Source organism: Brevundimonas sp. AJA228-03 (genome assembly GCF_017795885.1).
Taxonomy (GTDB): domain Bacteria; phylum Pseudomonadota; class Alphaproteobacteria; order Caulobacterales; family Caulobacteraceae; genus Brevundimonas.
The window spans coordinates 1178260-1234172 of record NZ_CP059297.1 but is presented as its reverse complement, the minus strand read 5'-3'; the positions used below and the strand labels follow the sequence as shown (position 1 = coordinate 1234172).

Annotated in this window: 56 protein-coding genes, 1 tRNA gene, 1 other RNA gene and 1 pseudogene (2 of these 59 only partly in view); 34 read left to right on the top strand and 25 right to left on the bottom strand. The window is 66.9% G+C overall.

The genetic code is table 11. The features are described 5' to 3' along the window. The 3 genes from HZ989_RS06085 to HZ989_RS06075 all read left to right on the top strand — a co-directional run. On the top strand, positions 1–17 hold the 3' portion of the coding sequence (locus HZ989_RS06085; RefSeq protein WP_209322724.1) for a pitrilysin family protein. The gene continues 2848 nt to the left of window position 1, outside the view; 17 of the gene's 2865 nt are visible here — the last part of the coding sequence; its start codon lies off the left edge, out of view; the stop codon is at positions 15–17. Between the two features lie 404 nt (positions 18–421). Next, entirely contained in the window at positions 422–916 is a 495-nt protein-coding gene (locus tag HZ989_RS15310; RefSeq protein ID WP_209322723.1) for a YkgJ family cysteine cluster protein, read from the top strand. Between the two features lie 440 nt (positions 917–1356). Next, positions 1357–2114 (top strand): IS5 family transposase gene (locus HZ989_RS06075; protein WP_209322645.1). Its coding sequence is split into 2 segments (ribosomal slippage): positions 1357–1693 and positions 1693–2114, totalling 759 coding nucleotides; the frame shifts between segments, so codons are not numbered across the junction. Positions 2115–2123: 9 nt separating this feature from the next. Here the strand turns inward: HZ989_RS06075 and HZ989_RS06070 are convergent. Next, positions 2124–3044: a hypothetical protein gene (locus HZ989_RS06070; RefSeq protein ID WP_209322722.1), complete on the bottom strand. Its 921-nt coding sequence runs from the start codon at positions 3042–3044 to the stop codon at positions 2124–2126. 142 nt (positions 3045–3186) lie between these two features. Here HZ989_RS06070 and HZ989_RS06065 point away from each other — a divergent pair, with 142 nt between their 5' ends. Beyond that, the gene (locus tag HZ989_RS06065; RefSeq protein WP_209322721.1) at positions 3187–3714 is read left to right on the top strand and encodes a PAS domain-containing protein; all 528 of its coding nucleotides are present in this window, start codon (positions 3187–3189) and stop codon (positions 3712–3714) included. Positions 3715–3861: 147 nt separating this feature from the next. Continuing rightward, positions 3862–4560, top strand: coding sequence for a pirin family protein (locus tag HZ989_RS06060; RefSeq protein ID WP_209322720.1), 699 nt, complete (start codon positions 3862–3864; stop codon positions 4558–4560). A 54-nt stretch (positions 4561–4614) separates the two neighbouring features. Here HZ989_RS06060 and HZ989_RS06055 read toward each other — a convergent pair whose 3' ends face one another. Further along, on the bottom strand, positions 4615–5391 hold the full coding sequence (locus HZ989_RS06055; protein WP_209322719.1) for a PhoH family protein: 777 nt from the start codon (positions 5389–5391) through the stop codon (positions 4615–4617). Positions 5392–5694: 303 nt separating this feature from the next. Between HZ989_RS06055 and HZ989_RS06050 the strand changes: the two are divergent. Continuing rightward, positions 5695–6210: pseudogene (locus tag HZ989_RS06050) on the top strand (gamma carbonic anhydrase family protein); the annotation flags it as partial. 36 nt (positions 6211–6246) lie between these two features. Here HZ989_RS06050 and HZ989_RS06045 read toward each other — a convergent pair. Beyond that, positions 6247–6981 (bottom strand): SIMPL domain-containing protein, encoded by a 735-nt coding sequence (locus HZ989_RS06045; RefSeq protein ID WP_209322718.1) that lies wholly within the window; start codon positions 6979–6981, stop codon positions 6247–6249. A gap of 189 nt (positions 6982–7170) precedes the next feature. Between HZ989_RS06045 and HZ989_RS06040 the strand changes: the two genes are divergently transcribed. After that, positions 7171–7246, top strand: a tRNA-Ile gene (locus HZ989_RS06040). A gap of 2 nt (positions 7247–7248) precedes the next feature. On the opposite strand, the gene HZ989_RS06035 is transcribed toward HZ989_RS06040, so the two are convergent. After that, the gene (locus tag HZ989_RS06035; protein WP_209322717.1) at positions 7249–8703 is read right to left on the bottom strand and encodes a hypothetical protein; all 1455 of its coding nucleotides are present in this window, start codon (positions 8701–8703) and stop codon (positions 7249–7251) included. 14 nt (positions 8704–8717) lie between these two features. Beyond that, on the bottom strand, positions 8718–10178 hold the full coding sequence (locus HZ989_RS06030; RefSeq protein ID WP_371812983.1) for a tetratricopeptide repeat protein: 1461 nt from the start codon (positions 10176–10178) through the stop codon (positions 8718–8720). A 265-nt stretch (positions 10179–10443) separates the two neighbouring features. Between HZ989_RS06030 and HZ989_RS06025 the strand changes: the two genes are divergently transcribed. The 6 genes from HZ989_RS06025 to HZ989_RS06000 all read left to right on the top strand — a co-directional run bounded on the left by HZ989_RS06025 (position 10444) and on the right by HZ989_RS06000 (position 15970). After that, entirely contained in the window at positions 10444–10944 is a 501-nt protein-coding gene (locus tag HZ989_RS06025) for a GAF domain-containing protein (protein WP_209322715.1), read from the top strand. After that, positions 10941–11780, top strand: coding sequence for a CoA ester lyase (locus HZ989_RS06020; protein WP_209322714.1), 840 nt, complete (start codon positions 10941–10943; stop codon positions 11778–11780). The genes HZ989_RS06025 and HZ989_RS06020 overlap by 4 nt, the downstream gene beginning before the upstream one ends. 61 nt (positions 11781–11841) lie before the next feature. After that, the gene (locus HZ989_RS06015; RefSeq protein WP_245162478.1) at positions 11842–13890 is read left to right on the top strand and encodes a capsular polysaccharide biosynthesis protein; all 2049 of its coding nucleotides are present in this window, start codon (positions 11842–11844) and stop codon (positions 13888–13890) included. Between the two features lie 81 nt (positions 13891–13971). Beyond that, positions 13972–15123, top strand: a complete 1152-nt coding sequence (locus tag HZ989_RS06010) for a beta-ketoacyl-ACP synthase III (RefSeq protein WP_209322713.1) — start codon at positions 13972–13974, stop codon at positions 15121–15123. A gap of 19 nt (positions 15124–15142) precedes the next feature. Next, positions 15143–15553 (top strand): hypothetical protein, encoded by a 411-nt coding sequence (locus HZ989_RS06005; RefSeq protein ID WP_209322712.1) that lies wholly within the window; start codon positions 15143–15145, stop codon positions 15551–15553. A 144-nt stretch (positions 15554–15697) separates the two neighbouring features. After that, complete coding sequence (locus HZ989_RS06000) at positions 15698–15970, top strand: hypothetical protein (RefSeq protein ID WP_209322711.1); 273 nt, start codon at positions 15698–15700, stop codon at positions 15968–15970. Positions 15971–16009: 39 nt separating this feature from the next. Here the strand turns inward: HZ989_RS06000 and HZ989_RS05995 are convergent, their stop codons facing one another. The 6 genes from HZ989_RS05995 to HZ989_RS05970 form a co-directional block, all read right to left on the bottom strand. Further along, on the bottom strand, positions 16010–16342 hold the full coding sequence (locus tag HZ989_RS05995) for a ketopantoate reductase family protein (RefSeq protein ID WP_209322710.1): 333 nt from the start codon (positions 16340–16342) through the stop codon (positions 16010–16012). Positions 16343–16376: 34 nt separating this feature from the next. After that, positions 16377–19055, bottom strand: a complete 2679-nt coding sequence (gene ppdK / locus HZ989_RS05990) for a pyruvate, phosphate dikinase (protein ID WP_209322709.1) — start codon at positions 19053–19055, stop codon at positions 16377–16379. Between the two features lie 300 nt (positions 19056–19355). Next, positions 19356–21590 carry a glycine--tRNA ligase subunit beta gene (gene glyS / locus HZ989_RS05985; RefSeq protein WP_209322708.1) on the bottom strand — a complete coding sequence of 745 codons (2235 nt, stop codon included), beginning with the start codon at positions 21588–21590 and terminating at the stop codon, positions 19356–19358. Next, on the bottom strand, positions 21590–22483 hold the full coding sequence (locus HZ989_RS05980; protein ID WP_209322707.1) for a glycine--tRNA ligase subunit alpha: 894 nt from the start codon (positions 22481–22483) through the stop codon (positions 21590–21592). Before HZ989_RS05980 ends, glyS begins: the two co-directional genes overlap by 1 nt. Positions 22484–22672: 189 nt before the next feature. Next, entirely contained in the window at positions 22673–23551 is an 879-nt protein-coding gene (locus HZ989_RS05975; RefSeq protein WP_209323058.1) for a 4-(cytidine 5'-diphospho)-2-C-methyl-D-erythritol kinase, read from the bottom strand. A 1-nt stretch (position 23552) separates the two neighbouring features. Continuing rightward, the gene (locus HZ989_RS05970) at positions 23553–25379 is read right to left on the bottom strand and encodes a tetratricopeptide repeat protein (RefSeq protein WP_245162476.1); all 1827 of its coding nucleotides are present in this window, start codon (positions 25377–25379) and stop codon (positions 23553–23555) included. Positions 25380–25795: 416 nt separating this feature from the next. Here HZ989_RS05970 and HZ989_RS05965 point away from each other — a divergent pair, with 416 nt between their 5' ends. After that, positions 25796–25966, top strand: a complete 171-nt coding sequence (locus tag HZ989_RS05965) for a hypothetical protein (protein WP_209322705.1) — start codon at positions 25796–25798, stop codon at positions 25964–25966. A 259-nt stretch (positions 25967–26225) separates the two neighbouring features. On the opposite strand, the gene HZ989_RS05960 is transcribed toward HZ989_RS05965, so the two are convergent. The 3 genes from HZ989_RS05960 to murG all read right to left on the bottom strand — a co-directional run bounded on the left by HZ989_RS05960 (position 26226) and on the right by murG (position 28747). Continuing rightward, complete coding sequence (locus tag HZ989_RS05960) at positions 26226–26444, bottom strand: hypothetical protein (RefSeq protein ID WP_209322704.1); 219 nt, start codon at positions 26442–26444, stop codon at positions 26226–26228. Positions 26445–26489: 45 nt separating this feature from the next. Then, entirely contained in the window at positions 26490–27428 is a 939-nt protein-coding gene (locus tag HZ989_RS05955) for an IS1595 family transposase (protein ID WP_209322703.1), read from the bottom strand. 209 nt (positions 27429–27637) lie between these two features. Beyond that, positions 27638–28747 (bottom strand): undecaprenyldiphospho-muramoylpentapeptide beta-N-acetylglucosaminyltransferase, encoded by a 1110-nt coding sequence (gene murG / locus HZ989_RS05950; RefSeq protein WP_209322702.1) that lies wholly within the window; start codon positions 28745–28747, stop codon positions 27638–27640. A gap of 158 nt (positions 28748–28905) precedes the next feature. Here murG and sppA point away from each other — a divergent pair, with 158 nt between their 5' ends. From sppA to panD, 14 genes are all read left to right on the top strand, one after another. Then, a complete protein-coding gene (gene sppA, locus HZ989_RS05945; RefSeq protein ID WP_209322701.1) occupies positions 28906–30681 on the top strand; it encodes a signal peptide peptidase SppA in 1776 nt (591 codons plus the stop codon). Positions 30682–30801: 120 nt separating this feature from the next. Next, positions 30802–31116: a hypothetical protein gene (locus tag HZ989_RS05940; RefSeq protein WP_209322700.1), complete on the top strand. Its 315-nt coding sequence runs from the start codon at positions 30802–30804 to the stop codon at positions 31114–31116. After that, the gene (locus HZ989_RS05935) at positions 31091–31885 is read left to right on the top strand and encodes an N-acetylmuramoyl-L-alanine amidase (RefSeq protein WP_209322699.1); all 795 of its coding nucleotides are present in this window, start codon (positions 31091–31093) and stop codon (positions 31883–31885) included. The genes HZ989_RS05940 and HZ989_RS05935 overlap by 26 nt, the downstream gene beginning before the upstream one ends. A gap of 32 nt (positions 31886–31917) precedes the next feature. Next, an RNA gene (gene rnpB / locus HZ989_RS05930) (RNase P RNA component class A) lies at positions 31918–32297 on the top strand. Between the two features lie 406 nt (positions 32298–32703). Further along, on the top strand, positions 32704–33171 hold the full coding sequence (locus HZ989_RS05925; RefSeq protein ID WP_209322698.1) for a division/cell wall cluster transcriptional repressor MraZ: 468 nt from the start codon (positions 32704–32706) through the stop codon (positions 33169–33171). Next, positions 33168–34121 (top strand): 16S rRNA (cytosine(1402)-N(4))-methyltransferase RsmH, encoded by a 954-nt coding sequence (gene rsmH, locus HZ989_RS05920; RefSeq protein WP_209322697.1) that lies wholly within the window; start codon positions 33168–33170, stop codon positions 34119–34121. The genes HZ989_RS05925 and rsmH overlap by 4 nt, the downstream gene beginning before the upstream one ends. Further along, a complete protein-coding gene (locus HZ989_RS05915; protein WP_209322696.1) occupies positions 34118–34525 on the top strand; it encodes a cell division protein in 408 nt (135 codons plus the stop codon). The genes rsmH and HZ989_RS05915 overlap by 4 nt, the downstream gene beginning before the upstream one ends. Next, the gene (locus HZ989_RS05910; RefSeq protein ID WP_209322695.1) at positions 34522–36270 is read left to right on the top strand and encodes a penicillin-binding protein 2; all 1749 of its coding nucleotides are present in this window, start codon (positions 34522–34524) and stop codon (positions 36268–36270) included. The genes HZ989_RS05915 and HZ989_RS05910 overlap by 4 nt, the downstream gene beginning before the upstream one ends. Then, entirely contained in the window at positions 36267–37718 is a 1452-nt protein-coding gene (locus HZ989_RS05905; RefSeq protein ID WP_209322694.1) for a UDP-N-acetylmuramoyl-L-alanyl-D-glutamate--2,6-diaminopimelate ligase, read from the top strand. Before HZ989_RS05910 ends, HZ989_RS05905 begins: the two co-directional genes overlap by 4 nt. Continuing rightward, positions 37711–39117, top strand: coding sequence for a UDP-N-acetylmuramoyl-tripeptide--D-alanyl-D-alanine ligase (murF, locus tag HZ989_RS05900; protein ID WP_209322693.1), 1407 nt, complete (start codon positions 37711–37713; stop codon positions 39115–39117). Before HZ989_RS05905 ends, murF begins: the two co-directional genes overlap by 8 nt. A 63-nt stretch (positions 39118–39180) precedes the next feature. Then, on the top strand, positions 39181–40290 hold the full coding sequence (gene mraY / locus HZ989_RS05895; RefSeq protein WP_209322692.1) for a phospho-N-acetylmuramoyl-pentapeptide-transferase: 1110 nt from the start codon (positions 39181–39183) through the stop codon (positions 40288–40290). A gap of 4 nt (positions 40291–40294) precedes the next feature. After that, positions 40295–41773 carry a UDP-N-acetylmuramoyl-L-alanine--D-glutamate ligase gene (gene murD, locus HZ989_RS05890; RefSeq protein ID WP_209322691.1) on the top strand — a complete coding sequence of 493 codons (1479 nt, stop codon included), beginning with the start codon at positions 40295–40297 and terminating at the stop codon, positions 41771–41773. 6 nt (positions 41774–41779) lie between these two features. Then, positions 41780–42970 carry an FtsW/RodA/SpoVE family cell cycle protein gene (locus HZ989_RS05885; RefSeq protein ID WP_209322690.1) on the top strand — a complete coding sequence of 397 codons (1191 nt, stop codon included), beginning with the start codon at positions 41780–41782 and terminating at the stop codon, positions 42968–42970. 100 nt (positions 42971–43070) lie between these two features. Next, positions 43071–43427 carry an aspartate 1-decarboxylase gene (gene panD, locus HZ989_RS05880; protein ID WP_209322689.1) on the top strand — a complete coding sequence of 119 codons (357 nt, stop codon included), beginning with the start codon at positions 43071–43073 and terminating at the stop codon, positions 43425–43427. A gap of 31 nt (positions 43428–43458) precedes the next feature. Here panD and dxs read toward each other — a convergent pair whose 3' ends face one another. The 4 genes from dxs to HZ989_RS05860 all read right to left on the bottom strand — a co-directional run bounded on the left by dxs (position 43459) and on the right by HZ989_RS05860 (position 46943). After that, complete coding sequence (gene dxs / locus HZ989_RS05875; protein WP_209322688.1) at positions 43459–45369, bottom strand: 1-deoxy-D-xylulose-5-phosphate synthase; 1911 nt, start codon at positions 45367–45369, stop codon at positions 43459–43461. 64 nt (positions 45370–45433) lie between these two features. Further along, positions 45434–46339 carry a polyprenyl synthetase family protein gene (locus tag HZ989_RS05870; protein ID WP_209322687.1) on the bottom strand — a complete coding sequence of 302 codons (906 nt, stop codon included), beginning with the start codon at positions 46337–46339 and terminating at the stop codon, positions 45434–45436. Then, positions 46339–46692: a tRNA-binding protein gene (locus HZ989_RS05865; RefSeq protein ID WP_209322686.1), complete on the bottom strand. Its 354-nt coding sequence runs from the start codon at positions 46690–46692 to the stop codon at positions 46339–46341. Before HZ989_RS05865 ends, HZ989_RS05870 begins: the two co-directional genes overlap by 1 nt. Further along, positions 46692–46943, bottom strand: coding sequence for an exodeoxyribonuclease VII small subunit (locus HZ989_RS05860; protein WP_209322685.1), 252 nt, complete (start codon positions 46941–46943; stop codon positions 46692–46694). Before HZ989_RS05860 ends, HZ989_RS05865 begins: the two co-directional genes overlap by 1 nt. 110 nt (positions 46944–47053) lie before the next feature. Between HZ989_RS05860 and HZ989_RS05855 the strand changes: the two genes are divergently transcribed. Both HZ989_RS05855 and HZ989_RS05850 read left to right on the top strand, forming a co-directional pair. Further along, entirely contained in the window at positions 47054–47269 is a 216-nt protein-coding gene (locus HZ989_RS05855) for an AbrB/MazE/SpoVT family DNA-binding domain-containing protein (RefSeq protein ID WP_209322684.1), read from the top strand. A 13-nt stretch (positions 47270–47282) separates the two neighbouring features. Continuing rightward, positions 47283–47591, top strand: coding sequence for a type II toxin-antitoxin system PemK/MazF family toxin (locus HZ989_RS05850; RefSeq protein ID WP_245162474.1), 309 nt, complete (start codon positions 47283–47285; stop codon positions 47589–47591). Between the two features lie 3 nt (positions 47592–47594). Here HZ989_RS05850 and HZ989_RS05845 read toward each other — a convergent pair whose 3' ends face one another. Together HZ989_RS05845 and HZ989_RS05840 are read right to left on the bottom strand one after the other, a co-directional pair. Beyond that, positions 47595–48245: a phosphoglycerate mutase family protein gene (locus tag HZ989_RS05845; protein ID WP_209322683.1), complete on the bottom strand. Its 651-nt coding sequence runs from the start codon at positions 48243–48245 to the stop codon at positions 47595–47597. A 46-nt stretch (positions 48246–48291) separates the two neighbouring features. Beyond that, positions 48292–49212: a histone deacetylase family protein gene (locus HZ989_RS05840; RefSeq protein ID WP_209322682.1), complete on the bottom strand. Its 921-nt coding sequence runs from the start codon at positions 49210–49212 to the stop codon at positions 48292–48294. Between the two features lie 77 nt (positions 49213–49289). Here HZ989_RS05840 and HZ989_RS05835 point away from each other — a divergent pair, with 77 nt between their 5' ends. The 3 genes from HZ989_RS05835 to HZ989_RS05825 all read left to right on the top strand — a co-directional run bounded on the left by HZ989_RS05835 (position 49290) and on the right by HZ989_RS05825 (position 51584). Continuing rightward, a complete protein-coding gene (locus HZ989_RS05835; RefSeq protein ID WP_209322681.1) occupies positions 49290–49817 on the top strand; it encodes a GNAT family N-acetyltransferase in 528 nt (175 codons plus the stop codon). Positions 49818–49837: 20 nt separating this feature from the next. Then, complete coding sequence (locus tag HZ989_RS05830) at positions 49838–51016, top strand: VWA domain-containing protein (protein WP_209322680.1); 1179 nt, start codon at positions 49838–49840, stop codon at positions 51014–51016. Positions 51017–51092: 76 nt separating this feature from the next. Then, entirely contained in the window at positions 51093–51584 is a 492-nt protein-coding gene (locus tag HZ989_RS05825; protein ID WP_209322679.1) for a hypothetical protein, read from the top strand. A 64-nt stretch (positions 51585–51648) separates the two neighbouring features. On the opposite strand, the gene HZ989_RS05820 is transcribed toward HZ989_RS05825, so the two are convergent. The 5 genes from HZ989_RS05820 to HZ989_RS05800 all read right to left on the bottom strand — a co-directional run bounded on the left by HZ989_RS05820 (position 51649) and on the right by HZ989_RS05800 (position 55363). Beyond that, the gene (locus tag HZ989_RS05820) at positions 51649–51837 is read right to left on the bottom strand and encodes a CsbD family protein (protein WP_209322678.1); all 189 of its coding nucleotides are present in this window, start codon (positions 51835–51837) and stop codon (positions 51649–51651) included. 91 nt (positions 51838–51928) lie between these two features. Next, positions 51929–52360 carry an NUDIX domain-containing protein gene (locus tag HZ989_RS05815; RefSeq protein ID WP_245162473.1) on the bottom strand — a complete coding sequence of 144 codons (432 nt, stop codon included), beginning with the start codon at positions 52358–52360 and terminating at the stop codon, positions 51929–51931. Between the two features lie 8 nt (positions 52361–52368). Beyond that, positions 52369–53409, bottom strand: a complete 1041-nt coding sequence (locus tag HZ989_RS05810; protein WP_209322676.1) for a sensor histidine kinase — start codon at positions 53407–53409, stop codon at positions 52369–52371. Further along, the gene (locus HZ989_RS05805; protein WP_305852216.1) at positions 53406–53837 is read right to left on the bottom strand and encodes a response regulator; all 432 of its coding nucleotides are present in this window, start codon (positions 53835–53837) and stop codon (positions 53406–53408) included. The genes HZ989_RS05810 and HZ989_RS05805 overlap by 4 nt, the downstream gene beginning before the upstream one ends. Continuing rightward, positions 53834–55363 carry an ATP-binding protein gene (locus HZ989_RS05800; RefSeq protein ID WP_209322675.1) on the bottom strand — a complete coding sequence of 510 codons (1530 nt, stop codon included), beginning with the start codon at positions 55361–55363 and terminating at the stop codon, positions 53834–53836. Before HZ989_RS05800 ends, HZ989_RS05805 begins: the two co-directional genes overlap by 4 nt. 76 nt (positions 55364–55439) lie before the next feature. Here HZ989_RS05800 and HZ989_RS05795 point away from each other — a divergent pair, with 76 nt between their 5' ends. Next, a protein-coding gene (locus HZ989_RS05795; protein ID WP_245162472.1) for a hypothetical protein crosses the window boundary here: on the top strand, positions 55440–55913 show its 5' portion. 282 nt of this gene lie beyond the right edge of the window; the window shows 474 of its 756 coding nt (coding positions 1–474); the start codon lies at positions 55440–55442; its stop codon lies beyond the right edge, outside the window.

Here is a 55913-nt window from a genome sequence, read left to right as displayed (position 1 = left end):
ACGCACCGGCGCAATAGACCAAAAAAGAGGCCCCGGGGTTTTCGCTCCGGGGCCTTCAGTCTTCTCAGGATCGTCGGCGATGAACCCGACCATCGATGTCTACCCCACCCGCCATTCGCACAGGCTGAACGGGCCGTTGTCAGCCATTCAGCCTCGGGGCTGATCGGCTCCTGACAGGAGTGGGAGCATGGGTCACGCTTTCGGTTGGACCCGCGAAGGGAGCCCGCCTCAAACGATCTGAACCGCCCCCGGTTTGCCGGAGGCCTCAACGCCTGAGAGAAAGCAAGACGACGAACAAGGTCTCACCCGAGGTTCGCAAGCAAGCGGTCCGGATGGTGGCGGATGATGCTGCAGTTCATTCACTTAACGGCCAGTTAACAACTTCTAGTTTAAGTCGTACTGCGCTGTCCTAGGAGGTAATTTGTCAAATCCCTGCCTGAAATGTCCAACAGATCAAAGCTGCTGTCGTGACCTTCGCGGCCTGAAGGTTAATGAAGCAGAGTACACTCGGCTTTTCGAGGACAAAAGAGAACACCTAACCGTTTCTCGAAAAGGTAAAATCTTTGAGATATCGGCTCTTGGTGAATTTCCATGTCCTAATTGGGACCAACAGTGCCAAGTCTATGGGCGCAGGCCCATGGACTGTGATCTTTATCCCTATACGATGGGAAATGTGTTTGAAGGGGATGGGGAGGTTTATGCGACCTATCACAGCCGCACCGGATGTCCTTTGACTGCCCAGCTCCTAAGCCCCCGCGAGAAAGCAGAAGAACTGATTCGAAACTTTCTCAAAGACACCTATGGCGAACAATGCAAAATCACTGTTCGCTATGATGAAGGGGCAGCGAGAGTCTACCACCTGGCGCGCCGGGCTGCGTCCAGGGCTAGGAAACTGCTTATCGGGGAGACGACCTGATCGAAAAGCAGGAAATATTTGCTTCAGCGCCATTTCCAAACCATTTTTCCACGCGTCCACACCCGATCGTTCACTTGGAGCCCGGCCACAAATCGTAGTTCCGATGCGCTCTGGTCACGTCGCAGTCGGTGAAGAGCAAGCTGGTCTGGCTGTCAGATAATCCATGGGCAGCCGTAGAGCCGCATCTGGCCGGGAACCAGGCCGGTGCTCGGCGGGTCGATGACCGGCGAGTGATCCCGGGCATCATCCATCTGCTCGGGACAGGTTGTCCGATGGCCGGATTGCGACGCCGGGTACAGCCCGTCCACGACGGCCTGCAACGGGCGTCGCCGTCGCATTCCTCGTCACCTGCCGGCCAGGAATGGGTCTGGAGCCTAGGGTCTGTACCCAATTGAGTTGATCTGGCTGTTGTGATTCAAGCTTCTGAGGAGGCTTGAATCATGGCGGATCATTTCTGGTTGTCGGACGCGCAGTGGGCTGTGATCGAGCCGCACATCCCCAAGGTCTATACGGGCAAGCGGCGGGTGGATGATCGCCGGGTGATCTCGGGTATCGTTCATCGGCTGCGCGAGGGGTGTCGCTGGCGCGCTCTTCCGGACGTCTATGGGCCCTATACGACGGTGTTCAACCGTTACAATCGCTGGAGCAAGCGAGGTCTGTGGCAGCGGATCCTGGCGTCGCTCGGCGAGGCGGCCGACCCGCCGGTGACGGCCATGATCGACTCGACCTCGGTCAAGGCGCACCGCTCGGCGGCGGGCGCAAAAGGGGGGGCTCAGCTCACGCCATAGGCCGGTCGCGCGGCGGTCGGACGACCAAGGTCCACATGCTGGTGGACGAGACGGGCAGGCCTCGCGTCGTTCAACTCTCGCCCGGCCAGGCCTCCGACATCGTGGCCGCCCACGACCTGATCGTCGCCAGCCGACCCAGCCTGCACCTGCTCGCAGACAGGGCCTACGACGGCGACGCCCTGCGTCGAATGCTGATCGAACGCGGCACGACACCCGTGATCCCGAACAAGATCAATCGCGTGAACCGACACCCGTTCGACGCCACAGCCTACAGGCTCAGAAACGCCGTCGAACGCGCCTTCTGCCGCCTCAAGGACTTCCGCGCCATCGCCACCCGATACGACAAGACCGCCAGGAACTACCTCGCAGGCCTCTGCATCGTCGCCGCCATCACACTCTGGGCCAAATGAGTCCGGACCCTAGAACACCCGCCCGCCGACGCCGCCGTCCAGCATGATCGAGGCCCCGATGATCGCGGCACCCTGCGCCTGGACGACCTCTTCGCGGTATTCGGTGTAGATTTCTTCCTTGACCCAGACGAGCACCTTGACGCCCGCGCCATAGCGGCGAAGCAGCGAGCGCTCGTTGCAGTCGCGCGCCACCAACTGGATCTTGCACCGCAGGTCGCCGGTACGATCGCGCCACAGCGCCTCGCCCTTCTGGCAGGCGAAGGTCTGTCCGCCCTCGAAGCTGACCTGACCGGTCCATTCCGACCAGGTCACCTGCAGCCGCGTCCCGGCGATGCAGCGATACAGTTCGCCCTCATAGCCGTCATGGATGTCGCGGTCGGGCGTCACCTGGGACGCCGGATGCGGGATGTCACGATCGTCGATACAGAAGGCCTGGATGACGACGCGCTTTTCCCAGCGGCGACGGGACTCGTACGGCACGTGGACGACCTGGGACACAGCCCCGGCCTCGACGTTCAGGCCCTGGATCACGGTCGGATAGGGCTGCTCGACGCTGAAGTAGGCACCGCCGCCACCGCCGCCCCGCACGTTGCCATAGCCGCTGACGCGGGCATTGAGCAGGGCGCGGGCCCTTGCCGTGACCCCGGCATTGCCGTCCGCATTGGCGTTCGCATTGATGTTGACGTTCACATTGATGTCACCACCCCCCGGTGGATAGCTCGGCGGCGGGGGCTGGGTGCAGCAATCCGGCGGCGGAGGCGGAGGGGGCGGGGGCGGTGGCGGCTCGCACGATCCGCACGGCGGAGGCGGCGGCGGCGTGCAGCCCGCGTGGCACTGGGCCGAGGCCGGTCCGGCCAGGCTGAGCAGGGCCATGGCACCCGCAAAGGCACCTGCCACCGCCGGCAGCCAGATCTTGATCGCCACCCGCATGGGTCAGGCTCCTGAAGAATCGATCGCCGACCCCCAACGAGACGCAGGTCGGCCCATTGGGCATCTGCGGGCAAAACCCTTGCGTTTCCGTTGCCAGGAGAATGGCACCGCCCTTGCGCCGCTCGCCCCGAAAGCGAGACGCATGTTCCATCCCGGCACACAGACCCTGATCGATCACTGGGCTGCACTGCCCTGTCCCGGCCCTATCCCTCCACGCGCCGGGCTCGAGCCGATGCGGCTGGGTCGGCTGGTGCCCCAGCTGTTCACGGCTGACCGCAGCGCTGACGGCGCGACCTTCCGGCTTGCGGGTGCCTGGATCGAGACCCTGCACGGCCGGCCCATGCGTGGCGTCGGCTGGCTGGACCTGTGGGCTCCCGAGAGCCGGACCCTGATCGCCGCGGCCGTCGTCCAGACCTTCCGCGAGGCCCGTCCGGTCGTGATGGTGGCCGAGGCGACGCGCCTGCGTGGCGTGCTGGAAATCGTCATCGCGCCCATGCGCGGCCCGGACGGCGAGGCCAATCGGTTGCTGGGTCTCTATCAGCCGACTCTGGATCAGGAACGGCGTCGCGAGGCGGTCGGCCCGCTGACCGCGCGGCTTTCGGTCGGCGTCGGCGTGACCGGACGACCGCCGCTGACCCTGGCCGCCGTCGACGGGCGACGGATCGCCTGAAGGAACGATCGTTCGCGCCAGGCCCTGTCCCGCAGCAACGGGTTCACCTTGCAATAAATACCAGGACTGTTGCAGTTCTTGTCGGTCTGCCTATGTTACCGTCTTCGCAACAGCGCTGCGGGACGTCCCGCAGCCGGAGAGACTTCGATGATCGAGCGCAGACCGTTCGACAGCCTGGGTGGTGCCAACCACGGATGGCTGAACGCCAGACACCATTTCTCCTTCGCCGGCTACTACGATCCGGCCCGCATGAGCTGGGGCAATCTGCGCGTCTGGAACGACGACGAGATCGCGGCGGGCTCCGGCTTTCCGCCCCACCCCCACTCGGACATGGAGATCATCACCTATGTGCGCGAAGGCGCGATCACCCATGAGGACAGCCTGGGCAACAAGGGCCGCACCGAGGCCGGCGACGTCCAGGTGATGAGCGCCGGTACCGGTATCCGGCACGCCGAGTACAATGCCGAACCGGTGCTGACCCGCATCTTCCAGATCTGGATCGAGCCGACCCGTCGCGGCGAAAAGCCCGCCTGGGGGGCCAGGCCGTTCCCCAAAAGCGACCGCGCCGGTCAGTTCGTGGTCCTGGCCTCGGGCTTCGAGGGGGATAGCGATGCCCTGCCGATCCGCACCGACGCCCGCATCGTGGGCGCGACGCTGAAGGCGGGCGAAAGCGCGACCTATCCGCTGGGCGCGACCCGCCGTGGCTATCTGGTGCCCGCCAGCGGCGAGGTCGAGGTCAACGGCGTCCATCTGAACGCCCGCGATGGTGCCGCCATCATCGGCGAGGACACCCTGACCGTGACCGCTGTCAACGATGCCGAGATCGTCCTGGTCGACGCAGCCTAGGTCGCCGTCGCGGTCTCCCCCCCGGCGGGGTGGTAGGGAGACCCTCGGTGCTCGCTAGAGAACCCCGATCATGCTGGCGACCAGGGGGTGACGGACAATGTCGCCCTCAGCCAGGCGCACGACCGAAATCTCCGGTACGGCCTCCAGGCGCGTGGCGATATCAGCAAGTCCGGACAGCGACGGCAGCAAGTCCGTCTGGCCCGGATCGCCCGTCACCACCATGTTGGAGTGCCAGCCCAGCCGTGTCAGCAGCATCTTCAGCTGCACATAGGTGCAGTTCTGGGCCTCGTCGATGACGATGAAGGCGTTGTTCAGGGTGCGCCCGCGCATGTATCCGACCGGCGCGATCTCGATCAGGCCCTCGGCCATCAGGGCCCCCACCCGTTTCATCGACAGCCGGTCCGACAGGGCGTCATAGAGCGGACGCAGATAGGGGGCCAGCTTGTCCTCCATGGCACCGGGCAGAAAGCCGATCGATTCGCCGGCCTCGACGGCGGGGCGGCTCAGCACGATGCGCCCGACCTTGCCGGCCTCCAGTGCCTCGACCGCCTTGGCGACGGCCAGATAGGTCTTGCCGGTGCCTGCGGGGCCCAACGCGAGAGTCAGGTTGGAGGTGTCGATCGCGTTCAGCAGCGCCGCCTGCCCCTCGGACTTGGGCTTCAGCGTCTTCAGATATCCCTGCTCGCGGTCGTCGTTCGACGGATGCGGCGACCAGGCCCCCCGGCTCTGTGCAACGGGCAACCGGCGGACCTTGGCGTCCTGGCCATAGTCGGGGCCATCGAAGGCTCCACCTTCACGGGATTGACGCTTCAGGGCGGCGCGCTTGGTCATGGCAGGCTCCGAGACATGAAAAAAGGCGACGCCGGAATGGCATCGCCTCGATCGAGAGTGGGGAGGGAAAAGAAGGTGCCGACAGGCTGTCCGGGGTCGGAGATGTATCCCACATCCAGCGGGAAGACCCGCCGCATACCCGAACGCGTCACGCACGCTCTCCTGGGTTCTGGCCGGACCGGGGTTGATCCGGCTTCTGATCCGGGGCCGAAATGAAGGCCTCGAATCGCAGCAACACTTTGATGCTAGCGTGGTTTCCAAAGGCTTAAAGAGCCTAATGCGTTCAGTGCAGATGAGGGTTTCATGACGATCTATTCGCTTGCGGACAAGAAACCGCGACTGCCGCCAAAGGGTGAATACTGGATCGCCGACAATGCGGTCGTGGTCGGCGATGTGACGCTGAAGTCCGGGGCCAGCGTCTGGTTCGGCGTCACGGTGCGCGGCGACAACGATCCGATCGTCATCGGAGCGAACACCAACATCCAGGACGGCAGCGTCCTGCATTCCGATCCGGGCGAGCCGCTCACGATAGGGGACAATGTCACCGTCGGGCACATGGCCATGCTCCACAGCTGCACGATCGGCGACAACACCCTGATCGGCATCGGCGCGGTGGTCCTGGGGCGCGCCGTGATCGGGAAGAACTGCCTGATCGGCGCGAACGCCCTGATCACGGAGGGCAAGGTCATCCCGGACGGCTCGCTGGTCATGGGACAGCCCGGCAAGGTGGTGCGGCAGCTGGACGAGGCCCAGATCGCCGCCCTGACGGCCTCGGCACACCACTACGTACAGAACTGGAAGCGGTATGCGCAGACCCTGATGCCCTCTCCCGCAGAGGGAGAGGGCCAGGTGCCGTCACCGACCCAGGTCGTAGGTGCCGGAGATGTCGATGCGGACGGCCAGCTCACCGGCGGCGACGGGCGTTGATGCGCTGTCGGCCATGGCCATGCGTGCCATCATGGGCATGGGCTGTGGGGCCTGATAGCCGCCGCCCTCGCTCAGGGTGCGAATGGACCCCAGCTCGACACCCAGCGCCCGGGCATACAGGCGCGCCTTGTCCTGCAGCGCGCGCACGGCCAGCACGCGGGCCTCGTCTTCAGCGGCCTTGGGATCCTTCAGGCCGAAGGAAATGCCGTCGATCTGGTTGACACCGGCCGAGACCACCGCGTCGGCCGTCGTGCCGACCTTCGTCAGGTCCATGATGTTGACGGTCACCCGGTTCGACGCCTGATAGCCGCGCAGCCTGGGCGGCTCGTTCTGGATGTAGTCGTACTGAGCCGACAGGTTCAGACCCGAGGTCTGGATGTCGCGATCGGCGATTCCCGCGCGGCCCAGGGCGGCGAAAACCGCCTGCATGCGGCGGGCGTTGTCGGCCAGGGCGGCCTGGGCTGTCGCGGCCTCGGTCGTGACGCCGAAGGTGATGGTGGCCATGTCCGGCGCGATCTTGACCTCGCCATAGGCGGACAGATTCAGCGCCGGCGCTGCAGTCATGGCGTGCATCTCCATCGGAGCCGATTGTGCCAGAGCCGCAGGCGCGGACAGGCCGACGAGGGCGGCGCCCAGCATGAGGGCGGGAAGGGTGCGGGTCATGGATAGCCTCATCGAGAACGATTCCTGGGACGGCCCCCAGTTCTCCGCGAGGACCGTGGTGGAACCCTGGCCCTGAACGCCTGAACAGGGAGCAGGTCGCATCCGCAGAAACCGTTCATGTGCATGACATGGACGACAGGAAGCGGACTTTCCCCTCCGCGCCACCCCTGCTAGGCGATGCCGTTCGGCGGGCGCGTAGCTCAATGGTTAGAGCCGACCGCTCATAACGGTCTGGTTGGGGGTTCGAGTCCCTCCGCGCCTACCACCTTATCGACGGCGGCGTCCGTCGCGCCAGCGGTCCTCTCCGCGGGGCGTCGGCTGGTCCACATACTGTCCCTGGCCGTTGTACCAGCCATAGCCTTGCTGGAACCGGTCATAGCCGGTCGGGCTATAGGTATAGTCGTCGTAGGGATCGCCGTAGGCACCGTCCATCTCGTCCCACCAGTCGCGCGGATAGGCTGAACGCTGGCACTGGTAGCCCTGGCCGCCCTGATCCCAGTAGGGGGCGTAGCGGTCCTGATAGACCGGGCGATAGGATGGTCGACACAGGCTGTCGGACCAGACGCGGTTGCCGCTGGCGGTCAGCTGGGCGCGGTATTCCTGCTGGAATACCGCGGCAACGGCGACGAAGATATTGTCGGTGACCACCGCCCGCCCGGAGGCGAGACCGACGCCGACGGTGTCGGCGCTGATGCGGCTGTTGGTCAGGCTGAGCTCGCCATTGTACAGCACCAAACCCTTGTCGGACTGGCAGATCTTCGAGCCGTCGATCGTGACTGACGCCCCCTCGATGGCCACGCCCTCGACATAACCGCAAACCTTGGTGTTCGACACCTCGACCCGGCCATAGTCGCGGCGCGAGCGGACCGAGATGCCGATCGAGCGGGGACCATAGTTGTTGGGACTCTCAACCCCGACCAGGGTGGTCGAGTCGATGCGCGAGGGATCGCCGGCACCCGGCGTCAGTTCGATGCCGGACTGGGCGCCGGTGACCACCGTCTCCCATGTCGTCAGGGTCGCGCCGTCGGCGACGATGGCCGGCGCTATGGTCCGGGCGTCGATCACCACATCGCGCAGGTCGACCAGACCACCGTCCGACAGGATAGCCGCCTCGTCCCCGGAGTGTCGGATGCCCGACCGGCTCATGATGACCTGACCGCCGTAGTTGACGATACAGGCCGCATCGCCGCCGTGGGGAGACGACAGGACCAGGTCGCGGACCTCGAGCCGTACGCCCGAGGCCACGGTGATGCAGGGCAGGCCGTCGGGAGCCTGCAGGCTGGCGGACGGGTTTTCGTTCCAGCGTCGCGGGTCGAACCCGCCCTCGCCGATGAGGGTCAGGGGTTTGTCGATGTTCAGCCAGCCGACACAGGCCCCGCCGCGGGCGCGAATGACCAGGGTCCCGCCGGGGCGCACGCGCTGGACCGCCGCCTCGACAGCCCCGGTGCCGGGATTGCCGCCGCAATCAACCAGGACGATCTCTTCGGAGCCGCCGGGCTGGTGGATCGGCGGCGGCGCGCCGTTCCAGCCGGGATAGTGATTGCCATAGGACCAGCGCCGATGGGCACCCGAACGGCTGCGCTGGCTGGCAGGGGGATCCAGCAGCAGGCCAAAGTTGGGTCGGGTCTGGCTTTCGACGCGGGCGGCGGTCTGGGCAAACGCTTCGGGTGCCGACCCCAGTGTGACGGCCAGGGCGGAGGCGGCGAGGATCAGCGTCTTCATGTGGTCAGCCCCTCCTAACGGCGCTGCGAGCGGGAAACTTGCGACAGGACAGCCTGCAGCCGCGAGGCGGAAGGACCGAAGCCCGCGAGCGCCGAATCGATACGGGAGGCGACTGCCTCGGCCTTGTCCTGATCCGCGACCCCGGCGACGCCGAGCGCGAAATAGGTCGATACGGCGAATTTGGCCTCTGGCGACCCCTGTTTGTCGGCCTGGGAATACCAGTGGAAGGCGCGGGCATAGTCGGTGGGGACCCCGATGCCCTCGGAATACATGACGGCAAGAACCAGCTGGGCCTCGGACGAGCCATTGACGGCAGCAAGCTGGATGGCGCGGACCATCTCCAGCCAGGACAGGCGCGAGTCCATGTCGTGGCCCAGCATGGCCTCCAGCGTCTGGATCTGTCGGGCGCTGAGGTCGGCCGGCCGGCTGACGACCGTCTCGGTGACGCCGAGGTAGCGCAGGGCACGCCCGACATGGACGAAGGGCAACTCGGTCATGCGGCCCAGCGCATATTCGTAGGCGTCACCGCGCGGGCGGCTCTCGTCCGAGAAGGGCACACCCGACGCCGGGGCGTCGTTCGGATAGAATTCGAACGGCGGCACCCACTGGCGCGCCTTGGCCTCGACGAAGGACCCGTATTGCGACCGGCCGGGCGAGGACCGCTCGAAGTCCTTCAGCAGGACATAGGATCCGACGTCGCCCGTCTGGGTCGCCAGGTAGTTGTAAAGGTAGGCGTCGACATCGTTGCGGGGGAACAGGGACGCCGCCGAATAGAAGCCGCCCCGGCCCTGCCCGCCACTGGCATTGCGTCCGATCGCCTCGCGGGCTTCGCGGTTGTCGGAGGGCTCGCCAAAGGGGCCATAGAGGGCGTCATGCAGACGGGCCAGGGTGCGGAACCCCTCGGCGTCCTGGGTGGACAGCACGTAGATCATGCGATCGCGGACGGCGGCCTGTTCGTTGATCGTCATCTGGCCCAGTTGGCGGTTCAGCCGCTGATAGGCGACGTGGCGCTCCCAGGCCCGGCAGTCGTCATAACGCGAGCCTGAGCGGAACCCGTCCCACCCCCGGCGATTGACGCGATTGATGGGCGCATAGCCCTCGTCATTTGCCAGCGCCAGGCCGGTCCAGACCGCGCTCTCGATCGGATCCTCGATATTCTTGTCGGTGGCGCGGCTGGCCGCATAGCGCGATCCGAGTTCAAGCTGTGCGAAGAAATCACCCCGGAACGCTTCGCGCCGCAGCAGGCGGAGGCCGGCTTCCTGTGCGTTGAACTCCGGGCCCGTGATCGACTGCGGCCGGGGACATTGATTGGCGGCGGCGTTATCGGCGCGCCGCCAGAAGGCCGCACCGTTGTCGCCGCAACTGGCCAGGGCACCGGCGGTCAGGGCCAGCAGGGCCACGGCCGACACGACAGCGACCTGACCACCGAGGCGACGTCGCGGGCGTTCGTCACGGCTGGCGTCGCGATCGCGCATTCCCCTCATCCCGTTCCCAGACAGCGGATCCACAATCCGCCCGCGTTAACCATTTCCGAAACCGGCGCTCCGGTCCAGTGAAGTTCCGGATATGGTTAACGGCATTCGTCGCTATAGCGTTGCCGAAGGCTGGCGGAAATATGGCGCGGCCTGGCTTCGGCCACAGAAAACAGTGGCTTACTCAGGCCACGCGGACCTGTGGCTCGCGGTCGTGACATCGTCGACCTATAGCGTCACGATCCTGACATCAGATGGACCCGACCAGATGAGTTACATCCCCCGCGACGACCGCCCAGTCGACAAGGCCGAGGCCTATCTTGAGGTCGAATCGGAGATTCTTGCAGTGCTGGAGGGCGAGACGGATCGGGTGGCCCGCATGGCGACGGTCGCCGCGATGCTGGCAGACGCCTTCGGCGACTATTTCTGGACCGGCTTCTACGTCGTCGATCCGGCCCGGGACCGCGAACTGGTGGTCGGGCCCTATCAGGGGACGCTGGGCTGTCTGCGGATCGCTTTCGGGCGCGGGGTGTGCGGAACGGCAGCCGAGACCCGACAGACCCAGATCGTCCAGGACGTCCATGCCTTTCCGGGCCATATCGCCTGCGACGGGCGTTCGGAGAGCGAGATTGTGGTCCCGGTGTTCGATGCCGGCGGCGCATTGATCGCCGTGTTCGATGTGGACGCAACGACAAGGGCCGCCTTCGATACGGTCGATGCCCGGGCGCTGGAGCGTCTGATGGCCAGGGTTTTCGGAGCAGACGCATGAAGGCCTCGCTGGTCCGCAGTGTCCTGTTTCTGCCGGCATCAAACCCCCGGGCGATCGAAAAGGCGCGCGGGCTGGACTGTGACCTGGCCGTGCTGGATCTGGAGGACGCCGTCGCACCTGAGATGAAGGCCGAGGCCCGCGCGGCGGCGATCGATGCCGTCCGGGCAGGCGGATTTCGCGGCCAGATCGGGGTGCGGGTCAATGCGCTCGGCACCGCGTGGGGCGAGGCCGATCTTGCGGCGCTGACGGGCGTCACCCTGGACTGGATCGTGGCCCCCAAGGTCGAGGAGGCCGGGACCGTCGATGCCTATGAGGCGCGGATGGCCGAGGGCGTGCGCCTGTGCGCCATGATCGAGACGCCCCGCGCCCTGCTGGACCTGCCCCGGATCGGGGCGGCGGGCGGGCCGCTGGGGGCCTTGATGCTGGGCGTCAACGATCTGGCCAAGGCGCTGGGAACCGGCCAGTCACAGGACCGGGAGCCTCTGAAGCCCTGCCTGGCGGCGACGGTGGCGGCTGCGAAGGCGCACGGGTTGCTGGCCATCGACGGGGTCTTCAACCGGCTGGACGACGCAGGGGGTCTGGCGGCCGAGTGCGCCCAGGGGCGTCTGTTTGGCTTCGACGGCAAAAGCCTGATCCATCCGAGCCAGATCGAGGCGGCCCACTCGGCCTTCTCACCCACCCCGGCCGAGGTGGCGGAGGCCCGGGCCGTCGTCGCGGCTTTCGCCACCCCCGAGGCCGAAGGCAAGGGCGCGATCCGCGTCAATGGCGCGATGGCGGAGCGGCTGCATCTGGTCCAGGCGCAGGCGTTGCTGGACCGCGCGGCAGCGTGTGGGTAGGAACGCGCCTTCGCTTGCGTGTCGCGGCCGATGAACGGGCCAGCCGTCGAAAGTGCCTGAGTTGCAAACACCCCCCCTTCGCCGCGCCTGGGTCTGCTCGCCCGGCATATGGGACGTCCGGTTCCTGGGGACCTTCCTCGACGACCTGTCGCTGCGGGCGAGCCCGCTTGCTCCGATCGAAGCCATCGTCGGCTGGGGTCTGAAGCCGTCGTCCCGGAGCGGGCGCCGGCGCGCGACACGGACAGGACTGCCCTATCTGGCGCTGGAGGACGGGTTTCTACGCTCCATCGGCCTTGGCGAGACCGGCGCGGCATCGGTCAGTCTGGTCGTCGATGACCTGGGTATCTATTACGATGCGACGCGGCCCTCGCGGCTGGAGCGGTGGATCGAAACGGCGGACGACTGGTGCGACGACGCCATGCGGACGCGGGCGCGGGCGCTGATCGACCGGATCGTCGAGACGGGAATTTCCAAGACCAACATGGGCGGGCCGCTGGACCGGTCGATCCTGCAAGACCGGCCGCGCATCCTGCTGGTCGATCAGACTGCGGGCGATGCCTCCATCGCCTGCGGTCTGGCCGGGCCGGAGAGCTTCGCGGCCATGGTGCGGACGGCAAGGGCCGAGCACCCGAATGCCCAGCTGATCGTGAAACGGCATCCGGCGGTGGCCGCGGGCAAGAAGAAGGGATGCATTGTCGAGGCGGACCTGGAGGGCACCACGGTCCTTGACGCCGATGTGCGCCCGGCCGAGCTGCTGGGCGAGGTCGATCAGGTCTGGTGTGTGACCTCGGCCCTGGGGTTCGAGGCCCTGATGCGCGGCCTGCCGGTCCGGTGTTTCGGGGCCGCCTTCTACTCGGGCTGGGGCCTGACCACCGACGAAGTCACGACCGGACGGCGGGGCGCGGCGCGCGACATCGAGACCGTCGTGGCGGCGGCGATGATCCGGTATGCCCGTTACGTCGATCCGGTCACCGGCCGCCGATGCGAGGTCGAGACGGCACTGGAGCGGCTGGTCTCCCTGCGCGGCCGGGCCGAGCGCCTTTCTGGATACTGGGCCGGGGTCGGGTTCTCTCCCGCCAAGCGGCCACCTGTCCGCCGCTTGCTGAACGGCCCGCGCACGCGGCTGCGCTACTTTGGCAATCCCGTTAAGGCCCGGCAGAACGCACAGGCCCGGTCGGGGCGGCTGATCTACTGGGCCGGCAAGGAGACGCCGGAAATCGCCGCGGTGGCGGCGGCGACGTCCGTGCCCGTCGTGCGGATGGAAGATGGCTTCATCCGCTCCCGGGGACTGGGTTCCGACTTCTTCGGTGCGCTGAGCGTCGCCCTGGACGACCAGGGCGTCTATTACGACCCGACCGGCCCGTCGCGGCTGGAGACCCTGATCGAGGGCGGCGGACAGTCGTCTGACCTGCTGGCCCGGGCGGCGCGGCTGAGGGCGCGGGTCGTCGAGGCGGGGCTTTCGAAATACAATCTCGCGGGTGCCGCAGTGCGACCGGACTGGCCTGCGGACCGCCGCAAGGTGCTGGTCGTGGGTCAGGTCGAGAACGACAAGTCGATCCTGAAAGGCTGCGGCGACATCCGCACCAACTCGGGCCTGGTGGCAGCGGCGCGGGCGGACTTTCCCGATGCCTTCCTGATCTATCGCAACCACCCCGACGTGATGAATGGCAACCGGCCGGGGAGGCTGGATGCCTCGGCCATCCAGGCGGTCGATGCGACGGCGGACGGGCTGGATATCGTCCAGTGCCTGGACGCCTGCGACGTGCTGGCGACGCTGACCTCCCTGTCCGGGTTCGAGGCCCTGCTGCGCGGCAAGACGGTGGCGACCTATGGTAGGCCCTTCTATGGCGGCTGGGGTCTGACGACCGACGCCATGACCTTTGAGCGGCGGACGCGGCGCGCGAGTCTTGACGCGCTGGTCGCCGCGGCCCTGGTCGAATACCCGATCTACGTCACGCCGGAGGGCTGGCCCTGCGAGGCGGAGGATCTGGTCGAGGCGCTGATCGCGGCCCGGAACGATCCGCCCCCGGCCGCACCCTCGAACCAGATCGCCCGTTGGTGGAAGGGCATCAAGGCCAGTCTCGACCAGCGACCGCCACCGGCCTATTGAAGCACATCAGATCGACCCGAGCGGACGCCAAACGTCCCTCAAGTAGCGAGCCTCAGCGAGGCGAGCGTTAGGGACAACCACTTGCCACACGCTGTTATCGCCGCCACCGGACTGTTCACCCCCGAACAGTCCATTTCCAACGCAGAACTGGTGGAGGCCTACAATGCCTGGGCCGAGCGATGGAACGCTGCCCACGCGGGCCAGATCGCCGAGGGCGATGTCGCAGCCCTGACGCCGTCGTCCGAGGCCTTCATCGAGAAGGCGTCGGGCATCAAGAGCCGGTTCGTCCTCGACAAGGCGGGCATCCTGGATCCCGGGCGGATGGCTCCGTACCTCGCCGAACGGTCCAACGACGAACTGTCGATCATGGCCGAAATGGCCGTCAAGGCGGCGCAGCAGGCCATCGAAGCCTGGGGCAAGCCGGTCAGCGGGATCGGTGCGGTCCTGTGCGCGGCCTCCAACATGCCCCGCCCCTATCCGGCCCTGGCGATCGAGATCCAGCAGGCGCTGGGCATCGAGGGCTTCGGCTTCGACATGAACGTGGCCTGTTCCTCGGCGACCTTCGGCATCAAGACGGCGGCCGACTTCCTCGCCAACGACCCGACCAGGGCCGTGCTGATGGTCAACCCGGAGGTCTGTTCGGCGCACCTGAACTTCACCGATCGCGACAGCCACTTCATCTTCGGCGACGTCTGCACCGCTGTGATCGTGGAGTCGTCGGAGACGGCCGGTCCGGGCGGCTGGGACATCCTGGGGACCCGGCTGAAGACGGTGTTCTCCAACAATATCCGCAACAACTTCGGCTTCCTGAACCGCTGGGCCGGGGAGACGGGCGCGGCCGCCGGATCGGACCGCCCCGCCGGCCAGCAGGACGACAAGCTGTTCATCCAGCAGGGTCGCAAGGTCTTCAAGGACGTCGTGCCGATGGTGTCGGACATGATCATCGACCATGCGGGTGATCTTGGTCTCGACCCCACGGCCCTGAAGCGCCTGTGGCTCCATCAGGCCAACATCAACATGAACTCGATGATCGGCCGCAAGGTCCTGGGCCGCGACCCGACCGAAGCCGAGAATGTGATCATCCTGGACGAGTACGCCAACACCTCGTCGGCCGGCTCCATCATCGCCTTCCACCTGCACAACGACGGGTTCGAAGCGGGCGAAACGGGGCTGATCTGCAGCTTTGGCGCAGGCTATTCTGCCGGAACGGTGTTCGTGCGACAACGGGGCTGAAAACAGGGAGGGGTTGGTGATGAGGGATGGATCAATCGCGGTCGCACTGGCGGTGTTCGCTCTCGGGGCCTGCGGCAGGACCACGACAGAGCCCCGGACCGGCAACGCGACCGAGGCTCCGGTCACGGTGCAGGCCGCCAAAGCGGTGTCCGAACCGGACCCAACCCATTGTCTTATCGCCGTGGACGAAAAGGTCTATCTCGACGCGCCCTGCCCGGTCGACGACAGCGATCCGACCACGATCACCTTGAACACCGGCACGATCTCCCCGCCGAAGGTGTTCGTCTATCTCAACACCTTTGAGGGCGTGACCGAGGCCTCCTGGAACGGCGGCGAGGGGGCGTCCCACGCCCAGGCCCCGCTGGGGGCCGTGACCCTGTCGGGGCGGTGCTGGAGCAATGCCCGCGCGCGGATCTGCAGACCGGCCTGACGGGCGCGCCGTGGATGCGTGCAGCAGCCGTATCAGTCCGATCACGAACTGATGACCCGACGAACACCGACATGGCTTGCACGCGACGGATGAGTCTGGAATGACGTTCGCCAGCCTGACACCGCCGATCACGGAGAGTCCGGATTGTCCGACGCGCCCGCCGGCCCCAAACAGCCCGGCTTCCTGGAAGCCCTCGCCCGCGATGTGGCGACAGTGCTGAGATCACTGGGCGGATCTGCGCACCAGAATACCGTCATCGACTGCGTGGCAGCGCTGAAGCGCACCCGAGGCGAGCCGGTGACCCAGGACCTTCGCGAGGCCGTCGTCGAGGCCTTTGATCGCTATTCGCAGTGGTTCTCGCGCCCGTTCGGCGAGGGGTCGATGCGATGGGCGCTACAGCCGGGTGCTCCAGCCTAGCCCTTTTCATCGCCGACAGCGGGGTTGCGACCATCCGGTTCAGCGGCGTGGAAATCCCGTGTCGGGTGCCGAGGCGGGCGATGTCGCCTTCCGGGCATCCCACTCCATCGGGCGTCCCACCAGCCTGGCCAGCCAGAGAGCGGTCGCCTCAACGTCATAGGCCTTGGTTGCCACCTGCACCCATTCGACTGACTGCGCCGGATCCGGGCGGGTCAAGATGTGCGGCAGCGCCTCGATGCGGCCGGCTGGTGTATCGACGACCAAATGATCAAACACGGTTCGAACGCAGACCGTCAGGTCATCGAGGTTATGCGACAGGTGCGCCGCGACCGTCGCGCCGATGGCACCGGGACCGACCACGGCGATCTTCATGGCTCTTCGCCCCTCAAGGGAGAAGGGAAGGCGATCAACGATCCTTCTCGCGCTCCACGTTCAGCGCCGCCTGGGCCGCCGCCAGCCGTGCGATCGGCACGCGGTAGGGGCTGCAGCTGACGTAGGCGAGGCCGACCTGTTCGCAGAAGGCGATCGAGGCCGGGTCCCCGCCGTGCTCGCCGCAGATGCCCATCTTGATGTCCGGACGGACCGCCCCGCCCCGTTCGGCCGCGATGCGGATCAGGTCGCCTACGCCCTCCTGGTCCAGACGGACGAAGGGGTCGGTCTCGAAGATGCCCTTGTCCATATAGGCCTGCAGGAAGCGGCCGGAGTCGTCCCGGCTGATGCCGAAGGTCGTCTGGGTCAGGTCGTTGGTGCCGAAGGAGAAGAATTCGGCGTATTCGGCCAGGTCGCCGGCGCGCAGGGCGGCGCGCGGCAGTTCGATCATGGTGCCGACCAGGTATTCAACCGTGTCGCCGGCCTTGTCGAACACGTCCCTCGCCGTGCGATCGGTCAGCTCACGCAGATATTTCATCTCCAGACCCATGGCGACCAGCGGGTGCATGATCTCGGGGATCGGGGCCTCGGCGGCCGTCTTCTTCACCTCCAGCGCGGCCTCCAGGATCGCGCGCACCTGCATCTCGTAGATTTCCGGATAGGCGACCCCGAGACGGCAGCCGCGGTGGCCGAGCATGGGGTTGGTCTCATGCAGCTCGCGGGCCCGGCGTTTCAGCTTGGCGGCGTCGATGCCGGAGGCCGCCGCCAGCGCGTCGATGTCCTCGTCGGTGTGGGGAATGAATTCGTGCAGCGGCGGATCCAGCAGCCGCACCGTGACGGGCAGGCCGGCCATGATGGTGAACAGCTCCACGAAGTCCGACTTCTGGAACGGCTCGATCTTGGCCAGCGCCGTGCGACGGCCGGCCTCGTCATCGGCCAGGATCATCTCGCGCACGGCGGCGATCCGGGCCTCGTCGAAGAACATGTGCTCGGTGCGGCAAAGGCCGATGCCCTCGGCCCCGAAGCCGCGCGCGGTCCTGGCGTCCTGCGGGGTCTCCGCATTGGCGCGGACCTTCAGGCGACGAACCTTGTCGGCCCAGGCCATCAGGGTCTGGAAATCGCCTGTCAGCTCCGGCTCGATCATCGCGACAGACCCTTCGAGCACCTCGCCCTTCGAGCCGTCGATGGTGATGATCTCGCCCGCCTTGAAGGTGCGGCCGTGGGCGGTGAAGGTTCCGGCATGCTCGTTGATCGACAGGGCGTTGATCCCGCAAACGCAGGGCCGACCCATGCCGCGCGCGACCACGGCCGCGTGGCTGGTCATGCCGCCGCGCGCCGTGACGATGCCGCGCGCCGCGTGCATGCCGTGGATGTCTTCGGGGCTGGTTTCCTCGCGGACCAGGATGACGGCGTCGCCCAGCTGACCCAGCCGCTCGGCCTCATTGGCGTCGAACACGATCCTGCCGGTCGCGGCGCCGGGGCTGGCGGGCAGGCCGGTGGCGATCACGGAGCGGGTCGCGTCCGGATCGAGAGTCGGGTGCAGCAGCTGGTCCAGCGCCGACGGCTCGACCCGACTGATGGCTTCCTCCTGCGAGATCACGCCCTCTGCCGCGAGGTCGACGGCGATCTTCAGCGCCGACTTGGCGGTGCGCTTGCCGTTGCGGGTCTGCAGCATCCACAGTCGGCCCTGTTCGACCGTGAACTCGATATCCTGCATATCGCGGTAGTGGGTTTCCAGCTTGCCGACGACATCGACGAACTGGGCGAAGACCGTGGGCATGGCCTCTTCCATGGACGGCGCGGTCTCACCCATCTCCTCGCGGCCGATCCGGGTCAGGGACTGGGGCGTGCGAATGCCTGCGACGACGTCCTCGCCCTGGGCGTTGATCAGGAACTCGCCGTACAGTCGTGCCTCGCCGGTCGAGGGGTTGCGGGTGAAAGCCACGCCGGTCGCCGAGGTCTCGCCCATGTTGCCGAACACCATCGACTGGACGTTGACGGCCGTACCCCAGCTTTCGGGGATGTCGTGCATGCGGCGATAGAATTTCGCCCGGTCGTTCATCCAGCTGGCGAATACGGCCGAGACCGCCCCCCACAGCTGTTCATGCGGATCCTGGGGGAAGGGCTGACCCAGCTCGCGCTCGACCACCGTCTTGTATTCGGCGACGACCTTTTCCCAGTCCGAGGCCGACAGGTCGGTGTCGACGGTGACGCCGAGGCGGTCCTTGTGGTCGTCCAGGACCTCCTCGAAATCGTCGTGGCTCAGGCCCAGCACGACGTTCGAATACATGGTGATGAAGCGGCGATAGCTGTCGAAGGCGAAGCGGCGGTCGCCCGACAGTTTCGCCAGCCCCTCGACCGTCTCGTCGTTGAGGCCGAGGTTCAGCACCGTGTCCATCATGCCGGGCATGGAGGCGCGAGCGCCGGAGCGGACGGAGACCAGCAGCGGGTTGGACGCATCGCCGAAGGTCTTGCCGACGACGGCCTCAACCTTGGCCAATCCTTCAGCGACCTGGCCGTGCAGGCCGTCGGGGTAGTTCTGGCCGTTGGAATAGTAGTGGACGCACGCCTCGGTGGTGATGGTGAAGCCCGGAGGAACGGGCAGCCCCAGGGACGACATCTCCGCCAGATTGGCACCCTTGCCCCCCAGCAGGTTCTTCATCGACGCATCGCCATCGGCGGACCCGCCGCCGAAGCCGTACACCCACTGTGTCATCCATAGTCCCCTGAGGTCGCGTCGAGATCGGCGGGTAGGCCCCGCTCGGTCGGCCTGACTAACGCGCCCGGCGCGCGAAGGCGAGACCGGGATGTAACAAAGGGTGATGAGGAGGGGTTGGTTCCGTCCTGAACCCTCTCCCAGAGGGAGAGGGCTTGAGCGCATGAGCGCGCAGCGATCATCCTTGCGCGAAAGGGTGAGGGGTCATGCCCTCACCCTTTCGCACCTTAACCCCTCACCCTTTCGGCTGGCGCATCGCTGCGCTCTGCGAGCCTCAAGCCCTCTCCCGCCGGGAGAGGGTCAGCCGGAAACCTGCCCGAAGTCGGCCACCCGGCCCATGACGTCGCGCACCTGACCCAACAGTTTCAGGCGGTTCTCCCGCTCTTCGGGGACGTCGGAGTTGACCATGACGTCGGTGAAGAAGGCGTCCACGGGCGCGCGGAGCAGGGCCAGCTGGCGCATGGCCTCGGCAAAATCCTCGGCCTCGAGGGCTTTGGCGACCTCATATGCCGCGCCCTTGACCGCAAAGATCAGGGTCGCCTCCTGTGCGGGGATGCCGTCGGGGACACCCGGTTCGCCGGTCGGGACGGGCCCCTTCTTCTCCTCAGCCTTCAGGATATTGGAGGCGCGCTTGTAGCCGGCCAGCAGATTGGCCCCGTCGTCGGTGGCGAGGAAGGCGTCGAGCGCCTCGACGCTCGCGATGAGATCGACAGGTTTGAAGCCACTTAAGGTCCGCCCAAAAGCAGCACGAACGGTTTCGATATTGGTGCCTCGGTCTCGGAGAAAGACCTCCAATCGATCGCTGAGGAAGTCGAACGTGATTGCATCGAGAATCGGTGCCACCTGCAAATAGACGGCGTCAGCCATGTTTGGCATTCGCTTGATATGGTTGAAGAGCAGATCGTTGCCCCTCAGTTCGATCGGTACATTCCCTGCTTCGATCAACCGGATCACCCCCAGCGCCGCCCGCCGCAGCGCGAACGGATCCTTCGACCCCGTGGGCTTTTCGTCGATGGCGAAGAAGCCGACGAGGGTGTCGAGCTTGTCGGCAAGGGCGACAGCGACCGTCAGGGGCGCGGTCGGGACCGAGTCCGCCGGGCCTTGCGGCTTGTAGTGGTCGCGGATGGCGTCGGCGATGGCATTGGAACAACCCCCCTCCCCCGCTTCGCGGGTACTCCCCCCGGAGGGGGGAGATTGGCTGGGCAAATGTCCCCCCTCCGGGGGGACCGAAGCCTGCAGAGCAGGGTTCGAGGGGGGCAAGGCTCTCGCGTAGTAGCCGCCCATGATCCCCTGCAGCTCGGGGAACTCGCCGACCATGCCCGAGGCCAGGTCGGCCTTGGCGAGGCGGGCGGCGGTTTCAGCCTGATCGGGGTCGGCGCCGACGAGGGGGGCGATCTCGCGCGCGAGGGCGGCGATGCGGTCGACGCGCTCGGCCATCGTGCCCAGTCTGGCGTGGAAGGTGACGCCCTTCAGTTTCTCGTTCCAGACGTCGAAGCCGGTCTTGCGGTCCTCGTCCCAGAAGAAGCGGGCGTCGTTCAGGCGGGCCGACAGGACGCGACTGTTGCCGGCGGCCAGGGCCACACCGCCGTCGGAGGCCTCGACATTGGCGACGACGATGAAGTTGGGGGCCAGGCCCCCCTCCCCCGCTTCGCGGGTACTCCCCCCGGAGGGGGGAGATGGCTCAGGGCTCGAGGGGGGCCGTCGCACCGCGAAATATTTCTGGTGCACCTTCATGGACAAACGGACCACCTCGGGCGGCAGGTCGAGGAACTGCGGGTCCATGTCGCCCAGGATCGGCGTCGGCCATTCGGCGAGGCCGGCGACCTCTTCCAGCAGGCCGTCGTCGTCGACCAGCTCCAGCCCTTGCGTTTGGCAGGCGGCACGGGCGGCCTCGAGGATCTTCAGCTTGCGGTCGGCGGCATCCAGCAGGACGAAATGCTGTTCCAGCTTCGCCCGATAGTCGGCGAAATCCTTCACGGCAAACGGCTGGCCCGACCCCATGAAGCGGTGGCCCTCGGTCACGTCACCAGATCGGATGCCGTCGATCTCGAACGGCACCACGGCCCCGTCGAACAGGGCCACGATCCGCTTCAGCGGGCGCACCCAGCGCAGGGTGCCGGAGCCCCAGCGCATCGACTTGGGCCAGGGGAAGGCCCGGACGATCTGGTCCACCGTCTCGGCGATCACGGCGGTCGTCGGGCGACCCGCCTCCTCGATCACGGCGAACAGGACGCCGTCGCGCTCGGTCAGCTGGTCGCGCGTCAGGCCGGTCTTGCGCAGGAACCCCTCCAGCGCCTGTTCCGGGGCGTTGGCGCGGGGGCCCTTCAGCTCTTCCGAGCGATCCGGCGTGGCGGCGGGCAGGCCCTCGATCACGAGCGTCAACCGCCGCGGGCCGGCGTAGGTGGTCAGGGTATCCCAGCTCAGGCCGGCGGCCTTCAGCCGTTCGCTCGCCATGCGTTCGAGATCACGCGCGGCCCCCGCCTGCATGCGGGCGGGGATTTCTTCGGAAAAGAGTTCGAGTAGGAGTTGGGGCATCAGGCGGCTCCCCGCTCTTGCTCGACATAGGCCAGGGCACAGGCCTTACACAGGTCGCGGATGCGGCCGATGTAGCTCTGGCGTTCGGCCACCGCGATGGCCCCCCTCGCGTCCATCAGGTTGAACAGGTGCGACGCCTTCAGGACCTGGTCGTAGGCCGGCAGGACCAGTGGCTGACCCTGCGGCCCGGTCATGGCCAGCAGCCGCGACGACTCCGCCTCCATGTCCTCGAACCGGCGCTTCAGGCCCTCGACGTCATAGCCGTGGAAATTGGCCTGAGACTGCTGGCGCTCGTTCTCGAGGAAGACCTCGCCATAGGTCGTGCCGTCCCGGGTGAACTTCAGATCGTAGACGTTGTCGACGCCCTGGACGTACATGGCCAGACGCTCCAGCCCATAGGTCAGCTCACCCGAGACGACGTCGACCTCCAGCCCGCCGACGCCCTGGAAATAGGTGAACTGGGTCACCTCCATGCCGTCGCACCAGACTTCCCAGCCAAGGCCCCAGGCCCCGACGGTCGGATTCTCCCAATCGTCCTCGACAAAGCGGATGTCATGCAGGGCCGGATCGATGCCGATGGCGCGGAGCGAGCCGAGATACAGCTCCTGCAGGTTGTCGGGATTCGGCTTCAGAATGACCTGGAACTGGTAGTAGTGCTGAAGGCGGTTGGGGTTCTCGCCATAGCGGCCGTCGCCGGGCCGGCGGCTGGGCTGGACATAGGCGGCCTTCCACGGCCGGGGGCCGAGCGCCCGCAGCACCGTCGCCGGATGCAGGGTCCCCGCCCCCACCTCGATGTCATAGGGCTGCAGGATCGCGCAGCCCTGATCGCCCCAGTAGCGCTGGAGCGTGAGGATCAGATCCTGAAAGGAGAGCGGTTCGGTCTGTGCGGCCACGGGGAGTCTTCAGGCAAGGAGAAAGGCGGCGGACCCTAGGGCCCACCGCCTTCCAACTCAACTCACTGCGAAGGTGAGATTACGACTGCGGTCTGGGGTGGCGTCCCGGGCGAAGGTCGGGCCGGCACCGAACAGGGCGATGGCTGCGGTGGCACCCGGAAGGCGGGGGCGAAGCATGTCGGTTTCCCCTTAGGGCGCGTTACCGCCCAGACGTGCGGCAACGGCCCAACCGGGACCATGATTGCGGTCAAGCTTCCCGGCGGCCTGTCGCGCCTCGGCCGCACTGTCGAACAGGCCGAAGACGGTCGCGCCGGATCCGGACATCCGGACCAACCGCGCACCCGGCTGGGCGGCCAGGTCCTGCAAGGCGATCGCGATAGCCGGCTCGAGCCGGGCGGCAGGAGCTTCCAGATCGTTGCGCGTCCGGGCCAGCCAGGCGATGACCGTGTCCGGACTCCAGTCGGACGGCGGATGGGGACGCACGGGTTCGCCCGACGGGTCGGCATCGTAGGCGCGATAGACGGCACCGGTCGGCGACGGGCGACCCGGATTGTAGAGAACCGCGTGCAGGGACGGTAGATCGGGAACCTCGGTCAGGCGTTCGCCGATCCCCTCCGCCCAGGCCGGGCGCGCGCGCAGACACATGGGGCCGTCGGCCCCGACGACCCGGGACAGGTCTTCGAGCGCGGACTCCAACAGGCCGAGGCCGAGCGCCTGATTGGCCAGATGGAGCGCCGCGCCCGCATCGGACGAGCCGCCGCCCAGGCCGGCCGCAATGGGCAGACGCTTGTCCAGGGTGACATGCAGCGGCAGGTCGGCCATGCCCCGATCGGCGGCCAGGGCCCGCAAGGCCTTGAGGATCAGATTGTCTCCCTGCCCCTCCAGCCCCCCTGCGAAGGGACCGGTCACGGTCAGGGACAGCCGATCGGCCGGCTCGACCGAGACGATGTCGCCGACGTCGGCGAAGGCCACCAGGCTGGAAAGAGGATGATAGCCGTCCGGCTGCACCGCCCCGACGTGCAGGAACAGATTGACCTTGGCCGGGGCCAGCCGCGTCAGGATCGCCAGATCAGCCCCCGGTCGGCGGGGCGACGTCGGTCAGGCCCTGTTCCAGCTTCCTTTCCACTTCGGCCCTGCGTTCGGCGTCGGGGTCGAGCGTCAGGACACGGTTCCACTGGAAGCCGGCCTCGCGCCGACGGCCGACCTGCCAGTAGGCGTCGCCCAGATGGTCGTTGATCTCGGCATTGGCGGGCTCCTTGGCGACGGCCTGTTCCAGGGTGTCGACGGCCGTTTCATACTGGCCCTGGCGATACTGGGCCCAGCCCAGACTGTCCTGGATATTGCCGTCCTCGGGGTCCGCAGCGTGGGCGCGCTGGATCATGGCGGCCCCCTCGGCGACGCGGGTGCCCTTGTCGACCCAGAGATAGCCCAGATAGTTCAGGAACGAGGGTTCGTTCGGCTCGGCCTGCAGCGCAGCCCAGAGTTCGCCTTCGGCCTCGGGCACACGGTCCAGCGATTCATAGGCGACGCCACGCAGGAAACGGACATTGGCCGATTGGTCGGCGGTGTTCAGCAGCGGGCCGTTCAGCACCGTCAGCGCCTCTTCCCAGCGTTCCAGCTTCATCAGCTGGCTGGCGATCAGGCCGGCGATACGGGAATCGGAGGGCGTCGCCCCCTCGGCCTGACGTAAGGCGGCGAGGGCCTCCTCCGGCTTGTCGGCCTTGTCGAGCGTCAGCCCCAGAGCGACGCGGGCTGCGGCATAGACGACCGGATCGTCGTCCGGCACCGCCTGCAGCGTCGCCTGCGCCGGGCCTTCCAGATTGGCCTGGGAGAGCGTCGAGCCCAGGCGAAAGAGCGAGGCCGGATGGCGATCGAGATTCAGCGACAGACGCAGATAGACGACTGCAAACTCATGGGCTCCCTCGTCCGAGGCCTGCTGGGCGGCGATGGTCAGGGCCTCGGCCGCGCCTTCGCGAAGGCTGGGGAGTTCGGGCGGCCGGCCGCCAGCGGCGGCGCGGGCGCGGGCGACGGTCAGGGCGGGATCCGTCGCTCCGGCCGCCAGACCGGCATCATAGACCGCCAGGGCCTCTTCACGACGACCCCGTCGCTCCAGGAAGTTGCCGTAGGCGAGGCGGAACAGCGCGCCGGTGCGGGCGTCCTGCGCCAGAGCCTTCAGGACGACGTCCGCCTCGTCATGGCGTCGGCGAATTTCCAGCAGGCGCGCGCGGTCGTAGCGGCCCAGAAAGACGATCAGACGATCGGCCGTGGGATTGGGCTCGGCCAGCGCCGTTTCCCAGTCCCCTGCGGCGGCGGCGACCCAGGGCGCGATCAGGGCGCCGGCGCGCGCATGGGGTGCGCCGATGGGATGAGCCTTCAGCGCGGCGTTCGCCTCGCGCGCCTGACCGGCACCCAGCTGCTGCACCACCGAGACCAGGACCCCGGCCTCCGAGATCACCGGCGAGACGCCTGCATCCGGCGAAATGCGCGCGGCCAGGTTCAGATCGCCAGCCAGCAGCGCGGAGGTGAAGGCCTGTTCGCGCACGATGGGCTGTTCGGGGGTCAGGCTCTCGACCCGGGCCATCAGATCGGCCCCTTCGGCGGACTCGCCCGAACTCAGGGCGGACCGGCCCGACAGATAGAGGCCATAGGCGCTGCGGCCCTGACCGTCGCGCGGGGCGGGCGACCAGACGCGGGGGATGGCCTCGATGGTCGGGGCTGACGGAGGGGCCGCGTTTGCCCCATCCACGATCAGGGGGGGCGAGGGCTCGGGAACGACGACAATGTTCGGTCGGCGCGGGGCCGGGTCGGATACGGGCGGCGCATCCTGGGCGGCGGCGGCTCCAGCACTGGCAAGGGCGATGAGGGAGGCCGAAACGAGGAGGATGCGCATGGACATGAACGTCGCGAGTTTGTGGCCCGTCCGCAAGGGGCTTGCTGTGATGTCTCCCTCTCCCGGAGGGGGCAATGATATACGTGACAAAGCAAACCGGATCAGACTATGATTCCGCCCGACAGGCCGGTGCTTTGAAACTAAGAGAGCCCTTCGCGGGCTGAGAACATTTTGATGACGACTCGCGTTTCGCAGCGTATCGTCGTCATGACGGGTTACGGCGGGCAATGAGGGCCTGTCAGTGGCCCTCAAAGGCACCGGTGGTCGCCGGGTGCGCCAGTGCTGAAAACCTCCTGCAAGAGGTTCAGCGACCGGGCGGGCCACAAGTGGTCCGCCCGAATCGCTCTGCCAACAGCACATGAGCAATTCGGAGTGTTTCGGGTTCGGAGTCGAGTCGCCCGAATCAAATTTCGGGGCTTGATATGGACGAATCACCGAAAAACGAGCGCGATTCGGAGGATGAGGCGATGGATCGGGCGGCGGATGCTGAATTCGAGCGTGTGCTGCGCAATCTCGTGAACACACCGCACAAGCCGCACGCGCCCGCCAAGTCCCCGCCGGGCAAAGCTGCCCCGACCGATGGGTCTGACTGAGATAACTTGTTTCGCTGGAGGCGTGACGATGGATGCTTCTGGTCGGCGCCTCCACACGCTCAAGCTCGTCGGTTATGGCGGCGAGATGTGCGAACTCTTTGACCTTACGACTGGCGAGAGCTTTTCAAGCCAGTTTGCGGTTACGGGCGTCAAGGTTCTGATGGAAAACGGCGTGCATGGAAGTCCGCGTCTCGCACTGATCTTGGACTGCCCTCTGGCGGTGGAGATAAATCCGACACCGTCAGTTGAGGCGCTACCCCTATTGACCGATGGCCCGGCGGCCCCGTTCCGTAAGGGCAAGGAAGTTTATCTCGCCACCCCGGACGAGATAGCCTCGCGTCTTCAGGTCAGGAGCAAGGCTCACATAGCCGGTCCCATAAGTGTCGATGATCTTGCTGACTAACGCGAGCCCGTGATCGTTCGCCAAGTCCGCCACGATGCGCAGCAGGGCAATCTCATTGCTTTTGAGGTCGGTCATGTCTGCCCCTTGGCGCGCTTTTGGAAAAAGCGTCGCGCCTTCTGCTTAAGCGTAACAGGCTTTGTCAGCCCGCCGATACATCAGGCGCTTGCCACCAATGCCGCGAAGGGCTTCGTCGGTGCGCATCGTGTCATTGATGCCCAGACCGACGCGGTGCGAATAGCGGAAGTCGAACTCGGCTAGGTAGCGCTTCAGGTGGGCTTCCGAGACGTGGTGGAAGGTGCCGATGATCCCGCGCTTGAGGAGCGAGAAGAAGCCTTCAACGGTATTGGAATGAGCCGCGCCGCGAACGTATTCCTCGATCCCGTGATTGACGGATTCGTGGCTGGCGAACTCTTTGCCGATCGGGCGGTATTGGCCCGCGTCGTCGGTCATCAGGGCTGACTTGCGGTCCACATTGGCGACCATGATCGGGCGCAGTGTTTTGCCGGTGACGTTGGCGACGTGAAACGAGCGGGCGCGACCGTTGCGCTCGACCAGTGTGAAGGCGACCTGCTTACCGACCGCGCCGATGTTCTTCGGGTTGCGCTTGGACAGGCGCTTGTTGCGTTCCTTGCCGCCGACCACGGTTTCGTCGGCTTCTACGATTTTGCCTTCACCGCCCAGAGGAGCCGGGTTGTTCTCTGCCATAGCCTCGCGGATGCGGTGGCACATGAACCACGCGGTTTTGTAGGTCACACCCAGGGTGCGGCCGATCTGATGGGCGCTGATGCCTTTCTTGCTGAACGACATGAGGTAGGTCGCCAGAAGCCATTTGTTCAGCGGAACCTTGGAACGCTCAAAGACGGTGCCGACCGTGATGGTGAACTGCTCACGGCAGGCATTGCACTGATACAGGCCAGCGCGGGCGCTCCTGCCCTTGATGGACGTAGCTTCGTTCACGACGCCGCAATGAGGGCAGACCGGGCCGTGGGGCCAGCGGGTCTTCTCCAGATGGGCGCGGGCTTTGTCAGCGTCGGTGAAGATCGGATCGGTCAGGTTCATCGAGTCTCTCCAGTGAGAAAACCCTACAAGATCAATCCTGCTTTGTCACGTATATAATCACCCCCGGAGGGAGAGGGCTTGAGCCCCCGATCAGGTTGGGGGGAAGCGATGCGCCAAGCCGAAAGGGTGAGGGGGTGAGACCTCACCGGTTCGTACCGTAACCCCTCACCCTTTCGCGCAAGACCGATCGCCTGACGGCTCCCGGGCGCTCAAGCCCTCTCCCTCCGGGAGAGGGAAGAAAGCGCCGTTGCCTCGGCCAGGTCGGCGAGCCGCCGGGCGGCGTCGGGGATGGCGACGGAGCGGGCGGCGGCGCTCATGGACGGCAGGCGCGCCGGGTCGGCCAGGACGGCCGCGACAGCATCGGTCATGGACGGCACCGTCACATCGTCCTCCAGGATCATCCCGGCGGCGTGGACGTCTGTCAGCAGTTTCGCATTGAGGCGCTGGTGATCGTCGGTGGCAATCTTCAGCGGGATCAGGATCGACGGCATGGCGGCCACCGCCAGCTCGGCGCAGGTCGAGGCCCCTGCCCGGCCGATGACCAGATGGGCCTGCGACAGACGACCGGCCATGTCGCGGAAGAAGGGCGCGACCTCGGCTTCGATCCCGGCCTCGAGGTAGATCTGGCGAGCGGCTTCGAGGGTCTCGGGGCGCGACTGCTGCTGGACCTTCAGGCGACGACGGATGGCGTCCGGCAGGGCCGCGAGCGCGCGGGGGGTGGTTTCCGACAGGATTCGCGCGCCCTGGCTGCCGCCGGTGACCAGGATGCGGATAGGACCATCGACGGGCGGGGCGTAGGCACGGTCGTAGAGAGCGCGGATGTCGGCGCGGACGGGGGCACCGACGACGTGGCTGCGGGCCTTCACGGCAGGGCTGGCCCGTTCCAGCGTCGGAAAGGACGAGGCCACGTTGCGCACATGGGGGGCCAGGATGCGGTTGGTGCGGCCCAGAACGGCGTTCTGTTCGTGGATCAGGGTCGGGCGCTTCTGCAGGATCGCCGCCAGCAGGGCCGGAGCCGACGGATAGCCGCCGAAGCCGACTACGACATCGGCGTTCAGACGGGTGAAGGCCGAGCGGGCCTGCTGCACCCCACGCACGATGGCGACACCCGCCCTGGCCAGGGCCACCGGGCCAGAGCCGGTGGCGGCATCCAGCGCCAGCCGTTCCTCGGCCGGAAAGGCATGGGCGTACTGCTCGCCCCGATGGTCGGTGGCCAGCACCACGCGCCAGCCGCGCCCTGCCATCTCGCGGGCCAGGGCCTCGGCCGGGAACATGTGGCCCCCGGTACCCCCGGCGGCGACGACACAGAGTCTGCTCATGATCGAGGTGTTAGCCGACCCCTCTGCCTGCGTCATCCTGCCCGGCGGAAGTTCTGCGCCACGATGTCCCGTTACGCCACGTTCATTTGACCGCAACGCACCGCCCTCTATGGTCAGGCGTGGCCGACGTGGCCGCTCGATCGGACCGCCGCCTCCCCATGAAGCAGTTCTTCCTGACCGTGCTCGGTGTCTTTACCGGCCTGATCCTGTTCGTCGTCGTCCTGCCGATCGTTCTGATCGTCGGTGCCGCCGCATCGGCCAAGGAGCCGGTGACGCCGGTCAATGCCGTGCTGGAACTGGACCTGCGTGAAGGCCTGACCGATCAGGCTTCGACCAATCCGTTCGCGGCCTTCGGCGGCGGCGGTCTGTCGGTGATGCAGATCGTCGACACCCTGGCCCAGGCCGAGAAGGACAATCATGTCAAAGTCCTTCTGATCCGCCTGCCGGAGGCCGGGATCAGTCCCGCCTCCGCCGACGAGATCCGTCAGGCCGTCCGCCGCTTCCGCGCCTCGGGCAAGCCGGTCATCGCCCATTCGCAGGGCTTCCAGCCGGTCGGCACCGTGATCTCCAGCTATATGGTCGGAGCCTCGGCGTCCGAGCTCTGGATGCAGAATACGGCCAACTTCCAGGCCACGGGTTTCTCGGCCGACTCCGTGTTTCTGGGCCGCGCCTTCGACAAATATGGAGTCCGCGCCGAGTTCGAGCAGCGCTATGAGTACAAGAACGCCGTCAACGAATACACCCAGTCCGACTACACCGGCCCGCACCGCGAGGCGATGACGGCCTGGATGACGTCCATCTATGACAGCGCCATCGCCAATGCCGCCTTCGACAGGAAGATGACGGCGGACGCGCTGAAGACCACGATCGAGGCTGGCCCCTATTCCGCGCCCCAGGCCCTGTCGGCCAAGCTGATCGACAGGATCGGTCAGGTCGAGGAGGCCGAGGCCGAAGCCCGGCGTCGGGCCGGACGTGGGTCCGACATCCTGGAGTTCGATGACTACGCCTCGTCCAAGGGCGAGCGCACCGGCTCGGGTCGCGACGCCATCGCGATCGTGGGCGGCGAAGGGGCCATCGTCACCGGCACGGGGGGCGGGGGAGGCTTCGGTGGCGGATCCTCGATCCACTCCGACGATACGGCCGAGGCCATATACGACGCCATCGAGGACAAGTCGGTCAAGGCCATCGTCTTCCGGGTGTCCTCGCCCGGCGGATCGCCCGAGGCATCCGAACAGATTCTTGCCGCCGTGCGTGCGGCGAAGGCGGCGGGCAAACCGGTCGTGGTCTCCATGGGCGACTATGCCGCGTCGGGCGGATACTGGATCAGCTCGGAAGCCAATTGGATCGTGGCCCAACCCTCGACCCTGACGGGCTCCATCGGCGTGTTCGGCGGCAAGTTCGTAGTGTCCGAGGCGCTCGGTCGGTTCGGCGTCGATCTGCGCGGCCTGTCGGTCGGCGGCGACTATGCCGATGCCTTTGCGCCGAGCCGGAGCTTCACCGAAAGCCAGCGGGCCGCCTTCTCTGCCTCGATGGACCGGACCTATGAGGAGTTCGTCCAGCGGGTCTCGACCGGTCGTCGCCTGCCCATCGCCCGCGTTCGCGAGATCGCGCGTGGCCGCGTGTGGACGGGCGCGCAGGGCAAGACCCTGGGTCTGGTCGATCAACTCGGCGGCCTGACCGAGGCGATCGGCAAGGCCCGGGAGCTCGCCAACATCCCGTCCGACACCTCGGTCCGCTTCAAGCGATTTCCGACGCCCCAGTCGCCGTGGGAAGCCCTGTCGTCGGCCTTCGGCGTGCAGTCCGAGGCCGCGCAGGCGCTGGTCACGCTGGGCGGCGTCATGTCCGACCCCCAGACCCGCGCCGTGCTCAATCGCGTTGAGATGGACCGGATGCGCAGCAGCGGAGCCTCGGTTCTGGCCGACCAACCCCTCTGAAGGCCGCGACACACTCGCCTTTGAAGCAGTCGGTCATTGACGGTTCATCTCTGTGGACCGACATTGCGATTCAGGCGTTCCCTTCGACCTCCTCCGGGCGCGCTCGACCAAGGACCAGTGATGACGCAGGACCGCTACGCCTCCCTCGGGTTTCAGAACCGTCGCAAGACCGGGCTTATGGCTCCGATCATGTGGCTGGGGGGCCTGATCGCGGCTGTGGCGGCCCTGACGGTCGGCGCGATCCTGGCGGTCTTCACCGCCGCCGCCGTCGCCGTGATCGCCCTGTTCGCCAGCGTGCTGGTCTTCTTCGCCGGCCTGGCCGTGCGGGCGCGTCGCAAGGTCACGATCCACGCCCGTCGCTCGGATGATGTGATCGAAGCCACCAAGGTCGGCGACACCTGGGTGACCTATGGCTGGGAACGTCAGGGCCGATAAGACGGCAGTGCGTTCGATTACCGAGGCTACGTCTCCGAACTTCGACCAGCGGCGCGTACCGCCGGATATGATCCTGCTTCACTACACCGGCATGGAGACGGCCGAGGCCGCCATTGCACGCCTGCGCGACCCCGAGGCGAAGGTCTCGGCCCACTATGTCGTCCATGAGGACGGATCGATCCTCCGACTGGTCGATGAAGCACGGCGCGCCTGGCATGCAGGTAAGTCGTGGTGGCGGGGTGAGACCGACATCAACGCTGTCTCCATCGGCATCGAGATCGTCAATCCGGGCCATGAATTCGGCTATCGCCTGTTCCCGGACGCACAGATCGAAGCCGTCATCGCCCTGATCGACGACATCCGCACCCGCTGGTCCGTCGAGGACGCCCGCATCCTGGGCCATTCCGACGTCGCTCCGACCCGCAAACAGGATCCCGGCGAACTCTTTCCGTGGAAGCGCCTGGCCGGGCATCGCCAGGGCCTGTGGTTCGAACCCGCCGCCGAACGCATCGCCGCCCTGGGCCCACCCCTGACGGTCGGTGACGAGGGTCTGGGCGTCCACGTCCTGCAGGCGGGACTGCATCGGCTGGGCTATGAACCCCTGCCGGACGGGAAATACACCGACGTTACCCGCATCACGGTCGAGGCCTTCCAGCGTCATTGGCGGCCGGCCAGGGTCGACGGTATCGCCGACGGCGAGACACGCGCGACGCTCATGGGTGTGCTGCAGCTTGCCACTGCGGAAAGCATGACCGGCGTCCTGAATTGACCTGCCGTCCCAAAGCGTCCACCTAGCCCCGGTCAGACGGCCGGGCGGTCGCGGCGGGGTTCGCTTCGTCGAGGAAAGTCCGGGCTCCACGGTGAAAAGGCGGCGGGTAACGCCCGCCCGGGGTGACCCGAGGGATAGCGCCACAGAAAGCAAACCGCCCCGGACTTGTTCCGGGGTCAGGGTGAAAGGGTGGGGTAAGAGCCCACCGCGTGGCTGGCAACAGCGACGGCATGGCAAGCCCCGCCTGGAGCAAGACCGAATAGGGACGTCGCGCGGATTTCGGTCCGCAGGGTTCACCGCCCGAGGCGTCCGGGTAGGTCGCGAGAACCATCCGGCGACGGGTGGTCCAGAGGAATGATCGTCACCGCACCCCGGTGCGGGACAGAACCCGGCTTACAGGCCGTCTGGCACTTTTTCTTCAGGATGAGCGGACGACCGTCCGGCTCGCCGGGCCACAAGGCCCGTGTCCGCGGCCTCCTTGCCCGGCACCGAAGACAACGGGGCTGCGGGCGGGTCAGCCCAGATTCGCGTGGTGACGGACGGGTTCCTGAAGCCTCATCCTCATTAACCCCCTGGGCCGAAACGCGGCGCACACTGCCCACAGGCTGTTAATACTTGCCGTGTTCTATGTATGTTCTGTTTCAGTCAGTGTAGCCGACCAACAACAGGCCGATCGTGGTTAAAAATACCTTCATGATCCCATTGAGACCCAACTAGTCCCATGCTATCCCAATTTCCTGATTTGGGGATGGGCGGCGTCGGCACTTCAGGCGCGGGGATGATCGGGGAGCGGGTCCAGGTGGGCCCGATAGGCAGGCGTGTTTCTCGGAACCAGTGAGAAGCAGCTGGACGGCAAGCGCCGTCTCCTGATCCCTCAGGAATTCCGCACGGCTGCCAATGGGGCCGAGCACGGCGTCTTCTGCTTCTTCTCGGTCGAGTCCGATTGCCTGGAGGCCGGCGGCGACAGGCTGATGGACGAATACGTCGCCATGATCGAGGCCCTGCCCTTCGGTGACGACTGGCGCACCGCCCTGGAAGAGACCGTCTATGGCGGCCAGAAACAGCTGGCCTATGACGGCGGCGGGCGCATCACCCTGCCCGAAAGCCTGTGCCAGGAAGCGGGCTTGGGCGAAGACGTGGTCATCGTCGGCATGGGGCCCCGCTTCCAGATCTGGGACCGCGCCCGCTGGAACGACCGCAAGGACGACCGCCGCGTCCTGGCCAGAAAGGCCATGCGCGAACGCGGCGACACCGCCCGCCGCCGCATGCCGGGTAACGATCAATGAGCGCCGCCCCCCACGCCCCCGTCCTGCTGTCCGAGGTCATCGAGGCCCTTTCGCCCGCGGCGGGCGATGTGATCATCGACGCCACCTTCGGCGCGGGCAGCTACACGCGCGCGATCCTGGCAACCGGGGCCACCGTCATCGCCCTGGACCGGGACCCGACGGTACAGCCGCATGCCGACGCTGTCGCCAATGACCACCCCGGCCGGTTCACCCTGGTCCGCTCCGCCTTCTCGGGGCTGGCCGAGGCCTTCGCCGACAGCGGCGCGGACCGCCTCGACGGCGTCGTCTTCGACATCGGCGTTTCGTCGATGCAGCTGGACGAGGCCGAACGCGGTTTCTCCTTCATGCGCGATGGTCCGCTGGACATGCGGATGTCGCGTGACGGCGACAGCGCCGCCGACATCGTGAACACCTGGGACCACGGCCCCCTGGCCCACATCCTGAAGCAATATGGCGACGAGCGTCAGTCGGGCCGGATCGCCACGGCCATCCTGCGCCGCCGGACGGCCCGGCCCTTCACGCGCACACTGGATCTGGCCGACGTCGTGGAACGCGCCCTCGGCGGCCGTCGCGGGGCCCCGACCCATCCCGCCACGCGCACCTTTCAGGCCCTGCGCATCGCCGTGAACGACGAGCTGGGCGAGCTGACGGCCGGGCTGGAAGCGGCCGAGGCTACCCTTTCGCCGGGCGGACGCCTGGCTGTCGTCACCTTTCATTCGCTGGAAGACCGGATCGTGAAGGCCTTCCTGACCGAGCGGACCGGCAATGCGCCCGGCGGCTCCCGTCATGCGCCGATGGCGGTCGAGACCCGCAAGCCCAGCTTCACTCTGCAGTTCAAGGGCGCGCGCGAGGCGGGAGAGGTGGAGCTGGCCGACAATCCCCGCGCCCGTTCGGCCAAGCTTCGGGCCGCCGTCCGCACCGACGCTCCGGCCTGGAGGATGGCCGCATGACGCCCAATCCGGTCCAGGCCCTGTTCGACTGGAAGGTCCGCGGCATCCGCTGGATCGAGATCATCGGCTTCGTCGTCGTCGGTGCCCTGGTCTTCTCCGTCTACATTGCCAAGGCCGCCGCGGCCCGCGAGAGCGCCGAGATCAGCCGACTGGAACACGACATCGCCGAGACCCGCCAGCGCGTCCGTCTGTTGCGCGCCGAGGCCGCCCGCCTGGAACAGCCCGGTCGGCTTGAGGCCCTGTCGCGCGGCGCGGGCCTGGCCCCCGTCCCCGCCACGCGCCAGGCCGACGAAGCCCGGCTGGCCGAACTCAAGGCCGCGCCCGTCGTAACGGCGACCGCAGCCCCCGCCACGGCCCCCGCTGCGGACCCCGCGGCCCCATCCGTACCGGGGGAGCCGCGATGAGCGTTCAGGACCACCGCTTCTATCGGCCGCCGCCGTCCTCCGTTCGCCAGGGCCGCCCCATCACCTCGACCGTCTCGCCCTGGCTGCGCTGGGCGTCGGAGGCCGTCTGGTTCGTCGAACACGCCTTCGAGCGCGCCCATGCCGACGCGCGTCCGGAAGAAGACACCCGCGTCCGCATCTTCGTCATTCAGATCGTTTTCGCGATCGTGTTCAGTGGGCTTGCGATCGGCGCTGCATATTCCGCCCTGTTCACGCCGAGGAACGGCGGCGGGTCCACCGCCGCGGCCGGGGCGCTGACGCGAGGCGACCTGACCGACCGCAATGGTGCCCTGCTCGCCACCAACGTCGTCCACTACGGCCTCTATATCGACCCCTCCGAGGTCTGGGACCGCGAGGCAGCCTTCACCGAAATCCGCCGCGCCCTGCCCCGGGTCCCGGCGTCAAAACTGCGCCACGCCCTGGACGGAGACCGTCGCCAGATCGTCCAGCCGGGGCTGACGCCTGCGGAGCGACAGGCGGTTCACGCCCTGGCGCTCGGTGGCATCTCGTTCGAACCCGAGGACCGTCGCGTCTATCCGCTGAACGCGTCGGCCGCGCATCTGATCGGCGTGGCGGACACGGGCGGACAGGGTGTGTCCGGGGCGGAACTGGCCTTCAACGACGACATCCGCGCCGCCGGTCAGCGAGGCCAGGATTTTGCCCTGTCGATCGACCTGCGGGTCCAGGGCGTGCTGGAGAACGAACTCAATGCCGTCGCCTCGGCCGTCGGGGCCAAAGGCGCGGTCGGCGTCGTCGCCGATGCGAGAACGGGCGAAATTCTCGGCATGGCGTCCTGGCCGACCTACGACGCCAACCGGCGCGGGGCCGCGACCGACGACCAGGCCCTGAACCGCGTGACCTCTGGCCATTACGAGATGGGGTCGGTGTTCAAGACCATCACCATCGCAGCCGCCCTGGATACCGGCCAAGCCGACATGAACACCATGCTGGATGCGTCTCAAACCTATATGATCGGTAGCCGCCCCATCAACGACTTCCACGCCGCCAACAAGGTTCTGTCGCTGGAAGAAGTTTATCTGCACTCCTCCAACATCGGCACGTCGCGTCTGGCCGTCGAAATGACTCCCCAGACCATGCGCGACTATTTCCGGTGCCTCGGCCTGCTGGATGCGGCTCCGATCGAGCTGAAGGAAAGCGCCCGGCCGCGTACGCCGCGCGATTGGTCGGACTCCACCCGCGCCTCCCTGTCCTTCGGCTACGGCATCATGATCACGCCGTTGCAGATGACGGCCGCGACCGTGGCCCTGGTCAACGGGGGTCTCTATCGCCCCCTGTCCCTGCGCCGTGGCGGCGCTGGCGTCGAGGGTCGCCGCGTCATCCGCCCCGAGACCTCGGCCGAGATCCGCCAGCTGATGCGCGCCAACGTCCTGCACAGCTCGGGCAAGCAGGCCGATGCGCCGGGCCTGCACGTCGGCGGAAAGACCGGCTCGGCCAACAAGCTGGTCAACGGCCATTACGACCCCAGCTACGGGCTCGCCTCCTTCGCCGCCGTCTTTCCCTCGGACGGGCCGACAGACACCCAGCGGTATGTCGTCTTCGTCCTGATCGACGAGCCCAGCCAGGGCTCGCGCCTGGGCGGAGCCATCGCGGCCCCCGTCGTCGGCCGCGTCGCCGACCGCATCGCACCCTTCCTCGGTCTGGCCCGCCGCTTCGATCCGCCGGCCACGACGGTGGCTGCGCAATGAGCACGATCCGCCTGTCCGACCTCCTGCGCCGCGACGTGGCCGCCGACCCGATGATCACCGGCGTCACGGCCGACAGCCGAAAGGTCACCACCGGATCCCTGTTCGTCGCCCTGCCCGGCACCGCCGCCGACGGCCGTGCCTTCATCCCCCAGGCCCTGTCGCAGGGGGCTGCGGCTGTGCTCGCCCCTCAGGACACACCTGACGGAGCTGCGCCCCTGCTGGTCCGGTCCGGCGATGTCCGCCGCGCCTATGCCCTGGCCGCGCGGGGTTTCTATGGTGCCCAGCCCGCCACCTGCGTCGCCGTCACCGGCACCAACGGAAAAACCTCGGTCGCGGCCTTCTGCCGCCAGATCTGGGCGGCACTCGGCATCAAGGCCGCCAGCATGGGCACTCTGGGCATCGTCGCCCAGTCGGGCGCGATCACCGAAAGCCTGACCCCGCCCGGCCTGACCAGCCCCGACGCCGGTGACGCGGCGCGTTTGCTGGCCACCCTGGCCGAGGGCGGCGTGACCCATCTGGCGCTCGAAGCCTCGTCCCACGGCATCGATCAGCGCCGCCTGGACGGCGTGACGCTGAAAGCCGCCGCCTTCACCAACCTGACCCAGGATCACCTCGACTATCACGGCGACATGCAGGCCTACCGGGCCGCCAAGCTGCGCCTGTTCGAGACCCTGCTGCCGCGCGGCAGGACCGCCGTGCTGAACGCAGACAGCGAGGCCTATAATGACTTCGCCGCGGCCTCGATCATGTCGGGGCTTGGCATCATGGGCGTGGGCGAGCGGGGCCGGGACCTGTCGCTGGTCGAACGCCGCGCCGTGCCGGAGGGTCAGCGCCTGATCCTCGACGTACGCGGTGATCGCCACGATGTGTTGCTGCCGCTCGCCGGTGCCTTCCAGGCCTCCAACGCCCTCGTCGCAGCGGGCCTGTGCATCGCCGCCGGCGAGGATGCGGCCAGGGTCCTCCACGCCCTCGAAAAGATCACCGGCGCCGCCGGCCGCTTGCAACGCGTGTCCGGTGGCCGGGGTGAGGCCTATGTCGACTACGCCCACACCCCCGACGGGCTCGAGACCGTGCTGAAGGCCCTTCGCCCCCACGCCTCCGGCCGTCTCATCGTGGTGTTTGGGGCCGGCGGCGACCGCGACAAGGGCAAGCGTCCCCTGATGGGCGAGATCGCGGGTCGTCTGGCCGACATCGCCATCGTCACCGACGACAACCCCCGCTCGGAAGACCCCAAGGCCATCCGCGCCCAGGTTCGCACGGGGTGCCCTTTCGCGCTCGAAATCGGCGATCGTCGCGCCGCCATCCGCGAGGCTGTCGGCATGATGCGCGACGGGGATGTGGTGGTCGTCGCCGGAAAAGGGCATGAACAGGGTCAGATCGTGGGCGGGACGACTCATCCCTTCGACGACGCCACCGAACTCGCCGAGGCCTTGCGCGTAGATGCCTGAACCGACACCGCCTCTCTGGACGGCGCAAGACATAGCCGTCGCGACCGGCGGGCGGATCGAGGGCGGGGTCTTCGACGCGAGTGGCCTGACCTACAACAGCCGCGAGATCGAGCCGGGCGACCTGTTCCTGGCGCTCAAGGGTGCGCGCGACGGTCATGACTTCGCCTCCGGCGCCTTCGCCGCCGGAGCCGCAGGTGCGCTGGTCGAACGCCCGGTCGACGGCGGCCCCTGCATCGTTGTGCCCGACACGCTCCACGCCCTGGAGGCCCTCGGAGCCGCCGCCCGCGACCGCGCGCCCCACGTCCGGCGCGGTGCCGTCACCGGCAGCGTCGGCAAGACCAGCGTCACCCAGGCGATCAAGGCCGGCCTTGACCTCGCCGGCCCGGCACACGCCTCGATCAAGAGCTACAACAACCACATCGGCGTGCCCCTGACGCTGGCTCGCATGCACCCGTCGGCCGAACGCGCGGTGTTCGAGATCGGAATGAACGCGCCGGGAGAGATCGGCCCGCTGGCCAGGATGGTCCAGCCCCACGCCGCCTGCGTCACCACGGTCGGCCCGGTGCACATCGAGGCCTTCGTCGATGGGGAGGCGGGGGTCGCGCGCGAAAAGGCAGCCATCTTCCAGGGCCTCGGCCCTGGCGGCCTGGCGGTCATCAACGGCGACAATCCATGGGTCGAGATGCTGCATCAGGCCGCGCTTCGCGTCGGGGCCCGCGTCGCGACCTTCGGCTCCGAGCCCGCGCACGATGCGCGCCTGATCGACTTCATGCCAGGCTCCGAAGGCGCTCGCGTGACGGCCGAGGTCTATGGGCGGACGCATGTCTTCCCGCTTCGCCAGTCCGGCTTCCACTGGGGCCTGAACAGCCTGGCCGTCATCCTGATGCTGGATGCCCTGGACGTGCCGGTCGAGACGGCGCTGGAGGCCCTGGCCCATTTCGAGCCACTGAAGGGGAGAGGCGAGACGCGGCTGGTGCATCTGCCGAAAGGGGCCTTCACCCTGATCGACGAGAGCTACAACGCCAATCCGCTGTCGATGAAGGCGGGCTTCCTCAGCCTGGGCGCAAAGCCGGTCGAGCGGGGCGGTCGCCGCGTCGTGGTCCTGACCGACATGCTGGAACTGGGCGACCAGTCCGTGGCCCTGCACGCGGGCCTGGCCTCCGCCATCGAAGCCGCCGCCATCGACGTGGTCCATGCGGCAGGCCCCCAGATGCGCCACCTCTATGACGCGGTGACACCCGAACGCCGGGGCGTGTGGGCCGAGACCGCGACGGCGCTGGCGGAGCAGGCCGCCGATCTGGCCGGTCCGAAAGATATCGTCATGGTCAAGGGCTCGAACGGGTCCAAAGCCTCCCTTGTAGCGGCGGCGCTGGCCCGGCTAGAGCGGGCGGATGCATAGCCGCCCTCAAACAGGGTCGTGCCGCGCACGCCCCGTGAGGGCCAGGAATCTGGGGTCCGTCTGATGTTCTACCTGCTCTATCTCTATTTCGGCGACGCGGCGAAGGATTACCCGCTGCTGAACCTGGTCCAGTACCAGACGGTGCGCGTCGCCCTGGCCATGGCAACCGCCATGATCGTCGCGGTCATGATGGGCAGTCGCTTCATCGCCTATATGCGGGTCAAGCAGGGCAAGGGTCAGCCGATCCGCGCCGACGGCCCCGTCAGCCACCTGTCCAAGGTCGGCACGCCAACGATGGGCGGGCTGATGATCCTGGCAGGCATCGCCGTGTCGGTGCTGCTGTGGGGCGACCTGACCAACCCCTACATCTGGATCGTGTCGGGCGTGACGGCCGCCTTCGCCGTGCTCGGCTTCGTGGACGACTATGCCAAGGTGACGAAACAGACCTCGGCCGGCCTGACTTCGAAACAGAAGCTGGTGGCCCAGGTCATCGTCTCGGTCATCGCCGGTGTCCTGTTCGTGCTCTGGACGACCCGCTCACCGACGTCCCCCGGGCTTGAGATGTCGATCGCCTTTCCGTTCTTCAAGAACGTCCTGCTGAACCTCGGCTGGTTCTACGTCGCCTTTGCCGCCTTCACGATGGTCGGGTTTTCCAACGCCGTGAACCTGACGGACGGGCTGGACGGGCTGGCCATCGTCCCGGTGATGATGGCAGCGGCCGCCTTCGGAATCATTGCCTATCTGGTCGGCAACTTCATCTTCTCGGACTATCTGGGCGTCCACCATGTCCCGGGAGCGGGCGAGCTGGCCATCTTCTGCGCCGCCATCATCGGCGGGGGGACCGGCTTCCTCTGGTACAACGCGCCGCCGGCCAAGATCTTCATGGGCGACACCGGATCCCTGGCGCTCGGTGGCGCGCTCGGTTCCATCGCCGTGGCCACCAAGCACGAGTTGGTGCTGGGCATCGTCGGCGGCCTGTTCGTCATCGAGGCCGCCTCGGTCATGATCCAGGTCGCCTGGTTCAAGGCCACAAAGAAGCGCATCTTCCTGATGGCCCCCATCCACCACCATTTCGAGAAGCTGGGCTGGCCGGAATCGACGGTGGTCATCCGCTTCTGGATCGTGGCCGCCATGCTGGCCCTGGTCGGGCTGTCGACGCTGAAGCTCCGCTAGGCCGATGATCCCCGTCCCCGGTTATGAGGGCCGCCGCGTCGCCGTCTTCGGCCTCGGCCGGTCGGGCATCACGGCGGCGCGCGCGCTGAAGGCCGGTGGAGCCCTGCCCATCCTGTGGGACGACGGCGTCTCCGGCCGGATGCAGGCGGAGGCCGAGGGGTTTACGATCGAGGACCTGACCACCGCCGACTGGTCGCGGTTCGCCGCCCTGGTCCTGTCGCCCGGCGCGCCCCTGACGCACCCCAAGCCGCACTGGACCGTCGACAAGGCCCGCGCCGCCGCCGTCCCCGTGATCGGCGACATCGAACTGTTCGCTCGGGCGCTCGCCACCCTCCCCGAGGCGCAGCGTCCCCGCGTCGTCGCCATCACCGGCACCAACGGCAAGTCCACCACCACGGCCCTGATCGGCTGGGTGCTGAAACAGGCGGGGCTGACCGTCCACATCGGCGGCAACATCGGCATCGGCGTGCTGGCCCTGCCGGCCCCGACCCCGGACGCCGTCTATGTGATCGAGGTCTCCAGCTATCAGCTGGACCTGACCACCACCTTCGCGCCCGACGTCGCCATCCTGACCAACATCAGCCCCGACCACCTCGACCGCCATGGCGGCATGGAAGGCTATGTCGCGGCGAAGGCGCGGCTGTTTCAGCAGATGGGGCAAGGCCAGCTGGCGGTCGTCGGCATCGATGATCGTTGGGGCAGGGCCATGCTGACGGCGCTCAGTGGCCGAACCGTGCGCTACACGACCGTCACGACCCAGACGGTTATTGTGGGGAGCGACAGACGCGGAGGGTTCTCTCCGACCGCTTTGGACGGGCTAAATCCCGCCCGGGGGAAGGCGTTCGCGGAAGGCCGGTTCATGGAGTTGGACGCGACGGCCGGCGAGCTGACAGCTGATTCTGTCCTTGTCGCCGACCTGGCCACCGCCCGCTCTCTCCCCGGCCGACACAATGCCCAGAACGCCGCCTTCGCCTATGCCGCCGCCCGCGCGCTGGGTGTGTCGAACGAGGCCGCGGTCGAGGGCCTGATGACCTTCCCCGGCCTGGCCCACCGGATGGAGACCGTCGGCCGCCTCGGTCCCGTGCGGTTCGTCAACGACTCCAAGGCTACCAATGCCGACGCCGCCCGCCAGGCGCTGATGTCGTATCCGACCAGTTTCTGGATCGCCGGAGGCCGGGCCAAGGACGGCGGGATCCAGGACCTGCGCGATCTCTTTCCCCGCATCGCGAAGGCCTATCTGATCGGCGAGGCCGCTGCCGATTTCGCCCGCACGCTGGGCGACACGCCCCATGTCATCGCCGGGGACATGGCCACCGCCGTCGCCCTCGCCGCCGCCGATGCCCGGGCCGCCGGTGGCGACCAGGTCGTGCTGCTCAGCCCTGCCTGCGCCAGCTTCGACCAGTTTCCGGACTTCGAGGTGCGGGGAGAGGCGTTTCGGGCCGCCGTTCTTAACCTCGGAGCTACCCCTTCGGTTCATGGTTGAGAAACCATGACCGACGCGACCGCCCCCTATAGCCATCCGTTCTCGCGCAACGACCCCAGTCCGATTGCGCAGTGGTTCTGGACGGTCGACCGGGCGCTGCTGGGTGCCGCCCTGACGCTGATCGGCCTTGGCGTGGCGCTCAGCTTCGCCTCCTCGCCCGCCGCCATCCTGGCCGACGAGTCCATCACCGACCAGTTCCACTATTCCTGGCGGATGATCGTCTTCGCGACCTGCGGGATCGGCGGCATGCTGGCTCTTTCGCTGCTCAGCCCCCGCGGCGTCCGCCGGATCGCGGTCCTGACCCTGCTGGGAGCGATCATCGTCATGGCCATGCTGCCCTTCATCGGCGACACGGTGAAGGGGGCCGCCCGCTGGGTGAATCTGGGTCCGTTCAGCCTGCAGCCCAGTGAGTTCGCCAAGCCCGGTTTGATCGTCTTCGCGGCCTGGATGTTTGCGGAGGGGAAAAAGGGCCAGGGCGTGCCGGGCGTCTCCATCGCCTTCGGTTTCTACACGGTCGTGGTCGCCCTGCTGTTGATCCAGCCCGACATCGGCCAGACCTTGCTGATCACCACCACCTTCATGGCCGTCTTCTTCATGGCGGGCGTACCGCTGCGCTGGGTCGCGGTGCTGATGGGCGTATTCACGGCCGGCATGAGCGCCATCTATCTGCTCTTCCCCCACGTCCAGGCGCGGATTGCCAAATTCCTCTCGCCCGGCATCGAGGACACCCACCAGATCGACCGCGCCTCCGAGGCCATCCGCGCCGGCGGCCTGGTCGGGCGTGGCATCGGCGAGGGGGTCATGAAGCGCTCGGTGCCTGACCTGCATACCGATTTCATCTATTCGGTCGGGGCCGAGGAGTTTGGCCTGGTGCTCAGCCTGACGATGATCGCGCTCTACGCCTTCATCGTCATCCGGGGCATGCGGAGAGCGATGAAGCTGAACGATCCGTTCGAGCAGACGGCGGCGGCCGGCCTGTTCATGCTGATCGGGCTTCAAGCCTCGATCAACATCGCTGTGAACCTGAACCTGATCCCGACGAAGGGGATGACCCTGCCCTTCATCAGCTATGGCGGCTCCTCCATGCTGGCCATGGGCGTGACCATGGGCTTCGCCCTGGCCCTGACGCGGCGTCGCCCGGGAGCCTACGAGCCGGGAGCCAGCCTGGCCCGGCCGCGTCGCCTTCTGATGTCGTAACGGATCGGCATCGCGATTGATGCCGCACTGCAAAATCCCTATATGGGCTGCCTGCGAGCGGGGGCTTATCGCCCCGCGTCACGATCGGACCGCACTCCCCATGCTGGTCACCATGATGAAGGCCAAGCTGCACCGCGCGACGGTGACGCAGGCCGACCTGGATTATGAAGGCTCCATCGCCATCGACGGCGATCTGCTGGATGCGGCCGGGATCTTCCCCAACGAGCAGGTCGATGTGCTGAACATCACCAATGGCGCGCGCTTCACCACCTATGCGATCGAGGCCCCACGCGGGTCGAAAGTGATCGGCGTGAACGGCGCGGCTGCGCGGCTGGTGCAAAAGAACGACAAGGTGATCGTGGTCACCTATGGCCAGCTGCCGGTCGAGGAGGCGCGCCAGTGGTCGCCGACGGTCGTGCTGCTGGACGACGGCAATGCGGTGAAGAAAGCGGCCTGAATTGTTCGCCCTCTCCCCACCGGGGGAGTGATTACGCCCTGACCGCCCCGCGAGCCGCCTCGACCCCCAGCGCCTTCAGCGCGGCGGCGGCGATATGGTCGGCATCAAGGCCAGCCGTGACGTATTGGGCGGCGGGGCTGTCCTGGTCCTGGAAGACGTCGGGCAGGTGCAGGGTGCGGATCTTCAAGCCGGCATCCAGCGCGCCTTCCGACGCCAGGAACTGGAGCACGAAGGCGCCGAAGCCGCCCATGGCCCCCTCCTCCACCGTGATCAGCGCCTCATGCTCCCGCGCCAGGCGGGTGATCAGGTCCTGGTCCAGCGGCTTGGCGAAGCGTGCGTCGGCGACGGTGGCGGAGATGCCGTGGGCGGCCAGCAGGTCCGCCGCCCTGAGCGATTCCTGCAGCCGGGTGCCGAACGACAGGATGGCCACGGCGGTCCCCTCGCGCACGATCCGCCCCTTGCCGATCTCCAGCGGGTCGGCCAGCTCGGGGATCTCCACGCCCACGCCGTCGCCGCGCGGATAGCGGAAGGCGGAGGGTCGGTCGTCGATCTCGCAGGCGGTGGCGATCATGGCGGCCAGATCAGCCTCGTCGGCCGCCGCCATCAGGACCATGCCCGGCAGCGCGCCCATATAGCCGATGTCGAACGACCCCGCGTGGGTCGAGCCGTCGGCCCCGACCAGGCCGGCGCGATCCATGGCGAACCGGACCGGCAGCTTCTGGATCGCCACGTCGTGGACGACCTGGTCGTAGCCCCGCTGCAGGAAGGTCGAATAGATGGCGCAGAACGGCTTCATGCCGTCGGCGGCCAGACCGGCGGCGAAGGTCACGGCATGCTGCTCGGCGATGCCGACGTCATAGGTGCGCTTGGGAAAGGCCTGGCCGAACAGGTCGAGGCCGGTGCCGGACGGCATGGCGGCGGTGATCGCGACGATGGACGGGTCGATCGCGGCGCGCTTGATCAGTTCGGTGCCGAAGACCTTGGTGTAGCTGGGCGCGTTGGAGACCGATTTCGACTGCTTGCCCGAGACGACGTCGAACTTGACCACCGCATGCAGCTTGTCAGCGCTGGTCTCGGCGGGGGCATAGCCCTTGCCCTTCTGCGTCACGACGTGGACCACCACCGGACGGTCGGTGATGGCGGCGGCGTTCTTCAGGATGGGAACGAGGTTGTCCATGTCGTGCCCGTCGACGGGCCCGATGTAATAGAAGCCCAGCTCCTCGAAGAAGGTGCCGCCGACAATCATGCCGCGCGCGTATTCCTCGGCCTTGCGCGCAGCCTCACGGAACGGGCGTGGCATGTGCTGGACGACCTCGCGGCCGAACTTGCGGAAATTCTGATAGGCACCGCCCGAGACCTGTTTGGCCAGATAGGCGCTCATGCCGCCGACCGGAGGGGCGATCGACATGTCGTTGTCATTGAGGATGACCGTCAGCTGGCCGGTCGTCTCGGCCGCGTTGTTCATCGCCTCATAGGCCATGCCGGCGGACATGGAGCCGTCGCCGATGACGGCGACGACCTTGTTCTTCTTGCCTTGCTGGTCGCGGGCGGCCGCGAACCCGAGCGCCGCGCTGATCGAGGTCGAGGCGTGAGCCGCGCCGAACGGGTCGTATTCGCTCTCGGACCGCTTGGTGAAGCCCGACAGCCCGCCGCCCATGCGCAGGGTGCGGATGCGATCGCGACGCCCGGTCAGGATCTTGTGCGGATAGCACTGGTGGCCGACGTCCCAGATCAGAATGTCGTCCGGCGTGTTGTAGACATGGTGCAGGGCGACGGTCAGCTCGACCACGCCGAGGCCAGCGCCCAGGTGCCCGCCGGTGGTGGAGACCGCATCGATCGTCTCGGCCCGCAACTCGTCGGCGAGCTGCCTTAGCTGGGCGACATCGAACCCGCGCATGTCGCCGGGGACGTGAACCTTGTCGAGAAGCGGAGTGTCGGGCATCGAACGCGCAAACCTTGGCTTTATTGACTGTTTGTCGGCCGGTCTGACGCCGGACGTTTCCTCACTACGACCTTCGATTTAGCACGAAGTCCACGGTGGCCTTGAGGTTTTCGGCGTCGGGGCCGAACACGTCGAGGTGTCCGCGGGTCTGATCGGCCAGCTGCGCGACCCGACGACGCGCCTGATCGACGCCCAGCAGGGTTACAAAGTTGGTCTTGCCCTGGGCCGCGTCCTTCTGGGCCGCCTTGCCCAGCACCGCCTCGTCCCCGTCGAAATCCAGCAGGTCGTCGACGATCTGATAGGCCAGACCGATGTCGTGGGCGAAGTCGGTAAGGGCCTGACAGTGCCGCTCATTGGCCCGGGCGACGATCAGCGGGATCTCGAACGCATAGGTGAACAGGGCACCGGTCTTGAGCCGCTGCATCCGGGCGACGCCTTCCAGATCGTCGCGGACGCCCAGCAGATCGACCATCTGCCCCCCCGCCATGCCCCGCGCGCCCGAGGCCAGCGACAGGCGGGCCGCGAGGGCGCACCGGATGTTGGCGTCCTCGTGGGTATCCTCGTGCAGGATGATGTCGAAGGCGGCGGTCTGCAGCGCGTCCCCGGCCAGGACGGCGGTGGCTTCGTCATAGGCGCGATGAAGCGTGGGCCGGCCGCGACGCATGTCGTCGTCGTCCATGCAGGGCAGGTCGTCATGCACCAGGCTGTAGGCGTGCACGCATTCCAGCGCACAGGCGGCACGCAGCACCGGCCGCTCCTCGATGTCGAACAGCCGCGACGCTTCCATGGCAAAATAGGGTCGCAGGCGCTTGCCGGGACCCAGCGCCGCATAGCGCATGGCCTCGGTCAGGCGAGACTCTGGCCCGTCGGCACGCGGCAGGAGCTCATCGAGCGCCACGGTGACCAGATCGGCGACCTCGGCCACACGGTCGGCGACGCTCTGGACGGGGGCATTGGCGGCCAGGCGCATCAGAACAGCCTTCCCCCCAGCGGCACGTCGCGATCCACGCCAACCAGCACGACCTCGCCCTCCGCGTCCGGAAAGCCCAGGGTCAGGACTTCGGACATGAAGGGGCCGATCTGGCGCGGGGCGAAGTTGACGACGGCAGCGACCTTCCGGCCTGCCAGCTGTTCGGGCGTGTAGTGATGCGTAATCTGGGCCGAGGAGCGTTTGACGCCGATGTCGGCTCCGAAATCGATGGTCAGCCTGTAGGCGGGCTTCCGCGCCTCGGGGAAGGCCTCGGCGCGGACGACCTGACCGACGCGGATGTCGACGGCAGTGAAGACGTCATGGTCGATGCGGTCTGCGAGCGCCGTCTCCATCAGCTGAACTCGGCCGGTTCGACGCCGCGCGCGGAGCCGTCGGCCCCCACGACGATCTTCTCGACGCGCAGTTGGGCGGCCTTCAGACGGTTCTCGCAGTGCACCTTCAGCCGCGCGCCCTCTTCGTAGAGGGTGATGGATTCCTCAAGCGGGGCCTGACCCGATTCCAGGCGCGAGACGATGGTCTCGAGCCGCGACAGGGCGTCCTCGAAGCTGAGATCGGCGGGTACGGAAGGCGTTGCGTCTGACATCGCTCTCGACCCTAGAGGGGCTATGCGCTCGCTTCAACGGGGAAGCGAATACAGGATGGGGCGATTGCAGGAGGTAAGGAAATTCCTTACACTGTCGCCGTGGAGGTCTCATGGTCACGAGCAAATTGACATCCAAGGCACAGACCACCGTGCCCCAGGCCGTGCGCGCCGCTCTCGGTCTCAGCGAGGGCGACGAACTGCTGTACGAGATCGATGGAGACAGCGTGGTCCTGAAAAAAGTGCGACGGCCGGTCGGCGACGACCCCTTTGCGACCTTCCACGAATGGGATGGAGACGCAGATCGCAAGGCCTATGCCGATTTTTAGGCAGGGGGACGTCGTGCGCGTTCCGTTTCCCTACACTGATCGCAGCACCCGCCAGCGTCGGCCGGCGCTCGTCGTGTCGAACGGCGGGGTCGGAGATCAGGGCGCGTTCCTGTGGGTGTTGATGATCACGAGCGCGGACAATCGGCCCTGGCCAAGGGACGTTTCGTTCGGCGACGGTTATGAAACCGCCGGTCTGCCAGCCCCTTCCGTCGTTCGAACGGCAAAGATCGCGACAATCGACGCCTCGGCGGCCGAGCCCGTTGGTCGAATAGAGATGGAAATGATGCTGCGCGTCAGAAACGCGATCATCGGCGTGATCTGATGATCAGACCCGTTCGTAACGGCGCTGGGACCAGTATCTGAAGCCCTGGTTGTGAACCAGCTTCCAGCCGTCGGCCTTCAACCGGCCGCCGACCATGTGGTTGAAATAGCCGTGCGCCAGGACAAGCACATCCTCCCCGGCCTCGGCGCGGGCGATCAGCTTTTGCGCGGCGCGTTCGGCGCGGGCCTCGGCCTCGGCCCGCGTTTCCTGGCCATCGTGATGATCGAAGGCGTGCCACCAGAAGCGGGCGACGGCTCCCCAGTATTTGGGCGGCAGCTTGAACCACGATGGGAAATGCGGCGGCGGCAGGGGGGCTTCGATAAACATGACGTCCGAGGTGATCTCGCGCCCGGCCGAGATGGCGACAGCGGTCTCCTGGGCGCGCTGGCGGGTGGAGGCGAAGATGACGCCGACCCCCTGGGCGGTCTCGATCAGGTCGCGCGGCGGGGTCTGACCGGCCAGCAATCCGCCCAGCTCATATTTCGCCCACCAGTCGCGGTACTGGTCCGACGTCAGCAGGCATTTGCGCGACAGGGCGGGCTCGCCATGGCGGGCCAGGGTGATGGAACCGGTCCGGGTCGCCACCACCCGCGAAGCCGCCGTGGCGTGCGTTCGCGAGTCGGCCGGAGGATGATCGAGGGTGTCTGGCATCATGGTGAGGGCGGAAGATACGGGCGGCGCAACCGCCTGGACCTCTTCGTTACGCCTCCCCCAATGCCCGGACATGAGCGAGGGCCGAGCGGCCCAGTCCCTCAAGGTCGTAACCGCCCTCGAGCGAGGAGACAACCTTGCCGCCGCATCGATGGCGCGCGACCTCCAGAACCGCACGGGTCGCCCAGGCGAAATCATCGGCCTCCAGCGACTGGTGGGCCAGCGGATCGCGACGGTGGGCGTCGAACCCGGCGGAGATCAGGATCAGGTCCGGCGCGAAATCGTCGAGCGCCGGCATCAGGCCACCGGCAAAACGGGCGCGCCATGATTCGCGCGCGGCATGGGGCTCGACGGCGACATTGACGATGTTGCCGACCCCGATCTCCGACGGGGCACCGGTGCCGGGATACAGCGGCATCTGGTGGATGGAGACCAGGAACAGGCTGTCGTCCGCCTCGAACGCCGCCTGTGTTCCATTGCCGTGGTGGACATCGAAATCGACCACGGCGACGCGGGCCATGCCCTCCGACTGGGCCACGCGGGCTGCGACGGCGACGCTGGAGAACAGGCAGAAGCCCATGCTCTGGTTCGGTTCTGCGTGGTGGCCGGGCGGGCGGACAGCGGCGAACGCCCGGGCGGTCTGACCCTCCGCCACTGCGCGGACGGCATCGATGACCGCCCCGGCCGCAAGACGGGCGGCGCGGACGCTTCCGGGGGAAAGGACGGTGTCGGCGTCGAGCTGGGCCAGTCCCCGCGCGGGAGAGGCCTCGATCATGCGGGTGACATAGGCGGCCGGATGAATCCGCTCCAGATCGGCGACAGCGGCCTCGGTGGCGGCGCGACGTTCGAGCGACAGGTCCGAATCGTCCAGCGCCGCCAGTACGGCAGCCAGTCGCTCGGGGCGCTCGGGGTGACCTGCACCGGGCACATGGGCGATCATGTCGGGGTGGGTGAACAGGGCGACGGACATCGACGGCAGACTATCCGCGACATCGCGAAAACAACATGGGGGTTGAGGTCGTCCGCATCCCATTCCACAGGGACGGAATGACAGACGCCCGGATCCGCCCTGCCCGCCCCGACGATGCCGCAGCCCTCGGCGTGCTGGGCCGCCAGACCTTTATCGATACATTCGTGACCGGCTTTGCGATTCCCTATCCGGAGGCCGACCTGACGGCCTTCCTCGACGCCAGCTTCGCCGAAGCGACCATCGCCGCGAAACTGGCAGAGCCGGGGGCGGCCTGGTGGGTGGCGGAGCGAGAGGGGGCCTTGCTGGCCTTCGCCAACGCCGGGCCGAACACCCTGCCCCACCCGGAGGCTCAGTCGAGCCATATGGAGCTGCGGCGACTGTATGTCGGCCGGGGTGCCCAGGGACTGGGTCTGGGGACGCGACTGCTGGAGGTCTCGCTGGACTGGATGGAAGCCAACACCGACGGCCCGCTCTGGATCGGTGTCTGGAGCGGCAACGAAAAGGCACAAAAACTCTACACTGCCCATGGTTTCGGGAAGGCGGGCGAATATCAGTATCCGGTCGGCAAATGGCTGGACGACGAGTTCATCTTGCGGCGCGGCTGATCGAGGCTCAGGTTCGGATCATGCTCCTCCCCTTCTTCACCGCCCTGCGACAGGCAAAAGTGCCGGTCTCGACCAAGGAATGGCTTCACCTGATGGAGGCCATGGACAAGGACGTGGCCGGGGGGCGGGTCGAGGACTTCTATCACCTGTCGCGCGCGGTCCTGGTCAAGGACGAGAAACACTACGACCGGTTCGACCAGGTGTTCGGGACCGTGTTCAAAGGAATCGAGACGATCGGCGCTGGCGACGAGCCGACGCTGGACGTGCCCGAGGACTGGCTGAAGCTGCTCAATCAGAAATTCCTGACCGACGAGGAGAAGGCGGAGATCGAGGCGCTGGGCGGCTTCGAAAAGCTGATGGAAACACTCAGGCAGCGCTTGGAGGAGCAGAAGGAGCGCCACGAGGGCGGGTCCAGATGGATCGGCACCGGCGGGACCAGCCCCTTCGGCCACGGCGGCTACAATCCCGAGGGCGTGCGTATCGGCGGGCCGGCGAAACACGGACGCGCCGCCAAGGTCTGGGAGAAACGCGAATACCGGAACCTGGACGACACCGTCGAGCTGGGGACGCGCAACATCAAGGTGGCCCTGCGCCGCCTGCGCCGGTTCGCGCGCGAAGGCGCGGCCGAGGAGCTGGATATCGACGGCACGATCGACGGGACGGCGCGGCAGGGCTGGCTCGACATCCGGATGCGCCCGGAGCGGCGCAATACGATCAAGGTGCTGCTGTTCCTGGACGTCGGCGGGTCGATGGATGGCCACATCAAACTATGCGAGGAGCTGTTCTCGGCAGCCCGGACCGAGTTCAAGAACCTCGAATTCTTCTACTTTCACAACTGCCTCTACGAGGGTGTCTGGAAGGACAACCGCCGTCGGCATTCCGAGAAAATCCCGACCTGGGACCTGCTCAATCGCTACAATGGCGACTGGCGGGCGATCTTCGTCGGCGACGCCACCATGAGCCCGTACGAGGTCACCATGCCCGGCGGATCGGTCGAGCACTGGAACGAGGAAGCCGGGGCGATCTGGATGCGGCGCGCGCGGTTGCAATGGGACAAGTCGGTGTGGCTGAACCCGGTGGCCGAGCGGTACTGGAGCTACACGGCTTCCGTGAAACTGCTCAGCGAGGTCATGGACGAGCGGATGTATCCGCTGACACTGGACGGGCTGGACCGGGCGATGCGGGTCCTGACGCGCTAGCCTGTGCGGTGACGCAGAGGTGAGATGCGGTGCTCGGCCGTCCGTGTCACTGTCCGCGACGATCTGGAGGCCACCGATGCTGACCGCCCTGATGATGGCAACGATACTGCAACAGACGGTGCCCGTATGGGACACGTCGCAGGCGGAACCTCCGGTCGTCACCGAGGCCGTCGCACCCGCCGTGCACCTGCCCGCATGGGCCCTCGCCGATCCGTTCGGCTGGGAGCGGTCGCAGTGCAGTCCGCTTCTCAGGAAGGACGCGTCCCTGGAGATCTGCCAGGCGCGTGTGCGGGGCGAATTGTCGGCCGCCCTGGGGGATCGCCTGCCGGCGGGCCTTCAGCCACCGGGCGAACCGGTGCCGTGTCTGGCCACCCCGGACGATACAGGTGCCTATCCGCTTCAATGCGGACTGCCGGAGCGGCGCACGGCACAGACCGTGACGCCCCGCATCGCCGACTGCCGTTCGCGTCCCACGCGGCAAGGCGGATCGGTCGCCTTCGTGACCGAATGCGAGCCGGAGGCGGGAGAGACCCGCGGTCTGACCTTCCGGCTTGGCGACCGCGATTGAGCCGGAACGCAAAAAGGCCGCTCCGACAGGAGCGGCCCTTTCGTTCATGCGGAGAACGGAAGCCCTAGTTTCGCTTGTGGTTTTCGTGAAGGCTGTCCTTGAGGCCACCGATGGTATTCTGGACCTTGCCCGCGACCTGCTCGGCCTTGCCTTCGGCTTTCAGCTTCTCGTCACCCGTGAGATTGCCGAAGCCCTCCTTGATCTTGCCACCGATGTTCCTGGCGGCGCCTTCAACGCGATCATGATCGGCCATGGGGAGGCTCCTGTCGTTCGGCGTCGGCCACAGCGGCGACGCTTCAGCAGACAGAGCGAACGATCCGGAAAGGCGTTCCGTATGCTGGAGCTTAGCGCCTGAGCCATTTCGCCACCGCCCAGGCGTGGGCATCGTGGCGAAGCTCGGCCAGGGCGGTTCGAGGATGCAGCCAGACCAGTTCGTGGTCCGCCTCGACCTTTCGGGCCGGATCGAGCGCGAGCATTTCAGCGATCCAGAACCCGCCGACATTGTTGACGGGGGCACCGTCGGACTTGCGAAAGAACTGACCCGCCCTGGCGATGCGTTCCAGCGGCCGGACCGCCATCCCGGTCTCTTCGACGAACTCACGGGTCAGGGCCTCTTGTTCTGTCTCTTCGCCATCGACGGCACCGCCGGGCAGGTCGAGATAGGGCGTGTCGCGCGTGACGCGGACACAGGCGACCTTTTCGTCGTGGAAGACCAGTCCAAAGACGGCTGGACGGAGCAGATAGGTCGCCCCCGCCTCAGCCTCGCCGAACTGCAACGCGGGTGTCAAAGTTCGAAGGCCAGACGCGCGCGGACGCCCTTGTGCGCCCCGTCGATTTCCACCGACGAACGCAGGCCCGAGGCCATGGCGGTGATGATCTTGCCGCCCAGACCGGTTCCCTTCGGCTTGCCGTCGCCGAGACCCGGACCATCGTCCTCGACCGTCAGGATGGCGCGCCCGGCTGAGTCAGGTTCCAGGATCACCCGGATTTCGCCGGTCTGACCCGGCGCATAGGCGTATTTGACCGCATTGGTGACAAGCTCGGTCACCACGACCCCCAGCGACACGGCCTGATCGATCGTGACCCTCATGGCGCTGGCCTCCAGGATGATGACGGGCGAACAGTCATCGGGACCCAGGGACTTGGACAGTTCGTCGACCAGGCCTTCCAGATAGGCCTGCATGTCCACCGTCTCCATGTCGCCGGAGGTGTAGAGACGCCGGTGCACATGGGCGACGGCCTCGATGCGCGCCTGTGCCTCCCTCAGGGCATTGCGGGCTCCCTCGTCAGCGAGGTGACGCAGTTGCAGGGACATGAAGGTCGAGACCAGTTGCAGCGAGTTGCCGACCCGGTGATTGACCTCGCGCAGCATGGCTTCGGCGCGATCGCGGGCCAGGCGTACCAGTTCCTGGGCCTCCTCGTTCTCGCGCTCCAGGCGACGACGCAGCAGCGCAGCCTCCAGCGCCGAACGCAGCAGGGCGGTGAAATCCTCGGATACGTCCTTGATGACATAGTCGGCCGCCCCAGCCCGCAGGGCGGCGACCGCGATCCGGCCTTCCTGGGCCCCGGTGACGTAAACGACCGGTGGCGGTGCCGGGCGGTGCAGCAACTCCGGCAGGACGTCCAGCCCGTCGCGGCCGGGCATGTAGTGGTCCAGCGCGCAGACGTCATAGTTGTCGGCATCCAGCGCTGCGACGCCCGCATCGCCATCGGCGGCGAGGGTCACCTCAAAGCCGTGGCGGCCGAGTTCCTTCTGAACGAGCCGCGACAAACCACGGTCGTCGTCTATGTAGAGCAGCCGGATGGACGGCTTGTCAGGGGTCATTGGATGTCCGGGGCCTGCATGACCGACAGGAACAGGCCCAGCTGCCGGATGGCCCCCGCAAAGCTTTCATGGTTGATCGGCTTGGTGATGTGGACACTGCAGCCCAGGTCGTAGCAGCGCTGGATCTCGGTCTTGTCATCGGTGGTGGTCAGGACGACGACCGGCGCGCTCTTCAGGCGATCGTCCTTCTTCACCTCGGCCAGGATGTCGGTGCCGCTCATATCCGGCAGGTTCAGGTCCAGCAGGATCATCATGGGACCGTTGGCGCGGACCTCGTCGCTGAACAGATAATCGAGCGCCGGCTGGCCGTGATCGAAATGGATGATCTCGTTGGAGATGTTGGCCCTGCGGATATTCTTCTCGATCAGTTTGGCTTGACCATGATCATCCTCGACCATCACGATCTTGCCAGGATTTTTGTTGGTCAAAGGGCGTCTCCGGCCTCGTCGAGGATGAGGCGTCTGGGGAATTTCAGTCTGAATGTCGAGCCTTCGCCCGGAACCGACTCGACCGTGACCTCACCGCCCAGACGGCGAACGCTGTTGCGGACGAAGGCCAGGCCAAGGCCCTCGCCCTTCTGGTCCTGGCGGCCCGCGCGACGGAACAGCTCGAAGACCCGTTCATGGTCTTTTTCAGCGATACCGCGACCATTGTCGGCGATCGCGTATTCGACCCAGCCGCCGGGCAGATCGCGGCCGTTGACCTCGATGCGCCCGGGTCGACCGGGCTGCAGGTATTTCACCGCATTGTCGATCAGATTGCCCAGGATCTGTTCCATCGAAAGGCGATCGCTCTCGATCGGCACCATTTCGCCGACGACCACCTCCGTTTCGGTAGCCTCAAGCTGGTGGCGCACGGTGTCAGCGATCCGCTCTGTCATGCCGCCGATGTCGAGTGTTTCCGGCACCAGATTGCGCCGACCCTCACGCGACAGCTTCAGGATGGAATTGATCAGCCGGTCCATCTTCTCCGTGGAGGCACGGATGAATCCGACCGCCTCGGGAATGTCCTCTCGCGCGGCGGTCAGCGCATCCCGTTCCAGCAGCTCGGGTGCGACCGTCTCGACCTTGGTCATCTGAAGATCGATGGTCCTGCCGGCCTGCTCCAGCTCGGCCGTGTAACCCATCACATTGACCAAAGGGGACCGCAGGTCGTGACTCACGATATAGGCAAAGCGCTGCACCTCTTCGTTCGAGCGGACAAGGGCGGCCGTTCGAGCCTTCACCGTTTCCTCAAGTCCCGCATTCACACGGTCGACCGTAGCCTGAGCATCCTTGAGTTCAGCCAGATAGCGCCACACCAGCAGGAAGACGACCGCTCCCAGCAGCAGGATCAGAACACCGGCGATTCCATTGACGACGGCCGTGAAGGTGGCCGAGCCCTCGGACTGCGCCCGCCCCTGGGCAAGGCGGGTGCCCATCCGGCGGTCAAGATCGCCGAGTTCGGACTCCAACTGCTCCATCAGGGCCTTGCCGCCCCCCTGCGCGATCCGCCGGGTCGCCTGCTGGCCCTGCCCAGTTTGACTTAGAGCGATGACCGCTCCCATTTCGAGAATCTTGTCTCGCGACAGGCGTGTCACGGCTTCGACCGTCGAGACATCGACCGGATCGTTTCCCAGCCGCTCGGCCAGAGTGTCGACCAGATAGGCATTAGCCTGGACCGCCCGGTCATACTCCATGCGAAAGCTGTACAGTCCCGTCAGGACGTAGCCGCGCTGGGCCGTCTCCGCATCCTTGAGATTGAGCAGCAGGAGCCGGCCAGAGCGTCGGGCCTGCCAGGCCGCCTCGACCTGGTCGTTGAACGCGGCCGTACGCTGGATCATCACGAAGGTGGTGGCGTTGACGATCAGCAGAAGCAGGATCGCCACTGACAGCAGCAGGACGATCGAGCGTCCCAGCGTGCGCTGCCGCAGAAGCGCGCCGACGTTCGAGACGATGTCCGAGAACGAAACCATAACCCGGTGCTTTAGCGGAGCGGTATCGCCTGTCCAGAGAAGTCGTTCGTGGCGTAACATCTGCAAGGCTAGAGCATTGGGACAAGAAGCTGTGCCGTTCAGGGAGTTCGATTTCATGGTGTCGTGGTGGTGGTTCATCCCGACGGCTGTCGCCGTCGTCGGAGCCTTGATCCTGATCAGCGGCCTGGCCGGTCTTTTCAAACGTCGCTTCTTCGGGGGACTGTTCGGCACCCTGGCCGGCGGCGTCCTGCTGGGGGCGGCGCTGGGTGCGGCCCTGCTTGGCCAGAACGTCCAGACCTATTCACGTCTGAGCTATGAGCGGCCGGTCGCCAGCCTGTCGGTCCGGCAGCTGGCGCCCCGGTATTTCGAGGTTACGGTTGCCCAGCCCGCGACGGACGACCTGCCCGCGCGCACGGCGGTCTACCCCGTCAACGGCGATGAATGGCGGATGGAGGCGCAGGTGCTGAAGTGGAAGCCGTGGGCCAATGTGATGGGTCTGGACTCGCAGTACCGGCTGGACCGGCTGTCGGGCCGTTATCAGGACATCGAC

Excerpts from the sequence above, each read along its gene's own strand:
- HZ989_RS06045 (WP_209322718.1), bottom strand. The coding sequence starts at position 6,981 with ATGACCCGCACCCTTCCCGCCCTCATGCTGGGCGCCGCCCTCGTCGGC.
- HZ989_RS05965 (WP_209322705.1), top strand. The coding sequence starts at position 25,796 with ATGGACGAATCACCGAAAAACGAGCGCGATTCGGAGGATGAGGCGATG.
- HZ989_RS05870 (WP_209322687.1), bottom strand. The coding sequence starts at position 46,339 with ATGCGCCTGGCCGCCAATGCCCCCGTCCAGAGCGTCGCCGACCGTGTG.
- HZ989_RS06035 (WP_209322717.1), bottom strand. The coding sequence starts at position 8,703 with ATGAAGACGCTGATCCTCGCCGCCTCCGCCCTGGCCGTCACACTGGGG.
- HZ989_RS05935 (WP_209322699.1), top strand. The coding sequence starts at position 31,091 with ATGGCTGGGAACGTCAGGGCCGATAAGACGGCAGTGCGTTCGATTACC.
- HZ989_RS05800 (WP_209322675.1), bottom strand. The coding sequence starts at position 55,363 with ATGGTTTCGTTCTCGGACATCGTCTCGAACGTCGGCGCGCTTCTGCGG.
- HZ989_RS06020 (WP_209322714.1), top strand. The coding sequence starts at position 10,941 with ATGAAGGCCTCGCTGGTCCGCAGTGTCCTGTTTCTGCCGGCATCAAAC.
- murD (WP_209322691.1), top strand. The coding sequence starts at position 40,295 with ATGATCCCCGTCCCCGGTTATGAGGGCCGCCGCGTCGCCGTCTTCGGC.
- HZ989_RS06065 (WP_209322721.1), top strand. The coding sequence starts at position 3,187 with ATGTTCCATCCCGGCACACAGACCCTGATCGATCACTGGGCTGCACTG.
- panD (WP_209322689.1), top strand. The coding sequence starts at position 43,071 with ATGCTGGTCACCATGATGAAGGCCAAGCTGCACCGCGCGACGGTGACG.
- HZ989_RS05960 (WP_209322704.1), bottom strand. The coding sequence starts at position 26,444 with ATGACCGACCTCAAAAGCAATGAGATTGCCCTGCTGCGCATCGTGGCG.
- HZ989_RS05810 (WP_209322676.1), bottom strand. The coding sequence starts at position 53,409 with ATGACCCCTGACAAGCCGTCCATCCGGCTGCTCTACATAGACGACGAC.
- HZ989_RS05830 (WP_209322680.1), top strand. The coding sequence starts at position 49,838 with ATGCTCCTCCCCTTCTTCACCGCCCTGCGACAGGCAAAAGTGCCGGTC.
- rsmH (WP_209322697.1), top strand. The coding sequence starts at position 33,168 with ATGAGCGCCGCCCCCCACGCCCCCGTCCTGCTGTCCGAGGTCATCGAG.
- HZ989_RS05840 (WP_209322682.1), bottom strand. The coding sequence starts at position 49,212 with ATGTCCGTCGCCCTGTTCACCCACCCCGACATGATCGCCCATGTGCCC.
- HZ989_RS06025 (WP_209322715.1), top strand. The coding sequence starts at position 10,444 with ATGAGTTACATCCCCCGCGACGACCGCCCAGTCGACAAGGCCGAGGCC.
- HZ989_RS05915 (WP_209322696.1), top strand. The coding sequence starts at position 34,118 with ATGACGCCCAATCCGGTCCAGGCCCTGTTCGACTGGAAGGTCCGCGGC.
- HZ989_RS05885 (WP_209322690.1), top strand. The coding sequence starts at position 41,780 with ATGACCGACGCGACCGCCCCCTATAGCCATCCGTTCTCGCGCAACGAC.
- HZ989_RS05940 (WP_209322700.1), top strand. The coding sequence starts at position 30,802 with ATGACGCAGGACCGCTACGCCTCCCTCGGGTTTCAGAACCGTCGCAAG.
- HZ989_RS05970 (WP_245162476.1), bottom strand. The coding sequence starts at position 25,379 with ATGTCCATGCGCATCCTCCTCGTTTCGGCCTCCCTCATCGCCCTTGCC.
- HZ989_RS05845 (WP_209322683.1), bottom strand. The coding sequence starts at position 48,245 with ATGATGCCAGACACCCTCGATCATCCTCCGGCCGACTCGCGAACGCAC.
- HZ989_RS05855 (WP_209322684.1), top strand. The coding sequence starts at position 47,054 with ATGGTCACGAGCAAATTGACATCCAAGGCACAGACCACCGTGCCCCAG.
- HZ989_RS06030 (WP_371812983.1), bottom strand. The coding sequence starts at position 10,178 with ATGCGCGATCGCGACGCCAGCCGTGACGAACGCCCGCGACGTCGCCTC.
- ppdK (WP_209322709.1), bottom strand. The coding sequence starts at position 19,055 with ATGACACAGTGGGTGTACGGCTTCGGCGGCGGGTCCGCCGATGGCGAT.
- dxs (WP_209322688.1), bottom strand. The coding sequence starts at position 45,369 with ATGCCCGACACTCCGCTTCTCGACAAGGTTCACGTCCCCGGCGACATG.
- HZ989_RS05820 (WP_209322678.1), bottom strand. The coding sequence starts at position 51,837 with ATGGCCGATCATGATCGCGTTGAAGGCGCCGCCAGGAACATCGGTGGC.
- glyS (WP_209322708.1), bottom strand. The coding sequence starts at position 21,590 with ATGCCCCAACTCCTACTCGAACTCTTTTCCGAAGAAATCCCCGCCCGC.
- sppA (WP_209322701.1), top strand. The coding sequence starts at position 28,906 with ATGAAGCAGTTCTTCCTGACCGTGCTCGGTGTCTTTACCGGCCTGATC.
- HZ989_RS06055 (WP_209322719.1), bottom strand. The coding sequence starts at position 5,391 with ATGACCAAGCGCGCCGCCCTGAAGCGTCAATCCCGTGAAGGTGGAGCC.
- HZ989_RS05995 (WP_209322710.1), bottom strand. The coding sequence starts at position 16,342 with ATGAAGATCGCCGTGGTCGGTCCCGGTGCCATCGGCGCGACGGTCGCG.
- murG (WP_209322702.1), bottom strand. The coding sequence starts at position 28,747 with ATGAGCAGACTCTGTGTCGTCGCCGCCGGGGGTACCGGGGGCCACATG.
- HZ989_RS05905 (WP_209322694.1), top strand. The coding sequence starts at position 36,267 with ATGAGCACGATCCGCCTGTCCGACCTCCTGCGCCGCGACGTGGCCGCC.
- mraY (WP_209322692.1), top strand. The coding sequence starts at position 39,181 with ATGTTCTACCTGCTCTATCTCTATTTCGGCGACGCGGCGAAGGATTAC.
- HZ989_RS05910 (WP_209322695.1), top strand. The coding sequence starts at position 34,522 with ATGAGCGTTCAGGACCACCGCTTCTATCGGCCGCCGCCGTCCTCCGTT.
- HZ989_RS05825 (WP_209322679.1), top strand. The coding sequence starts at position 51,093 with ATGCTGACCGCCCTGATGATGGCAACGATACTGCAACAGACGGTGCCC.
- HZ989_RS06070 (WP_209322722.1), bottom strand. The coding sequence starts at position 3,044 with ATGCGGGTGGCGATCAAGATCTGGCTGCCGGCGGTGGCAGGTGCCTTT.
- murF (WP_209322693.1), top strand. The coding sequence starts at position 37,711 with ATGCCTGAACCGACACCGCCTCTCTGGACGGCGCAAGACATAGCCGTC.
- HZ989_RS06060 (WP_209322720.1), top strand. The coding sequence starts at position 3,862 with ATGATCGAGCGCAGACCGTTCGACAGCCTGGGTGGTGCCAACCACGGA.
- HZ989_RS06005 (WP_209322712.1), top strand. The coding sequence starts at position 15,143 with ATGAGGGATGGATCAATCGCGGTCGCACTGGCGGTGTTCGCTCTCGGG.
- HZ989_RS05860 (WP_209322685.1), bottom strand. The coding sequence starts at position 46,943 with ATGTCAGACGCAACGCCTTCCGTACCCGCCGATCTCAGCTTCGAGGAC.
- HZ989_RS05835 (WP_209322681.1), top strand. The coding sequence starts at position 49,290 with ATGACAGACGCCCGGATCCGCCCTGCCCGCCCCGACGATGCCGCAGCC.
- HZ989_RS05955 (WP_209322703.1), bottom strand. The coding sequence starts at position 27,428 with ATGAACCTGACCGATCCGATCTTCACCGACGCTGACAAAGCCCGCGCC.
- HZ989_RS05865 (WP_209322686.1), bottom strand. The coding sequence starts at position 46,692 with ATGGAGACGGCGCTCGCAGACCGCATCGACCATGACGTCTTCACTGCC.